Below are 55,828 nucleotides of genomic sequence, written 5' to 3'. Positions count from 1 at the left end.
TTGTCGAGCAGCGGCGCCTCAGCTGCTCGCACCTGATCGGCTGTGTAGTACCCACGCATGTCGGAACCCTTCAGTTGCCGTCGCTACCCTCGAAACCATGAAATCACGTCTTCGCCCGGCAATCGCGGGTCTCGTGCTCGCTCTCGGTCTGGTCGGGTGCAGTTCCGGCACCGACTCCACACCACCGGCTCCGGAAACGACGGCCAGCGGACCCGTGGTGACCATCTCCGGGATGGCGTACTCCCCCGCGTCCATCACCGTGAATGTCGGCGAGACGGTCACGTGGGTGTTCGACGACAACGGAATGGCCCACGACGTCAACGGCCTCGGGGACGCCAAGGGCAAACTCCGCAGTCCGCTCAAGAAATCGGGAACCTACACCTACACGTTCACCGAACCCGGAACCTACGACTACACCTGCACACCGCATCCCGAGATGCGCGGAACCGTCGTCGTCGAGACGCCGTAACGCGCTCGGGCCCCACAGTCTTGCGACTGCGGGGCCCGATTTTCTAGCGAAAGCTACTCGACCGTAACCGATTTCGCCAGGTTACGCGGCTTGTCGACGTCATAGCCACGCGCCGCGGCAACCTCGGCCGCAAAGATCTGCAACGGAACCGTGGACAGCAACGGCTGCAGCAGAGTCGGTGACGCCGGAATCTCGATCAGGTGATCCGCGTGCGCCGCGGCGACGGTGTCGCCTTCCTCAGCGATGACGATAGTCGTCGCCCCGCGCGCCTTGATCTCCTGAATGTTGGACACCAACTTCGAGTGCAGGACAGCGCGGCCCTGCGGCGACGGCATGACGATGATGACCGGAAGGTCCTCCTCGATCAAGGCGATCGGGCCGTGCTTGAGCTCACCGGCGGCAAAGCCCTCGGCGTGCATGTACGCAAGCTCCTTGAGCTTGAGCGCACCCTCGAGCGCCACCGGGTAGCCGACGTGACGCCCCAGGAACAGCACGGTCGACGCGTGCGCGAACTGGCGCGCCAACGCGCGCACCGGTTCTGCCGTCTCGAGCACCTTGCTGACCAATGCGGGCATCGCTTCGAGGTCGGCGTACTCGCGGGCGACCTCGTCCGGATACTTGGTTCCGCGAGCCTGCGCCAAAGCCAAACCGACGAGGTAGTTCGCGGTCACCTGCGCCAGGAACGCCTTGGTGGACGCGACCGCGATTTCCGGTCCTGCCCGCGTGTAGAGAACTGCGTCGGCTTCACGCGGGATCTGTGCACCGTTGGTGTTGCAGATCGCCAGGACGCGTGCCTTCTGGTCCTTGGCGTGCTTGACAGCCTCGAGCGTATCGGCCGTTTCCCCCGACTGCGAGATTGCGACAACAAGCGTCGAGCGATCGAGAACCGGGTCGCGGTAACGGAATTCGCTGGCGAGTTCGACCTCGACAGGTAGACGCGTCCAATGCTCGATCGCGTACTTCGCCAACAGACCGGAGTGGTAAGCGCTACCGCAAGCGACAACGAACACCTTGTCGACGTCGCGCAGTTCCTGATCGGACAACCGCTGCTCGTCGAGGACGATCTTCCCGTTCTCGAAGTGGCCGAGGAGCGTGTCGGCGACAGCGGTCGGCTGCTCTTCGATCTCCTTGAGCATGAAGTAATCGTGACCACCTTTTTCGGCGGCCGCGAGATCCCAGTCGATGCGGAACGGGCGCCCCTCTGCCTCGTTACCCGCGAAGTCGGAGATCCGGTAGCTGTCGGCAGTGATCACCACTGCCTGATCCTGTCCGAGTTCAACCGCATCGCGTGTGTGCTCGATGAATGCAGCGACGTCGGAGCCGAGGAACATCTCGCCCTCACCGACACCGACTACGAGCGGTGTCGAGCGGCGCGCGGCGACAATCGTGTCCGCATGATCAGCGTGCGTGAAGACGAGCGTGAACGCACCTTCCAACCGACGAACCACCGACAGCGCACTCTCGATGAAATCACCAGCCGTCGGCCCCTGGGCGTACGCCCGGGCTACGAGGTGAACCGCGACCTCGGAATCCGTGTCGCTCTGCAGTTCGACGCCTGCAGCCTCGAGCTCCGCACGCAGCGGGGCAAAATTCTCGATGATTCCGTTGTGAACGACAGCCAGCTTGCCCGAGGCATCACGATGCGGGTGCGCATTGCGGTCCGTCGGACGCCCATGCGTCGCCCAACGGGTATGGCCCATACCGGACGTACCGACGAAGTGATCCGCACCGTACTCGCCGAGCTCCGCCTCGAGGTTGGCCAACTTACCGGCCTTACGCTCGATCTCGACCCCACCGGTTCCGTCGAGAATCGCGATTCCCGACGAGTCGTACCCGCGATACTCCATTCGTCGCAAAGCCTCCACCACAACGCCCAGAGCTGGGCGGTGGCCGACGTATCCCACGATTCCGCACATGGTGACTCAGGGTACTTGGACATCGGCGGTGGGCGCATTTTGCGGTTCCCGCACCTGGTTGCGGCGTCCGCTCCGCATACACGAGGCGGCTCATCGGATAACGTCTTCAACCGTGGCACCGAAACTGAAGACACTGAACCGTGAGCTGTCCAAGCGCGGCCCGCACCGAGTTCTCCGCGGCAACCTCGCCCTGGCCGGACAGCCGGGTGTCGTGTACACGCCGGAAACCGGTTTCAATCTCCCCGCCGTTGCCTTCGCGCACGGGTGGATGGTCGGGTCCCACAAGTACGAGCAGACACTCCAGCACCTCGCTTCCTGGGGAATTGTCGCAGCGGCGCCCGACAGCGAACGCGGTCCGGTCCCGTCACATCTCGGATTGGCTGCAGATCTTCGAGCGACGCTCGACATCTGCGTCGGCGTGCGACTCGGCCCCGGACAGATCAGCGTCCAACCCGATCGGGTCGCCTTTGCCGGTCACGGCATGGGCGCGGGCGCTGCGGTACTGGCCGCAGCGCAGCGCGGGGATGTCGGTGCGGTAGCCGCACTGTTCCCGGCCCCGACAGCACCCAAGGCGGAGAACTACGCGTCGAAGATCACAGCGCCCGGATTGATCCTCGCCGGCGAAGACGACGTCGATTCTTTGACCAGCAATGCCCGGCCGCTGAGCGTGGAGTGGGGCGGTCCTGTCATCGCACGTACCGTGAATGACGCCCAAGACGCCGGACTGATCGAAGGCCGCCGACTCCTCGGCGCCCTGGGCCTCGGTGGATCCGAGCGCAAGACACAGGCCGCCACACGGTGCCTGCTCACGGGCTTCCTGTTGTTCCATCTGACCGGCGACAAGAAGTACAAGGATTTTGCTGATCCTGACGTCGAGATTCCGCACACGGCGCCGTTGCTGCCGGTCGAACCTCACTCCGACGCGCGGGCCAGCCAGCTGTTGCGTAAGTAGGAGTCCGTACTCGCCACCGACTCCGGCGGCGAGCACGGCGGCGTCGGCGTCGGCTCTGACGCGGATCGCAGATACGGGCCGGACCTGACCGGCCCATCCGTGTCATTCTCGGCGGATGTCGTTTCGGACGGCGGCTCCTGGTGCGATTCCGCGCTCGCTGCGGCCACTCTGCGCTCACGGAAGTCGTCGAGTTGAGAATCGAGGGTTCGACGGATCGCTTCGAACGGCGCGTGAACGGACTTCACAGCGGACCAGCTCCGGCCAACTCAGCGCCCGTCTCTCCGTCGGGGACCACGATCGACCCGTCAGGGACTGTGACAGGCGGCTCCGGGTCCGGCACGGGCGAGACTTCGGCGGTGGTTTCGACCGGCACCTCGTGCTCGCGAATCTCAGGGTCGGGAGTTTCGGGCTGGAGTGTCGCAGGCTGGGACGCTTCTTGCGGGCGCGCCTCGTGCGGCGACATCTCCGGATCGGCATCGAGCACTATTCTCGGCCAACCATTTTCGCTCAACTCCAGGGTGGCCGACACAGAGTTCCCGTCAGCACCTGCAACATCCAGACTCACCCCACGACCGTCGGACGCAATCGTGAAGCCCCAAGTGTTGCCGCCGATCGAGAAAGAGACAGGAGCGGCGGCGACACCGGATGCACTCGGCTCGGCGATCGGAAAGGTTGACGTGAACGCGTCTGTCACCCACTGGGTCGCGGCGTCAAAAGCATGACCAACCGCGCTCGCGCACTCCGCACACGCCCTGTCGAATTCATCGCGAGTATCGAGATACGCCGAACGAAAAACCGTGTCCAGCCATGGCGCCGCACCACGACCGGTGGAAGCGACGTGAGTCAGCTGGTCGATCTCCCCCGCACCCAGACCGCCGATCGTCGCCCGGTCGAGGCTTGCCACCTTGAAAGCCTTGTCTGCCAAAGCCGTTCGAACCGTCCGCGCGAACTCGTCGGCCAGCGTGATCAACAGTGGCGCCGAATCCGCATCGGACCGAGCTTCACACCGCGCCGCGAAGGCCTGATCTACGACCGCACCCACGCCGGAAACATTCCACACTGCAGGAAGATTCTCCGCCAGGGTCGTCAGCATCGCGATCTCGGCGACCGAACCGTCCACCGCTGCGGCCATGTCCGACGCATCTCGCATTAGTGCCTCGAAATCGATACCAGCCTCTGCGCGATACGCATCCTCGTAGGACGTAAGCATCCGTTCTTCGAAGCCCAACCGAGAGGCCAGGTCGTGAAATCGATCGAAGAACTGCAATCCCCTCGCACCAGCATCCAGGATTTCGTCAGGACGCACGCGTGAATCACGCAGTGCAAGAATATCTTCGACGCAATAGTAGCTGTTTGGTACTGCCTGTGCGGTACCGCCCGTCGGTCTCATGAGACCGACCCGCTGGAGTCTCGCAATCGCTGCGCACCCTGACCGTCCACCTCAGCGATCACCTCAGCCGAAGAGGAAAGCCGAGGCGCCAACGTATCGAGAAGATCGGCACGGCCAGTCAAGCGAGAATTCAGGACCGCCAATGCCGACGCCAACGCGGCTCCATGCTCGGCGTAATCACGGCCCGAAACGGCACCGCTGAATCGCAGACGCCTGATCGGGTCCGCAGAATCGCGCAGAGCCTGGGCCACCGACACCGCTTGGCGTGCCAATTCATCTGTTCCAGCGCGGTCGACATCCACGAGCGCCCCCAAGTTTCAGCGGAACCACTCGCACGTCGAGCGGCCTTTGACTCCTTGGACGCAGCAGGGCGCAATTACGTTCCCTCAAAACGCGAATGCCGTAATGAGGGGCTAAACCGAACCGACGATCTCGGCCAACTCGTCGGCCAGCTTCTGCGCGAGCGGAAGTTCGGTGGCCTCGACCATGACGCGGACCAGTTGCTCGGTCCCGGACGGGCGCAGGAGCACGCGACCACCGTCACCGAGGACGCGCTCTGCGCCCGCGACTGCTGCGAGTACCGACGGCGATGCTGCGACTGTCGCCTTGTCCCCGACCTTCACGTTGATCAGAACCTGCGGGAGGGTTGTCATCGTTGCGGCCAGTGCGGATGCCGACTTACCCGTGCGAGCCATGCGTCCGAGCAGCCGGAGGCCGGTGAGAATCCCATCGCCCGTGGTGCCGAACGCCGGCAACACGACATGGCCTGACTGCTCGCCGCCGAGGCTGTATCCGCCCGCGCGCAGTTCCTCCAAGACGTAGCGGTCACCTACGGCAGCAGTCACGATGTTGATACCGGCCTCGCGCATCGCGATGTGCAAACCGAGATTGCTCATGACAGTCGCGACGAGAGTGTTCTCGACCAACTCGCCGGCGTCGTTCATCGCGATCGCCAGAACTGCCATGATCGCGTCACCGTCGACCACCGCTCCGGTCTCGTCGACGGCCAGGCAACGGTCGGCGTCGCCGTCGTGCGCGAGGCCTAGGTCCGCCCCGTGATCGACTACGGCTTTCTGAAGATTCTCCAGGTGCGTCGATCCGCAGCCGTCGTTGATGTTGAGGCCGTCGGGATCGGCGCTGATCGCGATGACGCGAGCGCCAGCTGCCGCGTAGGCAACCGGTGCGAGCGCGGAAGCAGCGCCGTTGGCGCAGTCGACCACAACGGTGAGTCCGGCGAGTGGCTCGCTCGCCGCGCTCGCCAGATGCGCAAGGTACAGCTGAGCGGCGTCGTCGACCGTACGGACGCGGCCGATCCCGGCACCTGTCGGTAGGACGGGCGGCGCAGTGCCGTCGAGTGCATCCTCGATCGCCACCTCGACAGCATCATCCAGCTTGTGTCCACCGGCTGCGAAAATCTTGATTCCGTTGTCCGGCATGGGATTATGCGATGCAGAGATCATGACACCGAGACTGGCGTCGAGCTTTGCCGTCAAGTATGCAACTGCCGGAGTCGGAAGAATACCCACGTCGAGCACGTCGACACCCGCGGAACTCAATCCTGCGGTCACCGCGGCTTGAAGCATCTCACCGCTGGCGCGAGGATCGCGGCCGATCACGGCGGTCGGACGTGCGTCCGAGGTGTCGGCTGTCAGTACGCTCGCCGCGGCAACTGCCAATCTCAATGCAAGATCTGCAGTCAGATCCGAATTGGCAAGTCCACGAACACCGTCAGTACCGAACAACCGACCCATAGAACGACTCCTGAATCCTGTGAACCTCGAGAAGGGAACTCGAGAAGGGAATTTCTCCGAGAAACACAAGAGCGAGCGTCCGGTAACGATGGACGCCCGCTCTTGTGGTGAACAGGTGCCGAAGCAGACCCGTCGGGTCAACCTCGGCAAAGCATCAGCGCTTCGAGTACTGCGATGCCTTACGGGCCTTCTTCAGGCCGTACTTCTTACGCTCGACCGCGCGGGCGTCACGCGTCAGGAAGCCTGCACGCTTGAGGGCCGGACGATCATCAGGGGTTACCTCGATGAGTGCGCGCGCGATAGCCAGACGCAGTGCGCCTGCCTGACCGGACGGGCCGCCACCGTGCAGCAGTGCAATGATGTCGAAAGACTCGGGACGCTCGACGAGCACCAGCGGAGCCTTGATCAGCTGCTGGTGAACCTTGTTGGGGAAGTAGTCCTCCAACGTACGACCGTTGAGCTTGAACTGACCGGTACCGGGAGCCATCCGGACGCGAACGACAGCCTCCTTGCGGCGACCGACGGTCTGGACCGGGCGATCGAGGACGATCGGTGCGAGCGTAGCTGCAGCAACCTCTTCGACGACCTCGACTGCGTCAGAGACAAGCTCTTCCACTGCTTCGATGTTCTCTTCGGACACGTTCTGCTCTTCCGGCGATGTCACTGTGCGACCTGCTTGATCTCGAACGGCACCGGCTGCTGCGCGGTGTGGGGGTGATTCGGGCCCGCGTAAACCTTGAGCTTGCTGCTCATTGCGCGGCCGAGCTTCGTCTTGGGGAGCATGCCGACAATGGCCTTCTCGACGAGACGATCGGGAGTCCTGTCGAGGACCTCACCGACAGTGCGGGACTTCAGGCCACCCGGGAATCCGGAGTGGTGGTAAACGTTCTTGCCCTGCAGCTTGTTGCCGCTGATGGCAACCTTCTCTGCGTTGATGATGACAACGAAGTCACCACCGTCGATGTGCGGCGCGTAGGTGGGCTTGTGCTTGCCACGCAGCAAGTTCGCTGCCTGAACGGCAAGACGGCCGAGCACCACGTCAGTGGCGTCGATGACGTGCCACGTGTGGGTCACATCTCCGGCCTTCGGGGTGTACGTAGACACAGATCTTCCTCGTCTTAATTCATTCCACTGCTGACCATGTGCGTATCGCGTAAACGATCCTCGGCGGCCAGTTGAGACCCGAGAACCGCCGGTCTCCACGCATTTCTGCCGGAGCCCTACGGCACGCCACCGATAGACGATACCGGTCTACCCGCTGCCAGGTCAAAGCGCAGCCATTCCTGCCAACAGCATCATCGTCCAGCACAGCGATGCGAGCGATCGACATGCGCCTGCCCCGGCAACCTGACGGTACCGGGGCAGGCGGGGTGTCATCACGGCATGGGATGTTGTCAGCGACCGAACCCGTTTGCGGCGATCCGATCAGCTTCCTGCATCTTCTCCGAGCCGCTCGCCGTCGCTCCGGCGATCTGCGCGAGAACCATGTTCAGTTCTTCGGAAGCCTGGGCCCAGCGACGCTGTGCGTCGTTCCACGCTTCGGAACCTGCCCCTTCCCAGCCTGCTTGCAGCTTGTCCACGACAACCTTGATGTCGCCCTGTTTGTCGTTGATCGCTTTGGCCTGCTGTTTCATCTGATCGGACAGCATTGCGAGGCCGCCGAAGTCGTACTTGATCCTGTCGGACATAACTGCTCCCGGTTCGGTGTGACTGGAGAGAACTTGTGAGAACTAACTTGTGAGAACTACTGGCTGAGGATTGCTTGATCGGACGATGAAGTGCTGGCGGTCAGGACATGTTCACCGTCGCGCCGCGAAGCGAGCTGACGTTGTCGTCTTCGGTCGAGTCGAAGGTTCCCGCGGCCTGTTTGATCTGCTCGCAGATGTCGGTCAGAGCTGTGTCCAACTTCAGGGCCGCGCTGTTGTATCGCTCCATGATTCCTGCGTATTCGACCTGCGCCGCACCGTTCCACGAATTGTGCGAAGCGTCGGCCTCCGACCGAACAGCGTTGACCAGCCCCCTGATGTCACCGAGATGTCCGTCGATGGTCCCCGCCGAATCGATCAATTCAGCGGTAGTTGCGGTAAAGCCCATGTCGCCCCCCTGGATTCGGTGAGTACCGTTCGGTATCGGCGATCACACACAACGGGCTTTGTCCGTCGGATGTGCACCGGGGTCGAGCGGAACTCCCTGATGTGCGCTACACATACTTTGACGCGACCTCCGTACCAACGGTTCCGGCCCGACCGAAGAATATTTTCAGAACCGACCGATCCGGTCACGGTGTGAATTCGACCGACTGCCACATCCGCAGGCAGTCCGCTTCGAGACTGCCCCACTCACCGATCAGATACTGGCAGCCGATACTCACTTGCCGTCCGTTGTCGACGTACACGTGCCAACGCACCTCGGAGAAATCGTCCGGAAACTCGACGTACACCACTGCCTGTTTTCCTGCGGCATCGTCGAGCACAGAAAACTCTGCGAACCGCAATGGGTCCTCGAACGTCGAAAACTGCTGACGCAAAACGGCTTCGACGGAATCGAATCCCACACCTTCCGCAAGACGTTTCTCGATGACCACGATCTTGCGATCCGCGCCGGAACCGGGTACCAAATCGGTACGCCCGCTCGAGGTCCCTCGCGACAGAAGCTTCCAATCGGAAGGTACCTCTGCCGCAACGCTTCCCACGTCCACACGCGTGAGTTCCGGCGTGGCACCGGACTCGATCGACGAGATCGAAGTCTTCGGCGCAGGCGTTTCCTGATCCTTCGACGCCTCCACGATCTCGACTTCGACTTCCGCCGTGGCTGCGACCGACCCCGCCAACCGAGAATCGCCTCGATCGCGAGTGGACACCACGACCGTTGCTGTGACCGCACCGGCGACGGCGACCACCGCAAGCGCCGCCGCGAACCATCGACGGCCTCCGCGCCGCCCGCCGACGCGACGCGGCGAAGAGGCATTCGAGTCCAAGGAAGGAATCGACTTCGCGCCATCCGTATCGCCTACCCACCCGGCGCCAAAAGCCGAATTGTCGACGATTCGTCCCGAACTGTCCCGCGCGGTTGTCTGGCGAACGAGCGTCTGAGGATCCACCAGAGACGCAGCCACCCGGCTCTCGTCCAGAATTCGGATGCTCGCGTGGCCGTGAACATTCGTCGACCCCCGTTCGAGCGAAGCCGCAACAGCATGAGAGCTCGGCCCGACCAACACCACAGCGTCCCGAACCGATAGATCCCCGATTGCGGAAAACAACCCCGCAACGTCTGCGATCTCCGAACTTTGTGTTCCGTCGATTTGGAGTTCACCGTCGACCTCAGCGACAACAGAAGCGACCACCGTTCCGCCTCGCAGTTCGAGGACGACACACCGCGATCGCCAAGCCGTATGAGCCGACCTCGCCGCCGCGATCGACGTCGGAACGAGTACGACGTCGTACGCCACTCGACGTGCTGCATCGAGCAATCGCCGCCTGCGTGGGGCACCCCAATCCGAGGGATGACTGAGATGAAGAATGTCTGCGTCGACGATTCCGCACCCGTCCATCGCACTGGAGATCAGCCTGGCCACCTCCAAGACTGTCGGGACAACCCGACCATCCACGTCGACATAATCGTCGTCGATGTAATCGATCGCATTCTCACCGGCCGCACCGGGGCCCGACGCCGGTTCGCGTCTGAGGTCTGCACTGCAACAGAATTCGCGTTGACCCGACACGACCCAGATATTCGATGCACCCCAATGTAACGAGACCGACACTGCGGACGGAGCGGTCACAGCGGTGGTATCCACGGAACTTGGACAAGTTGGGTTTGCGAGCGGGAAACGTAGACCCCACGGCCTTCCGGCATCGCCGACGCGCGGACAGTGCCGACGAGATTTCCCTCGTCACGGCTTCCGCTCATGATCAATCCGGCCGGCGCCATGTCGCGAATTCTCGCAATGACCGGCTCGTACAGTGCTCTGGCCGCACCACCGGAACGGCGGGCAATAACCAGGTGCAAACCGATGTCCTTGGAGTGCGGAATGTATTCGAGCAACGGCGCCACCGGATTTCCACTCGGTGTGGCCACAAGGTCGTAGTCGTCGATCAGTACGTAAATCTCCGGCCCACTCCACCACGACCGTTCCCGCAATTGCTGCTGCGTTGTTTCGGCGTTCGGCATTCTGGCAGCGACGATCCGAGCCAAGTCGACCATCAATTCACCGAAGGTCGTCGACGACGCCGAGTACCCGCCGAGGTGATTCCCTTCGACCACGCCCAGCAGGGAATGCCGATAGTCACCGATGATCAGCTTGGCCTGGGCCGGTGTGTTCGACGCGATGATCCCTTCGGCTATTCCACGCAAGAGAGATGTCTTCCCACACGCGGTGTCGCCGAATATCAACAGGTGCGGGTGTTCCCGGAAGTCCATGTACACCGGGGCGAGGTCGGTCTCACCGAGCCCGATCGGCACCGTGAGGCACCGACCGTCGGCCGCGCTCGTTGAGGGCCACCGGGTCCCGACAGCTTCGAGAAGTTCCGCCGGCGAGTAGAAATCCGGGAGCATCCGCACGGCGGGTGCCGGACGCGAATTCGACATGGCTGCAATACGTTCGACCGTCGCCACCACAGCCGTACTCGAGTTCTCACTACCCGGTAGGCCGTCGATTCGAGGTAGTCCGGTGAGAAGGTGGAGTCCGTCGCGAGTGATGCCACGACCCGGTCGACCTTCCGGCACCAGGCCTGCTTTCCGGCGACCCGCATCCGAATCTCCCGGATCACCCAATCGAAGTTCGATGCGAGTACCCAGTTGATCCTTGAGTGCCGGCCGGATCTCGGCCCACCTCGACGTCGTGACGATCACGTGTACACCGAAGGACAAACCTTGACCGGCGAGCATGTTGATCTGGGGCTCGAGTGATTCGAAATCCGAACGAACGCTTGGCCAACCGTCGACGACGAGGAAGACGTCACCGTACGGGTCCTCTCGGAGTCCCGCAGCCTCACCTTCCCCGGCGGGATCAGCTGTTCGCAATCTACGGAAATCGGCCATCGATTCGATGCCGAGGTCACGAAACAGTCGCTCCCGTTTGGCGACCACACCGAGTACCTCGGCAACTGTGCGCCGGACGCGGTCGGAATCCAAGCGGTTTGCCACCGATCCGACGTGCGGCAGATCTTTCAGTCCGAGGAGCGTTCCACCGCCGAAGTCGAGGCAGTAGAACTGAATCTGTTCCGGCGTGTGCGTCATGCTCAGAGACAAGATCAACGTGCGCAACGCCGTCGACTTTCCCGACTGCGGGCCGCCGACAATCGCGAGGTTGCCAGTCGATCCGTTGAGATCGGCGACGAGTAGATCGCGGCGCTGATCGAACGGCCTGTCGACTATGCCGAAGGGTGCGCTCAGATTTCCGCGAGGTTGATCACCGGTCGCCCACCGCGGCAACAACTGGTCAAGCGTCGGAGATGACTCGAGCGGCGGGAGCCACACTTCATGCGCACGTGGACCGTGACCGCGCATGCGGTCTACGAGGACTCCCATGAGAGTACGTGCATCGTCACCGATTTCACCCATGTCGACGACGTCGGGCTCGACGGGAACGACAACGGCCTCTGGTCCGGTCACGGGCTTCGCGGTAAACGGCAGCGGCGCCAGTTCGACGGGGGAATCGACCGAGAATCGAGTGGGCACGATCCGCTCGCCCTCGTACGGGCCTGACACGTAAGCACCTTGGAAGCGAACGATCTCAGCAGAATCGGACTTCAGGTATCCCGCACCGGGTGTACCCGGAAGGTGATAAGCATCGGGAACGCCGAGGACGGAACGAGACTCGTTCGCCGAGAACGTTTTCAACCCGACGCGATACGAAAGATGGCTGTCGAGACCCCGAAGCTTTCCTTCGTCGAGTCGCTGACTGGCCAGCAGCAGGTGAATGTGAAGTGACCTGCCCAATCGCCCGATGGCCACGAACAATTCGGCAAATTCCGGCTGTTGACTGAGCAGTTCGGAAAACTCGTCGACGACCACGAAGAGTGCCGGTAACGGATCGAGTGCAGCGCCGGCCAGCCTCGCCCTCTCGTAATCGGACACGTTTGCGAAGTTTCCTGCCGCACGCAACAGTTCTTGTCGACGATTCATTTCGCCGGCGAGCGCGTCCTTCATACGATCGACCATCGCCAATTCCTCGGCAAGGTTGGTGATGATCGCAGCAACATGCGGCGCCTCCTCGAGGCCGAGAAAGGTTGCACCACCTTTGAAGTCGATCAGGACGAGGTTCAGTGCGTTGGGAGAGTGGGTCGCGATCAGGCCGAGCACCAAGGTTCGCAGGAACTCCGACTTGCCAGAACCGGTGGCTCCGATACACAGCCCGTGCGGACCCATACCGTTCTCGGCCGACTCCTTCAGATCCAGTTCGACGGGGTTTCCGTCTTGTCCGACACCGATCGGCACGCGGAGTCGGTCGCGCCCCTGACGTGGAAGCCAGCCATGCTCAGGATTGAACCTCGCAACGTTTCCTATCCCCAACATCTGGCTCCACGTCCGAAGGGATCGGTCGTCGTCAGCTGCGTCGACGGCATTCTGCGATGCCGCACGGAACGGTGCGATGCGACGCCCGAACGCCTGCGCCAGGCTCGTCGTCGCAGCGTCGGGCCTCGCAAAGTTCTCAACTCCTGCGCTGCTCACCGCGCCGATCTGATCGCTACCGACGACCAGTCGCAACCCACGCGTCGCCACCAGCCGCGGGCAGAACCCGCACAGGTCGAGGACTGTCACCGAGTCGAGCCCGGATTCGGACAACAGGCCGGTGTCACCTTCGAGTAAGCCACCGTCCACGACCAGCACGAGATGCGGAACGCCCGCACTGGCTGGAGTGTTGCGAGCGAATCGAGCACGCATCGAAAGCGGTTCCCCGAGGGAACTTTCGAATTCGAAATACGAACCGAACACCATGCGTGCAGTGCCGGTGCCGTCCTGAGACTGCGGGTGTTGCACGTGTGGGAGCCACTTGACCCACTCCCACTCGGATTCGGTATCGGGACCACACACCACCGCAACTTGGAGCGTGTCCGGACCGTGGAATGTGCACAGCTGCATCAACATCGAGCGGACAAGCGCACGAGCGGAATCTCTCTGCCCCTCGATGGACATCGCAGCAAATCCGCGAAGCGAGACGGCGGTCGGCAGGTCCTGCACAACCGAATGTGCACGGACGAATCGCCGAAGTGAGACAGCAGCGACGGGTTCGAGATCCTCGACCGGCCCGGTCTCCGGAGACACGAGTCTGGTGGCCAATCGCTGTGTACCCAGACCTACCCGAACGTGGCAGTAGTCCGAGTCGGTGATCTGACGCTCCCACATCCGCACAGTCCCGGCCAGTGTCCAGAGCAGCGACGGCTCGGGATTGCTCCACTCGAGAGCAGCACGCTGCGCACCAGTCGTCGCAGCAACATCACTACGCATCTGATCCAGGTACCGGAGGTAGTCCTTGCGGTCCTCGTTCGCTTCGGACGCTCTTGCTCCACCGCTACGACCGCCCCCGGCGAGCATTCCGAGCATCGACACCATCATCATGACCGGAAACAGCAGGGACATCGGATTGCGCGCCATGCCGGAAGAGAACATCAGCGCCACCATGCCGATCATGGCAACCACCATGATCACCGGAAGTAGTTTGGTCAGTAGGTTTCCCGGCGTGACGCGAGGTATCTCCGGTGGGGGCTGAAGCGTCACCTCGCCGCCCGGTGTGCGCGGCGATTCACGGCGTGCTCGACGCGCAAATCTGACAGTGCTCAATTCACCCACCCCCATCGGTGCTGCAGCTGTTGCCGCCAGACGCCTCGTCCGACTACCGCCGGCCCCCCAAGGCGTACTCGCGCAATTGCAAGAGAGTAGATCACAACACCGACACTCGGGTCGGTGCCACCTGTTGTCGGCGCTGTCTCCGATACAGGCGCGCAGTTCATGTCGTATTGTTCGGGTGAACTGGGGTGACGCGAAGGGGGAATCGCGTCATGGGAGGGGACAGATCTTGACCAGCACCACTACAACCAGCGCTGCGAACACCGGAAACGGACGAGGCGCGAGTCATTCTGCCGAACTGTGCAGGTTGACGGTACTTTCAGCCCATTCGCAGGTGGATCTTGCGGTGCCGCTTCGTGTTCCACTCACCGTGGTCATTCCGGGCATTGTGGACACAATTGTCAACCACAGCAATTTCAACGAGTTCGACCACACCACCGAACAATTCGAGCCCGTCGACTGGACTCTGTCGAAAGTCGGCAGGGCACCGCTGGCACCGACGCTGTCGCTGCACGAGCACGGAATCCGCGATGGAGAATTGCTCGTACTCGAGGCCTCGGACACCGCTGCCCCGCCCCCACTCTTCGACGACATCATGTACACCGTCGCGGCCACGGATGCGGACGTCTACCGACGCTGGACTCCGGTCACCGCGCGCATTGTCGGCTCGACCGCCGCCCTCGTCGCTGCGCTCGTCGCGGCCCTCGCCCTGGTCCTCGGCGACACGGGACTGATCGGCGCCGTCTGCGGCGGAGTGACGTCTTTGGTGCTCACCGTCGCCGCCGTCGTGGCAGCGCGGGTGTACGGAGACTCTGGAAGTTCCGTCACGCTCGGATGCGCTTCGGTGCCACTGGCGTTCGTCTCCGGCGCACTCTGCGTGCCCGGCACTGTTCTTTCGGCTCATCTGCTTCTCGGTTCGGCATCTGCCGCTGCGGTAACTCTGATCTGCTTCCGCTTGTGCGGCACCGGATTAGCTGTCTTCACAGCACTTCTCGTCGTCCTTCTCGCGGCGGTGGGCACCTTTGCCGTCACTACCACGCTTCCCGAGGCGCGCACCGCGACCGTCAGCGGCGCGGTGATTGCCGCCGCATTGATCGTTCTCACGTTCACCGCTCGACTGTCGATGTTGTTCGCGCGACTACCGCTTCCCCCTGTTCCGACGCCGAGTAATCCCCTCGACGACGACCGCGACGGACTGCCCGAACCCGAATTACCCGGGCTGACCGAGTTGGCGGAAAGGGCAGGGCGGGCGCGTAGCTATCTGACTGGGCTGATCGTGGCCACGTCAGTGGTCGCGCTCGTCGCTGCCGTCGCACTCGCGTGGTCCTGGCCTGGTCAGGGGATCGTCTGGCCGAATCTTGCTCTCGCATTCGCGACGGCCGTCGTGCTGATGTTTCGCGGGCGCACCTACGCGGGCGCACAGCAGGCTGTGCCACTCATCGCGGCAGGCATCTCGGTGATTCTCGTTCTCCTGGGCGACATGGCATGGACCCATCGCGACCATGCATTGGTCGTCTTCGCCATCACGATGACCGTTCTCCTCCTGGCACTGGTTCTGGGAATCCTTGCCCCCCAGAACACATTCAGCCCCGTGATGCGACGCGCTGCCGAGCTGTTGGACCTCGCTGCGATTGCAGCAATCGTTCCGCTGATCTGCTGGGTCAGTGGCCTCTTCGCGCTCATGCGTGGCCTCTGAGCGATCGGTGATCGATGGTGATTCGACGTGCAACAAACATCTGCGCCAGTCTCGTGATCGTTGCCTTCAGCGTTCTCGCCGGGGCAGGTGGCGCATCGAGCGCGGTTCCCTCCCCCATCGATCCTGCAATGCTGCCCGAGGACGGTCCGCCTGCACCTCCACAACCCACCGAACAACGAACCCTGTGCGTCCCCGCCGTGGCAGGTGGTGACGGTGCGGACATTCCACGTTCTCAACGAGATCTGGGATTTGATTCTGTGTGGCCGATCACCAGAGGGGCAGGACAGCGAATTGCTGTCATCGACACCGGTGTCAGCAAACATCCCCGGCTGCCGTCGCTCGACGGCGGCGGTGATTACGTCGGTACCTCCGACGGCACCGACGATTGTGACGCACATGGAACAGTCGTGGCCGGTCTCATCGCCGCCCAGCAAGTCGAGGGTTCCGGATTCTCCGGAGCTGCGCCTGACGCACAGATAATTTCGATCAGGCAGTCCAGTGCCGCCTTCTCGGTGGCCGGCCAACGCGAAGACCCTGCTGTAGCCGAGAACTCATCCGGGTACGGAAACGTCGACACCATGGCATCGGCCGTCCGTCACGCTGCGGACATGGGTGCAAGCGTCATCAACATCTCCGAAGTCGCCTGCAAGCCTGCCGGGGACGGGATCAGCGACCAACGACTCGGCGCTGCAATCGAATACGCCACGATCGCGAAGAACGTCGTAGTCGTCGCAGCTGCAGGGAACGTCGGATCCGGAGGTTGCAAGAACCAGAATCCGCCGCCGGATCCCCTCAATCCCCTAGCCGATCCATGGAACTCGGTTGTGACGATTGCCAGTCCGGCTTGGTACGACGACTATGTCCTCACAGTGGGGTCGGTAGACCCCAATGGCGCCGCCAGTTCCTTCAGCCTCGGCGGTCCATGGGTCGACGTGGCGGCGCCCGGCACCGGAATCACCTCACTTCACCCGACGTCGCCCGGTCTGACCAACGGGGTGTACGGCTCCGACGGCGCCGTACAGTCGTTCAACGGGACCAGTTTCGCTGCGCCCTTTGTCGCGGCAACCGCCGCACTGGTCCGGTCGGTTCACCCGGAACTGACTGCGCCTCAGGTCATGCAACGTATCGAAGCCACCACCCACGCTCCGGCGCAGGGTTGGAATCCCTACGTCGGTCACGGCGTCATCGATCCACTTGCGGCAGTGACGGGCGAATTGGCCCCAGGAGAACGCGTCAAGGTCAACCATCAGTCGGTGTCGATCGATCCCCTACCCACGCCGCCGACCCCCGACAACCGATCTCGCGACACGGCACTCGTCGGAGCCGGAACGGTCGGCACCCTCGCCCTACTGACGCTGTTGGCATCGATGCCTCTTCGTCGAGTAATTCGTCGGCATCTTCCCGAACGCCAGAACATCGATCCCTGAACCGTCAGCAGGGTTCAGTTCACCGGAGCGGCCGGCGCTGTATCGGGGGCGATTCCGTCGTGAGCTATCAGTGCATTGCTCTTCTCGAGCGCGGGACCTGATGCAAGTAGGTCGAGCATCTGCCAAGGCGCGCGATCAGGCGTTCGCGTCAATCCGAGCGCGCGAGCGGAGATTTCGTCCGGTACGCCGTACTTCACACCGGTATCGGCTACGTAGAACACTCCGTCGCGCCTGGTGCTGTTCGTCTCGATTCCGGTCGCTTGAACAAATCCGCCGAATCCCTGTTCGACATGGACGTTGTCGAGATTGTCACCCGATCCGTCCGCCTGCGCCAAGGACACCAACTTGCCACCCTCCGGGATCGGAACCTGCAATCCAGCGACAAGTTTCAGCGTTGCAGAACTACTTTCGGCGCCCTCGACTGCAGGTGAGGGAGCCCATTCCAGACAGCCGACAGGTGCGCCGTGATCATCGACGATCTCCGGAACCACCCGCGGCAACAAGTCGACGGCCAGCTCACTCACCGAGGGAATACGACTGATGGCATCAGGGGTGACGCTCGCGATCCCGGTGGCGCCCTGCGAATCCGAGAAGTAGATCAGTTGGGCGAGCGCCGCACCGATCCTCTGGATCCCGTTCTCGAGTACCACGTAGTACTGCGGGTCCGCACCCACCGAAACCTGGACGACGGAGCCGACAGTCTTGTTCTGCAGAGGAAACCGGGGCGCCGATCCCAGTTGGCGGATTCGCGGAGCCTCGATGCGCGGAACTTCGGGAATCGAATTGAGGAATCCGATACTGATCGGTCGCGCCTGTGCTCCTTCCAGGCCCAAAGCCCGCATGATCGCCGGATCGTCCACATCGATTTCCGCTCGCTTCCCGTCGTACACGAGAAAGTGATCGGAACCCGACTTCACCAGGAATGCACGGTCATTCGTCAGATATGTCGTGTTTTCGCCGACGTTGGACGAGCCGACCAGGACCGAAGTCGTCAACGATTTTCTCCCGTCGGATCCGACGGAATCGCACACCGTCCACGCGGCGTTGGTAGGGTCGGCCGATTCCGGCAGCGCGGACGGTGCGCCGGGAATGCCGACGAGCGCGCCCCGGGGTTTCGCCTCGACCTCGGATGCCTTGACTATTGCCGGTTTTCCTGGCGAACCCAGAATCAGTCGTGCGGAGGCCAAGTTCAGCACAGGGCGAAACGTACCCTCCATGGCGACGAACATCGCGCCCGATTCCTTTGCAACGACGATCTCTGCATCGCCGATTCTGTCCTGTGGCCGAAACAGAGCGAGTACAGCGCAACCCGCCAATCCCAGTGCAGCGAGGACTATTCCGACGGTGAACGCGCGCGACTGTGATCGCATCGGATCGTGAAGCATCCGCACGTCTCGTCTGACCAGCGCATGTTCCATCCGCCTGACCAAGAATCGGTACCCGTTGACCTGCCAGCGCGTGGTAGGTGTCGCAGCCATCATTCCCCCCGTGCCTTACATCCCCTTGCGAAGACACAGTACAGTTCCGCTGGGGCGGAAATTTTCGGGTAGTTCGCAGGTCAGGTATCGGGGAGGAACCGTGGACCGATCGCGGTTGAAGCATTGGCCGTCGTCACACAGGATTTCGACGCGCGAGTTCGTGCCGGCACAGATTTTCGGAATCGGTGCGGGCGGAATCGCGATGGCCAGTGGGCTCGATTGGTTCTGGGCGCTGGCAATCGGTTGTGTGGTTGCCGGATCAATGCTGCTTCATGTGGGCGGTTGGTCGGTAATGTCCTGGATTGTCAGGTACTTTCGCTATCTGCACCGCAAGGACGTCGACCGCAGCACGATCGTCAGTTTTCACACTCCCTCCGAGCAGTCCATCGGGCTCCGAGTGGACGGATCTTCGCTCGTCGCTGTCGTCGAGATCGCTCCCCCACGCGACTACCTGACCAGGATCGGCCGTCATTCGTTCGACGCTTCCCACCTTCTGCCCACGGCAGCCCTCGCCAATTGTCTCCATCAGCACGACATCTCACTCACTGGCATCGACATCGTCAGTCACGGATACCGCGCCGCGTCGGGAACGCCTGCCACCGAAGTCTACGAACGTCTCATCGGACCACTACCAGCCACCGCCACCAGAAGTGTTTGGCTTGCACTACGTTTCGACGCGCTGGAGGGTGGTGCAGCAGTCGAACGCCGGGGCGGGGGCGAACAGGGCGCCGGCCGCGCGATAGCTGTTGCCGCCAATCGTGTCATCCGGGTGCTCGATTCAGCGGGGTGCAAGGCGCGGATCCTGACCGCACCGGAGATCGCGTCGTCCACTGCCCAGGTGACAAGAGGAGTGGCCGGCCACGAGGTCACCGAAACGTGGCGAAGTACCCCCTTGCCTGGCGTGTCCAACGTCGGATTTGGGATCGAACCCCGTTTCATCACCACTGCGACCCTGACCCGAGTGTGGGCAGTGGCAACGGTCGGGACGTCCGTGACAATTCGGTTACGACCCACCGGACAACGCGGAGAGGCGAAGGTCAGTGCGACATGTCGCTTCACCACGCGCAATCCACCTGAGAACGCACCGCTGGCCGGTTTGGTCTCGCTACGTGGGCGCCAGCGCGACGGATTGCTGACCAACTTGCCAACCGCATTGGCCGCGCTGGACGGCATCACGCCGGGCGTTCGCATGGACGGGGGCACACTCGACTCACTCGCTCTACCCCTTGCCGGGTGCGGCCAACTCATCGGCTCGGACCGAAACGGGCACGGTGTCGCGGCCAGAATTTCGGGGCCGGGCGTCAACACCGTTCTTGTCGCCGGCGAACTCTATCTGGCTCAGCAGTTGATCTTTCGAGCCATCGCGACCGGCGCACTGGTACTCGTCCACACCGATCGACCGCAAGCGTGGACCGCGCTCACCGACTCGATGGGAGTGCCTGACCGACTCCGCGTGTCCGGGCAGGGCGGTGGGCCTGAGGGCGCCTTCAACACTGTCGTATTCGACGGCGTCGAGGGGTTATCTCCGCGTGCCGGCGTGACCGCAATCTATGTGTACGGACATCCACGCCAATGGCCTCGGATCGACCCTGAAATCTCGATAGTCCAGCCATTCGCACTCGGTGACAAGATCACGGTCGAAACCGGCCGTACACGCGTCGACCTGACTCTGGTGACCATCGCTTCCGAGACATCGTTCATCGGCCGTCCACGAGCCGGCGACGCTCACCAGATGGCGTGATCACGTATGTCCAAGATCAGCCGGGATAGGGATCACTTGCACGTTGCATCCGCAATCCGCTTCCCCACCAATCCAATTCACGAATCATCTTCTCGCTTGCATCGATCGCAATCGAATCGACGCCGTACGGCTCGTGTCCGAATTGCTTACGCACCCGGTGGATGGTCACGCTTTGACGCACCGAGACCATGTGCAACTCCGCCACCACTTGCCTCAGTTGCTCGACGGCCCGAACACCACCTGAAATCCCGCCGTAGGACACGAATCCGATCGGCTTGGCACGCCACTCGTGTTTCACCGAATCGAATGCGGTCTTGAGAGCAGCCGGATACCCGTGGTTGTATTCGGAGGTCACGGCGACAACAGCGTCGGCGCGCCCGATTCGCCGGCGGAAAACCTCCGTGGCAGGTGAATCCGAGAAATCCTGGGGCAACGACAGCTCTCTGAGGTCGATCACCGATACGTTCCACGACGGGTTCGCGGTTGCGCGCTCGACAAACCAGTCCGCCACTGCTCGTCCCATTCGCCCCTCGCGGACCGAACCTACGATGACTTCGACGTTCAAAGGTGCCATGAACGTCGATGCTAGCGACTGATCACGCAGTGATCCCGTCCGTGATGAGTGCTGCCAGTTCCCGATAAGCGCTGGCATCGTCCAGACCAGTTGCCCGGTAGACCGCGCGTTGCTGGATCCGAACCATCGTCGCCGCAGCGGCATCGGCGACAAATGATGCGTGTACCTGCCGGAATGCGCCCGAATCGACTCCCTCGACGATGAGCGATCGCACACGATCAGCAGCGATCGACGTGTTCTTCTCGTAGACCTGGCTCGCCGACACCGATTCGGCCAGGTCTTCCATGAACTGACTGGACGCCGCGGACAGCCGATCACCCACTGCTTCGAGATACACCGCGACTCGACGAGGCGGGGCCGTTTCGGCGGCGACTGCACTCTCCACTGCATCGGTCGCCGCCCGGAAGAAGTGCACTGTCACAGCCCGCACCAGATCCTCTTTGCCGGCCGCCACGGTGTACAAGGTGCTCTTGGAGCAGTGCAGACGAGCTGAGATCTCGTCGAGCGTGAGGTGGGCGAAACCCTCGCTCAAGAACAGTTCGACCAATTGATCGAACAACTCTGCCCTGCGCGCAGTCGTCTTGTGAACCAGCCTTGCCATACCTACAACAGTACTGCAGTATCGTTCTCAGTACTATTACCTAGCTAGGAGCCGACCGTGCCCGTCGAACGCCTGATGCCCAGCCAAGAAGCTCGCGATCTCATCGAACTGACGCGTGATGTCGCGGACAAGGTACTCGCGCCCAAGGTCAACGAATACGAGAAGGCCGAGAAGTATCCAGACGGAGTGTTCCCCGCACTCGGACAGGCGGGTCTGCTGAGCCTTCCGTATCCCGAGGAGTTCGGCGGCGGCGATCAGCCGTACGAGGTGTACCTCCAAGTGCTCGAAGAGATCGCCTCACGCTGGGCAGCGGTTGCAGTGGCGGTGAGCGTGCACAGCCTGTCGTGCTTCCCGCTGTTCACCTTCGGCACCGACGAACAGAAGAACCGCTGGCTACCGGACATGCTGGGCGGCAACACCATCGGCGCGTACAGCCTTTCCGAAGCGCAGGCCGGGTCCGACGCCGCCGCGTTGTCGTGCAAGGCGACGCCCACCGACGGTGGCTACCGCGTCAACGGTTCGAAAGCCTGGATCACCAACGGCGGCAAGGCGGACTTCTACAACCTCTTCGCACGCACCAGTGACGACGGTTCACGCGGCGTCTCCTGCCTCCTGGTGGACAAGGACACCGAAGGCCTCAGCTTCGGAAAACCCGAAGAGAAGATGGGGCTACGCGCGGTCCCCACTGCCTCCGCGAACTACGACGACGCCTTCATTCCTGAGGAGCGATTGATCGGTCAGCGCGGCCAGGGGCTGCCGATTGCCTTCAGCGCTCTCGACTCCGGCCGACTCGGAATCGCTGCCGTTGCCGTCGGAATCGCTCAAGGCGCGCTCGACGACGCGGTCGCTTACGCGAAGGAGCGCAAGGCATTCGGCAAGCGGATCATCGATCACCAGGGACTCGGTTTCGTGCTCGCGGACATGGCTGCCGCAGTCGACTCCGCGCGAGCCACCTACCTCGATGCAGCCCGCCGCCGCGACGCCGGAGTTCCGTATTCACGCAACGCGAGCGTCGCCAAGCTCGTGGCCACCGACGCGGCAATGAAGGTCACCACCGACGCCGTTCAGGTATTCGGTGGGTACGGATACACCCAGGACTTCCCCGTCGAGCGCTACATGCGCGAGGCCAAGATCACGCAGATCTTCGAGGGCACCAACCAGATTCAGCGATTGGTCATCGCGCGCCAACTGGCGGGATAGCCCCCCGATACGAATGCCCTCCCACACAGAGTGGGAGGGCATTTTGCATGGTGAAGTTCAGTCGCCGCAGCATCCACCCGAAGACGGAATCTCGCGGGTCTCACGGGTAATCGCGTTGCGGGCAGCCAGTTCCGAGTAGTCGGGGTAGTCCACGCGGACCAACGAAAGTCCGTGCGCCGGCGCAACGAGGATGGAACTGGACCGCGAAGTTTCGTCGAGCAAACCTGCCACCCAGTCGGCGGTGCGCCGTCCCTCACCGACGGAGAGGACTGCGCCGACAAGACTGCGAACCATCGACCAGCAGAACGCATCGGCATTCACGTACGCCGTGAACACCGTGCCCTCTTGGGTCCAGTCGAAACGCTGCAGCTCCCGCACCGTCGTGGCGCCTTCTCGACGCTTGCAGAATGCCGCGAAGTTGTGCAGACCCAGCAGCCGATTCGACGCTTCCTGCATCGCTCCGAGATCGAGTGGTTTGGGATACGAGACGGTGTCGCGTGCGCGTAGTGGCTCCACTCCGAACGCCGCGTTGGTCACCCGGTACTCGTAATAACGTCGCATCGCGGAGAAGCGCGCATCGAAGTCACCCGGAACCACCGATATCTGTTTGACCCGAACGTCCTTGGGCAGAAATCGTGCAAGTCTGCGCACGAGTCGCGACGGATCGTCCGGGAGCAACTCTCCCGGAACGTCGACGTGCGCTACCTGACCGGTGGCGTGGACACCGGCGTCGGTTCGACCGGCAACGGTCAACTGAACCGGGTGTCGAAGCACCGTTCCCAACTTGTCTTCGATCTCACCGCACACGGTGCGCAGATCGGTCTGGCGGGCCCAACCCGAGAAGTCGGTGCCGTCGTAGGAGATGTCGAGCCGCAATCGAACGAGCCCGCCGTCCCCGATGGGGGCGGCGGGCTCGTTCGATTCAGCGTGTGCCGAAACCAAGGGAGACTAGTCCTTCTTGGCCTCTTCGGCCTCGGGAGCGTCGGCCGCAGTTGCGGTCTCGTCCTCGATGGCCTCGACCACTGCGTCAGCGTTCTCGACCTCAGCGTCGGTCGCGTCGGCCTCTACGGCCTCTACGACGTTCTCTGCGGCGGGAGCTTCCTGCGAGGACTTGACGCGACGAGCGCGGTCAGCCTCGGAGGTGACGGTCTTTTCCTTGACGAGCTCGATGATTGCCATCGGAGCGTTATCACCCTTGCGGGGGATCGTCTTGATGATGCGGGTGTATCCACCGTTACGGTCCGCGTAGAACGGGCCGATCTCGGCGAACAGGGTGTGAACGACATCCTTGTTGCGGATGACCTTCAGCACCTCACGACGGTGAGCCAGCGTGCCGGCCTTTGCGTGCGTGACGAGCTTCTCGGCGTAGGGGCGCAATGCCTTGGCCTTGGACTCGGTGGTGGTGATGCGACCGTGCTCGAAGAGCGCGGTAGCCAGATTGGCGAAAATCGCCTTCTGGTGGGAAGCCGACCCGCCGAAGCGGGCACCCTTCTTGGGCTTGGGCATGATGATCTCCTAGTAAAGGACCTGAGCTGCTACAGCTGTTCGGTCTCGGCGTAGTCCTCGGTACCTTCGGCATCGCCGAAGGAACCGGCATCAGTGTCACTCCACGTTCCGGTGGCGGCGTCGTAGCCGGCAACGGTGGTGGGATCGAAGGATGCGGGGCTGTCCTTGAGGGACAGGCCGAGCGAATGCAGCTTGACCTTGACCTCGTCGATGGACTTCTGTCCGAAGTTGCGGATGTCGAGCAGATCGGACTCGGTACGGCCGACAAGCTCACCGACGGTGTGAACACCTTCGCGCTTGAGGCAGTTGTAGGAGCGGACCGTGAGGTCCAGATCCTCGATGGGGAGTCCGAAGGAAGCGATGTGATCGGCCTCGGCAGGCGAGGGTCCGATCTCGATTCCTTCTGCTTCGACGTTCAGCTCACGGGCCAGGCCGAAGAGCTCAACCAGGGTCTTGCCCGCCGAAGCGAGCGCGTCCCGTGCGGTGATGGAGTTCTTCGTTTCCACGTCGAGAACGAGCCGATCGAAGTCGGTGCGCTGTTCGACGCGAGTGGCCTCCACCTTGTAGGTGACCTTGAGCACCGGCGAGTAGATCGAGTCGACCGGGATACGGCCGATCTCTGCGCCGGACGCCTTGTTCTGAACGGCGGGGACATAGCCGCGACCGCGCTCGACTACGAGCTCGATCTCCAGCTTTCCCTTGTCGTTCAGGGTGGCGATGTGCAGATCAGGGTTGTTCACGGTGACGCCTGCCGGGGGCACGATGTCGCCTGCAGTAACAGCGCCGGGGCCCTGCTTGCGGACGTACATGGTGACCGGCTCGTCCTCTTCGGAGTTCACGACGAGGCCCTTGAGGTTCAGGATGATGTCGGTTACATCTTCCTTCACGCCCGGGACGGTGGTGAACTCGTGGAGAACGCCGTCGATACGGATGCTGGTGACAGCAGCGCCGGGGATCGACGAGAGCAGCGTGCGGCGCAGCGAATTGCCGAGCGTGTACCCGAAACCTGGCTCCAGGGGCTCGATGACGAACTTCGAGCGGTTATCAGCGATGACCTCTTCGGTCAGCGTGGGTCGCTGAGAAATGAGCATTGGTATTTCCTCCTGTACGGACGTCCACTATTTGACGCCCACGATGGGAAAGGGCCTGCGGCCCTGTGAGTGGTTGAGGAGTCCGGAGACTCCTCAACCACTCACGGGGTGCGAAGCGCCTTACTTCGAGTAGTACTCGACGATGAGCTGTTCCTGCAGAGCGATGTCGATCTGCGCGCGCTCGGGAAGCTGGTGAACCAGGATCCGCAGACGCGAGCCGACAACCTGCAGCCACCCGGGAACCGGGCGATCGCCGACGGTCTCACGCGCAACCTGGAACGGAAGCGTGGAGAGCGACTTCTCCTTGACATCGATGATGTCGTACTGCGAGACGCGGTAGCTCGGGATGTCGACCTTCTTGTTGTTCACGAGAAGGTGACCGTGCGTGACCAGCTGACGTGCCTGACGGCGCGTGCGAGCGAGGCCTGCGCGGTACACGACGTTGTCGAGACGCGACTCGAGGATGCGAAGCAGGTTCTCGCCGGTCTTGCCGGGGCGGTTGTTCGCCTCCTTGTAGTACAGGCGGAACTGCTTCTCCATGACGCCGTAGGTGAAGCGAGCCTTCTGCTTCTCCTGCAGCTGGAGCAGGTACTCGCTCTCCTTGATACGCGCGCGGCCGTGCTGTCCGGGCGGGTACGGGCGACGCTCGAATGCCTGGTCGCCTCCAACGAGGTCGACGCGCAGACGACGCGACTTGCGGGTGATGGGTCCGGTATAACGTGCCATTTTCTTCTACCTATCCTTCCCGCTATACCCGACGCCGCTTGGGCGGACGGCAGCCGTTGTGCGGCTGGGGGGTTACATCGGAAATGGTGCCGACCTCGAGGCCAGCGGCCTGGAGGGAACGGATTGCGGTCTCGCGACCGGATCCCGGTCCCTTGACGAAGACGTCAACCTTCTTGACACCGTGCTCCTGCGCCTTACGGGCAGCGCTCTCAGCAGCAAGCTGAGCGGCGAAGGGAGTCGACTTACGCGAACCCTTGAAGCCGACGTGTCCCGAAGACGCCCAGGAAATGACATTTCCGGCGGGGTCCGTGATGGACACGATGGTGTTGTTGAAGGTGCTCTTGATGTGAGCGGCGCCGTGCGGGATGTTCTTCTTATCCCTGCGACGCGTCTTCTGGGTCTTCTTCGGACCGGTGCTACGTGACTTCGGGGGCATTACTTCGCCTTCTTCTTGCCGGCAATGGTGCGCTTCGGACCCTTACGGGTACGGGCGTTGGTCTTGGTGCGCTGACCACGCACGGGCAGACCACGACGGTGGCGCAGGCCCTGGTAGCAGCCGATCTCGATCTTGCGACGGATGTCGGCCTGAACCTCGCGGCGAAGGTCACCCTCGACCTTGAGCGACTCCTCGATGTACTCGCGGAGCTTTGCCAGGTCCTCGTCCGAGAGGTCCTTGCTCCGGAGATCCGGGCTGACGCCGGTGGCGTCAAGGATTTCCTTGGAGCGGGTACGGCCGATGCCGTAGATGTATGTCAGTGCGATCTCCATGCGCTTTTCGCGAGGAAGATCAACACCAGAGAGACGTGCCATGGTGGCATTTCCTTATCGGTGTGCGGAGGTCTGCTCCCAGCCCTTCCCCTGTGCCTCTTGCCGAGTACCGACGCCCGAAGGCGCAGATGATCTCATCAACTAACTCAGTGGGGCCCCGGCCTCCGTGCCGGGGGTGAACCATTGTCCGACCTTGGCGATCGGTGAACGATCGCGTGGGGTCTCGTCAACAATGGCTGGTACTGGGAGGTCTTCTTTGCTTGTTGCCAAGCAGATCTTCGAAAAGCTAGATCTAGCCCTGACGCTGCTTGTGACGCAGGTTCTCGCAGATCACCATGACTCGACCGTTACGGCGAATCACTTTGCACTTCTCGCAGATCTTCTTGACGCTCGGCTGAACCTTCACGTCTTCTGATCTCCTGTTTTGTCGCAGCCCGCCGCGATGAACCGCGGCAGACATACTTCTCCCTGACCCAGGTCAGGTCCGGGAAGTTCGTTACTTGTAGCGGTAAACGATGCGTCCGCGCGACAAATCGTAGGGCGAGAGCTCTACGACAACGCGATCTTCCGGGAGGATGCGAATGTAGTGCTGACGCATCTTTCCGCTGATGTGGGCGAGGACCTTGTGGCCATTCTCGAGCTCAATGCGGAACATCGCATTGGGCAGCGGCTCGACTACTCGTCCTTCGACCTCGATGGCCCCGTCTTTCTTAGCCATATCCTCCGCGATCCGTTTGGTTTGGCATGCTTCGTGCATCGGCTTCCGTTACATTGGCACGCAATGGAAAGATCGCCGGCAGTTCGAAAGCCCGATCCCGGAGCGATCCGGGCGTAGGCACACGAACTATCGACGCGCATAGCGCACCGCCTAGCCATGTTACGCGATGTAAACGACCAGGCCAAATGCGCCTCCGGTCAGGGTGACGACGCACACCGCTCCCCCATCGAAAAAGTCCCAGCCTCGAAATGAGGCTGGGACTTCTCGAACATGAATCATGCTCGCTGCCAACACTTGTCAGCGACTGTGTCGACTACTCCGGCCGGAGTGTCAGAATCCGCGGACCGTCTTCGGTCACTGCGACAGTGTGTTCCCAGTGCGCCGCACGGGACCCGTCGGTCGTCACAACGGTCCAGTCGTCGTCGAGAATCACCGTGTCGGTGGTGCCGAGCGTGAGCATCGGCTCAATCGCCAGGCAAGATCCGACAACCAGTTCAGGACCCTTACCCGGGGCACCTTCATTGGCGAGGAACGGATCCATGTGCATTTCCCGGCCGATTCCGTGTCCGCCGTATCCGTCGACGATGCCGTAGGAACGACCGTGCAACTTCTCGGCGGCATGAGTACCGACCTCGATCGCGTGCGAAACATCCGTCAGACGGTTGCCGGCGATCATTGCCGCGATCCCGGCTTCCATAGAAAGCCGAGTGGCTTCGCTGAGCTCCTGATCGGCGACGCTGATCTCACCGACACCGAACGTCCAAGCGGAGTCACCGTGCCATCCGTCGAGGATCGCGCCACAGTCGATGGAAACCAGGTCGCCTTCAGCCAGGATGTCCTGAGCTGAAGGGATTCCGTGAACGACGCGATCGTTGACCGAAGAGCAGATCGAGCCGGTGAAGCCGTGGTACCCGAGGAACGAGGGCACGGCGCCGGCGTCACGAATGACGGATTCAGCGACCGCGTTCAATTCCAAAGTGCTGACACCGGGCTTCGCCGCAGCGCGAACCGCCACCAGAGCCGAACCCACGATGGCGCCGGCAGCAGCCATCGCGTCGAGTTCGCCCGCGGAGCGGAACGGAACAACCTTGCGTTTGCGCCCGAAGACCATTACTTACCCAACGCTGCCAGTGCGCGAGCGTTGACCTCTTCGACCTCGCCGATCGCGTCGACGGAGACGATGCTGTCCTTGTAGTAATCGAACAGCGGTGACGTCTCGTCGCGGTAGACCCGGAGTCGGTTGCGAATGACGTCCTCGGTGTCGTCTGCACGACCGCGGGCGAGCATACGCTCGACCACGATGTCCTCGTCGACGACGAAGGAGAGGACACCGTCGAGCTTGGTGTCGAGATCCTTCAAGATTCCCTCGAGTGCCTGAGCCTGTTCGACCGAGCGCGGAAATCCGTCGAGAAGGAAACCGTTTGCTGCGTCCGGTTCTGCGACGCGAGCCTTCACCATGTCGTTGGTGATCGAGCTCGGTACGAGTTCGCCGGCGTCGATGTACTTCTTTGCTTCCACACCGAGAGCGGTGGCCTGACCGATGTTCGCGCGGAAGAGATCACCCGTGGAGATATGGGGAACGCCGAACTTCTCGGACAAGATAGCGGCCTGGGTGCCCTTGCCGGCACCGGGAGGACCAAGGAGGACAAGTCTCACTTGAGGAACCCTTCATAGTTACGCTGCATTAGCTGACTCTCGATCTGCTTCACGGTGTCCAGGCCGACGCTGACCATGATCAGCACCGCGGTGCCACCGAACGGCAGGTTCTGCGCGCCGCCGCCATTCCCGATGTCGAGGAACAGGTTGGGCAGAACAGCAATGGTGCCGAGGTAAATCGCACCCGGAAGGGTGATGCGACTCAGCACGTAGTTGAGGTAGTCCGCGGTCGGCTGACCGGGTCGGATACCGGGGATGAAGCCGCCGAACTTCTTCATCTCGTCGGCGCGCTCTTCGGGATTGAAGGTGATGGCGACGTAGAAGTACGTGAAGAAGACGATCAGGCCGAAGTAGATCGCGATGTACACCGGGTTGGCCGGATTCACCAGGTAGGTGTTGATGAGGCGCTGCCACCAACTGGGGTCGACCGCTGTACTGGCCGAAGTCAGCTGTGCAATCAAGTTCGGGAGGTACAGCAGTGAAGACGCGAAGATCACCGGGATGACGCCGGCCTGGTTCACCTTCAGAGGCAGGTACGTCGAGGATCCGCCGTACATCTTGCGTCCGACCATCCGCTTCGCGTACTGCACCGGGATACGACGCTGACCCTGCTCGACGAAGACGACACCGGCGATGATCAGCAGCGCTGCGAGGCAGACGAAGGCGAAGACCAGCGGACCACGGCTGTCGAGGATTGCCTTGCCCTCGCTCGGGATACGCGATGCGATACCGGCGAAGATGAGGAGGGACATACCGTTGCCGACGCCACGTTCGGTGATGACCTCGCCGAACCACATGACCATGGCAGCACCGGCAGTCATGACCAGCACGATGATGACAAGTCCGAAGATCGACTTGTCGGCGATGATGTCGTCACAGCCCTGGAGCAACTGTCCGCGTGCCGCAAGAGCGACGATGCCGGTCGACTGCAGGATTGCCAGAGCAATGGACAGGTAACGCGTGTACTGCGTCATCTTGGCCTGGCCGGACTGGCCTTCTTTCCGAAGTTCCTCGAACTTCGGAATCACCACGGTCAGGAGCTGCACGATGATGCTCGCCGTGATGTACGGCATGATGCCGATCGCAAAGATCGACATCTGCAGCAGAGCGCCGCCGGAGAACAGGTTGATCAGCGAGTAGATACCTGCTGAGTCACCGGAGTTGGCGATATCGATGCACTGACGCACACGGCCGTAGTCGACACCTGGGGACGGGATGAGAGCGCCGACCCGATACAGAGCCACCAAGCCGAGGGTGAAGAGGATCTTCCGCCTCAGGTCTGGGGTCCTGAGGGCCGAGACGAAGGCGGAAAGCAAAGATCCTCCTGGCACGACGGTAGGGAGACAGATCGTTTTGACCTGTCGAACTTTTGAACTCTAACAGTGAGCATTTGGGAACTAGGCGGGCAGACCACGAAAACCGGGTAAGCCGAAGATACATTTGCCACTCGGTGACCAGAATACTGGCCCGTCCGAGCATGCACGACCAATCTGTGACACGACCTCGTACCTGTGACACGACCTCGTAGACGCCGATGGCCGCACCGCAGCAAACGCTGCGCTGCGGCCATCGGACTAGCTACGCGTGATCACTCACAGCTCGGTGGCGGAACCACCGGCAGCAGCAATCTTTTCCTTGGCGGAACCGGTGAACTTGTCGACGGTCACCTGAACGGCAACTGTCAGTTCGCCGTCGCCCAGAACCTTGACGAGCTGGTTCTTGCGGACTGCGCCCTTGGCGACGAGATCCTCGACCGTGATTGCTCCACCTTCGGGGAACAGACGGGCGATGTCGCCGACATTGACGACCTGGTACTCGACGCGGAACGGGTTCGTGAAGCCCTTGAGCTTGGGCAGACGCATGTGAAGCGGCATCTGTCCACCCTCGAAGCCCACGCGCACGGTGTTACGTGCCTTGGTGCCCTTGGTACCGCGACCTGCGGTCTTACCACGCTTGCCGCCCTCACCGCGTCCAACACGAATCTTGTTGGACTTGGATCCCGGAGCGGGGCGCAGGTGGTGCAGTTTGATGGTCATGGTTAGACCTCCTCAACTGTTACGAGGTGGCGCACCACGTTGATCAGACCGCGGTTCTGTGCGTTGTCCTCACGAACAACGGTCTGACGGATGCCCTTGAGACCCAGCGTGCGCAGAGAATCCTTCTGGTTCTGCTTGGTCCCGATGATGCTCTTGATCTGAGTGACCTTGAGATCTGCCATTACTTCACACTCCCAGCAGCCTGTGCGCGAGCGCGAAGCATGCCGGCGGGTGCAACCTCTTCGAGGGTGAGGCCGCGGCGAGCCGCAACTTCCTCGGGACGCTGCAGACCCTTGAGCGCAGCAACGGTCGCATGCACGACGTTGATGGCGTTGTCGCTACCGAGCGACTTCGACAGGATGTCCGCGATACCAGCGCACTCCAGCACGGCGCGCACAGCGCCACCGGCGATAACACCGGTACCGGGGCTTGCCGGGCGAAGCATGACGATGCCGGCAGCAGCCTCACCCTGAACGGGGTGAGTGATGGTGTTGGCGATCATCGGGACGCGGAAGAAGCTCTTGCGAGCCTCCTCGACACCCTTCTGGATGGCCGCGGGAACTTCCTTGGCCTTTCCGTAGCCGACGCCGACCAGTCCGTTGCCGTCTCCGACGATCACCAGAGCGGTGAAGCTGAAGCGACGACCACCCTTGACGACCTTGGAAACGCGGTTGATCGTGACAACGCGCTCGATGAACTGTGACTTCTCCGCAGCGTTCCCGCCACGGCCACCGTCGCGACGGTCACGGCCGCCACCACGGTTGTCCCCACGAGCGTTGCTGTTGTCACCGCTGTTGGGGCCATTCTGTCCGGCGGGTCCGCTTCCGCCGTCACGCCTTTGACGTCCCGGCATCAGGCTGTCCTTCCGTTGAAAATGTTGGTCATCAGAACTTCAACCCGCCTTCGCGAGCCGCGTCTGCCAGGGCCGCGATGCGACCGTGGTAGCCGTGTCCGCCGTGGTCGAAGACAACTGCTTCCAAGCCGGCAGCCTTGGCGCGCTCGGCGATCAGCTGACCGACCTTCGCGCTCGCAGCCTTCTTGTCGCCTTCTGCCACGCGCACGTCTGCTTCGATGGTCGACGCGGAGGCCAGGGTGTGGCCGGCCAGGTCGTCCACGAGCTGGACGTGGATGTGGCGCGAGGACCGGTTGACGACCAAGCGGGGACGCTCGGGCGTGCCGGAGACCTTCTTGCGGAGACGGAAGTGACGACGCGTCTTCGAGAGACGACGCTTGGTGGACGCATCCTTGCCCAGCGGAATCCGCTTGGCTTTCTGGTTTGCAGTCTGGCTCATATCACTTACCCGTCTTTCCGACCTTGCGGCGGATCTGCTCACCCTCGTAACGCACGCCCTTACCCTTGTACGGGTCCGGACGACGGAGACGACGGATGTTGGCCGAGATCTGCCCGACCTTCTGCTTGTCGATGCCGGACACCGAGAACCGGGTGGGCGACTCGACGACGAAGGTGATGCCTTCAGGAGCCTCGATCGGCACCGGGTGGCTGAAGCCGAGCGCGAACTCGAGGTCCTTGCCCTTCAGTGCCACACGGTAACCAACACCGTGGATCTCCATCTTCTTCGTGTAACCCTCGGTGACACCGGTGATGATGTTCGCAACCAGGGTCCGCGACAGACCGTGCAGCGCGCGGCTACGACGCTCGTCGTCGGGGCGCGTGACGCTCAGCGAGCCGTCCTCTGCCTTTTCGATTGCGATGGGCTCGGAGATGGTCAGCGCGAGGGTGCCCTTGGGACCCTTGACGGTGACATCCTGGCCGCTGATCGTGACGTCAACGCCCGCGGGGACGGTGACCGGAATCTTTCCAATACGCGACATTGTGGTGGCCTCCCTTACCAGACGTAGGCGAGGACTTCCCCGCCTACTCCTTGATTGGCCGCCTGGCGATCGGTGAGCAGACCGGACGACGTGGAGATGATGGCCACGCCGAGGCCTCCGAGGACCTTGGGCAGGTTGGTGGACTTCGCGTAAACCCGGAGACCGGGCTTGGAAACGCGACGCACGCCGGCGAGGCTACGCTCGCGGCTGGGACCGTACTTCAGATCGACGATGAGGGTCTTGCCGACCTCTGCGTCTTCGGTACGGAAATCGGAGATGTAGCCCTCGCGCTTGAGGATCTCGGCGATGTTCGCCTTGATCTTCGAGTGGGGAAGCTTCACCTCATCGTGGTACGCCGTGTTGGCGTTGCGCAGACGCGTCAAGAAGTCTGCGATGGGGTCAGTCATGGTCATAGGTCGACCTCGACACCTTTCTCGCTGTGGTTCCCATGCAACACCGGACGAATCCGATCGTGGGCCTCCAGCAATTCGGCTGGGCCGTCCGACTTGTGTCAGACGGCGTAAGTTACCGCACCGAGCTGAACGCATGCGTCAGCCACGGCAACCGCTCTAGTGTAGGGAACTTTGGCGCAAGTGTCCACCGGGATCCCATGTCGCCTCCCCCACTGCCGCCCGAAGGATGCGATCGGGAAGCTATCGACGCACCCCGAAATCTGAACTGCTCGTTCGGCACCGAAGAACGACACCGACGAACGATGATCGCTTTCAACCAGAGTCGCAGCGGGGCAGTTCTTTTCAGGATCGGCACGATTCACATCTCGATGAAAACCACGAATGGGCGTGGGTTCCAAAGGAACCCACGCCCATTCACATGCGTGGTGTGACGAAGCCCGAGGGCCTCAGATCACCAAGAGCTCTTGCGAACTCCGGGAAGCTCGCCGGCGTGAGCCATCTCGCGAACGCAGATACGGCACAAGCCGAACTTGCGGAACACCGAGTGCGGGCGACCGCACCGCTGGCAGCGGGTGTAGGCGCGAACCGCGAACTTGGGCTTCTTGTTGGCCTTGTTGACCAATGCCTTCTTAGCCATGCGCTCAGTTCTCCTTGAACGGGAAGCCGAGGTGCTTGAGCAGTGCACGGCCTTCTTCGTTGTTGGTTGCGGTGGTCACGACGGTGATGTCCATGCCGCGGGGGCGATCGATCTTGTCCACGTCGATCTCGTGGAACATCGACTGCTCGTTGAGGCCGAACGTGTAGTTGCCGTTGCCGTCGAACTGGTTGCCCGAGAGACCGCGGAAGTCGCGGATACGGGGCAGAGCGACAGACACGAGGCGGTCCAGGAACTCCCACATGCGGTCACCACGGAGGGTGACGCGTGCACCGATGGGCATACCTTCGCGGAGCTTGAACTGCGCGATGGACTTACGTGCCTTGCGGATCTCGGGCTTCTGGCCCGTGATCAGCGACAGGTCATGGACAGCGCCGTTGATCAGCTTGGCGTCACGGGCGGCGTCGCCGACGCCCATGTTGACGACAACCTTGACGACGCCGGGGATCTGCATGACGTTCGAGTAGTCGAACTCGCTGTTGAGCGCGTCCTTGATCTCAGCGCGGTAGCGTGCCTTGAGGCGCGGCTGGACCTTGTTTTCGGTGGAGGTCATGTCAGATGTCCTTCCCGTTCTTCCGGGAAATCCGAACGCGCTTGCCGGACTCTTCGTCGGTGCGGTAGCCCACGCGGGTGGGGTTTCCGTCCGAGTCGACAACTGCAACGTTGGAAACGTGGATCGGGGCTTCCTGCGTAACGATGCCGCCGGAGGATGCTCCGCGCTCGTTCGCGGAAACCGCGGTGTGCTTCTTGATTCGGTTCACGCCTTCGACGAGGACCTTGTCGGTCGCGGGGTAGGCCTGAATGACCTTGCCCTTCGCGCCCTTGTCCTTGCCGGCGATGACCAGAACGGTGTCACCCTTGTGCACCTTCATCACAGCACCTCCGGGGCAAGCGAAACGATCTTCATGAACTTCTTCTCGCGCAGCTCACGGCCGACGGGTCCGAAGATGCGGGTTCCACGGGGATCACTGTCAGCCTTGATGAGCACTGCAGCGTTCTCGTCGAACTTGATGTAGGAACCGTCCGGACGACGGCGCTCCTTGGTCGTGCGAACGATGACGGCCTTGACGACCTCACCCTTCTTGATGTTTCCACCGGGGATTGCGTCCTTGACGGTGGCGACGATGACGTCACCGATCCCGGCGTAGCGACGTGACGAACCGCCGAGAACGCGGATGCAAAGGATTTCCTTGGCACCCGTGTTATCAGCGACGCGAACTCGCGACTCCTGCTGAATCACTTGATCTCCCTAGACCTGGAATTTCGTGCGCAACGGATTACCGACCCGGTGCGCGCGGTCATTGTTGCCACCTGCGTCGTGTCTGAGCTGCAGTCCCACCGACTGACGTCGGGAGACGATCACTGCAAGCACCGTTCGAGCTGCGCACGTGAAGACACACCTCTGCCACAGGCAACCGTTCTATTGTAGGGAAGGGTTCACCGAATACCAAATCAGCCGTACTCGACGCAACTCGAACCCTTCGCCCGGAAAGCCCCGAAAGCCCCCGGAAAGCCGAATGGCCCACTCCCCCAAGGGGAAGCGGGCCATTCGGTGATACTCGATCAGCTCGAGGATTCGATCAGGCTTACTTGGCCTTTTCGAGGACCTCGACCAGACGCCAGTGCTTCGTCGCGGACAGCGGACGGGTTTCCATCAGCTGAACGCGGTCGCCGACGCCGGCAACGCCGTTCTCGTCGTGCGCCTTCACCTTGGTCGTACGGCGGATGATCTTGCCGTAGAGCTTGTGCTTGACGCGGTCTTCGAGCTCGACCACGATCGTCTTTTCCATCTTGTCGGACACGACGTATCCGACACGGACCTTACGGCTCGCGCGCTCTTCTGTGCTCACTGCTTTTTCCTCACTCATGCCGCGTCACCTGCATCCGGACCCACAGCGAGTCCGAGCTCACGCTCACGCAGGACGGTGTAGATGCGCGCGATCTCGTGACGAACGGTGCGCAGTCGTCGGTTGTTGTCCATCTGGCCGGTAGCCATCTGGAAACGAAGGTTGAAAAGCTCTTCCTTCGACTCACGGAGCCGGGTGACCAGCTCGTCTTCACTGAGCTCGCGGAGCTCTGCTGCTGGGGTTCCAGTAGCCATCAGAACTGCTCCTCTCTGGTCACGATCCGGCACTTGCACGGGAGCTTGTGCATCGCGCGGCGCAGGGCCTCACGAGCAATCTCCTCGTTGGGGTATGTCATCTCGAACAGAACGCGTCCGGGCTTGACGTTGGCAATCCACCACTCGGGCGAACCCTTACCGGAACCCATTCGGGTTTCGGCCGGCTTCTTCGTGAGGGGGCGATCCGGGAAGATGTTGATCCAGATCTTGCCGCCACGCTTGATGTGCCGAGTCATGGCGATACGAGCGGACTCGATCTGCCGGTTGGTGATGTAGGCAGGCTCGAGAGCCTGGATGCCGTAGTCACCGAAGGTCACCTGGGTACCGCCCTTGGCGGCACCCGAACGGCTCGGGTGGTGCTGCTTGCGGTGCTTGACCCGCCGTGGGATCAACATGCGTCAGCCCTCCTGATTCTGTTCAGTTGCGGGAGCATCGGCGGTTGCGGTCGCTGCGCGGCCGGCCTCGGTGCTGGTCGCAGTGGTACCGGTGGCACCGGAACGACGCGGACGGCTCGGACGCTCACGACGCGGGCGATCCCCGGCCGGTGCGGCCGTGTTGGCGGCGAGCTCACGCTTGCCACCGACGATGTCGCCCTTGTAGATCCAGACCTTGACGCCGATGCGACCGAAGGTGGTCTTGGCCTCGTAGAGGCCGTAGTCGATGTCCGCACGAAGCGTGTGCAGCGGCACACGGCCTTCGCGGTAGAACTCCGACCGGGACATCTCGGCGCCGCCGAGACGACCGGAGCACTGAACGCGGATTCCCTTGACGTTGGGCTGACGCATGGCCGACTGGATGGCCTTGCGCATTGCACGACGGAAGGCAACGCGGTTCGAGAGCTGCTCGGCCACACCCTGTGCGACGAGCTGTGCTTCAGCTTCTGCGTTCTTGACCTCGAGGATGTTCAGCTGAACCTGCTTGCCGGTCAGCTTCTCGAGCTCGGAGCGGATGCGATCGGCTTCGGCGCCGCGGCGGCCGATGACGATGCCCGGACGTGCAGTGTGGATGTCCACGCGAACACGGTCACGGGTGCGCTCGATTTCGACCTTCGCGATTCCTGCGCGCTCCATGCCGGTGGCGAGGAGCTTACGGATCGCGACGTCTTCCTTGACGTACTCCGCGTACTGCTTGTCTGCGTACCAGCGAGACTTCCAGTCGGTGGTGATGCCGAGACGGAAGCCGTGCGGGTTGATTTTCTGGCCCACTACTGAGCACTTCCCTTCCGGCGATTACGGGTCGATGTTCCGGTCTTCGGCAGGCTCTCCACGATCACGGTGATGTGACTGGTGCGCTTGCGAATACGGAACGCACGTCCCTGTGCACGCGGTTGGAACCGCTTGAGGGTCGCGCCCTCGTCCACGAACGCCGTAGCAACGACAAGCGTGCTGGGGTCGAGGTCGAGGTTGTTCTCGGCGTTGGCTGCTGCGGAGGCGATCACCTTGGCGACCGGCTCGCTCGCTGCCTGCGGCGCGAACTTCAGGATGTTCAGGGCGTCTTCAACCGAGCGCCCGCGGACCAGGTCCACAACTCGACGTGCCTTCATCGGCGTAACGCGAACGTGCTTCGCTACAGCCTTGGCAGTCGGGTTGGCGGTTTCGGTGTTGCTCATCGCCTCTTCGCCTTCCGATCATCCTTGATGTGACCCTTGAACGTGCGGGTCGGTGCAAACTCTCCGAGCTTGTGTCCGACCATGGAGTCGGAAACGAACACGGGGACGTGCTTGCGGCCGTCGTGAACTGCAAACGTGTGGCCGATGAAGTCCGGGATGATTGTCGAACGACGGGACCAGGTCTTGATGACCTGCTTGGTTCCCTTTTCGTTCTGTACATCCACCTTCGCGAGGAGGTGGTCATCGACGAACGGGCCCTTCTTAAGGCTGCGTGGCATCCTTCACTCCCTCCTAGCGCTTGTTCTTGCCGGTGCGGCGGCGACGGACGATCATCTTGTCGCTTGCCTTGTTCTTGCGGGTACGGCCTTCAGGCTTACCCCACGGGCTGACCGGGTGGCGTCCACCTGAGGTCTTGCCCTCGCCGCCACCGTGCGGGTGGTCGACCGGGTTCATCACGACACCACGAACGGTCGGGCGCTTGCCCTTCCAACGCATACGGCCGGCCTTGCCCCAGTTGATGTTCGACTGCTCGGCGTTGCCGACCTCGCCGACGGATGCGCGGCAGCGCACGTCGACGCGACGGATTTCACCGGAAGGCATACGCAGCGTGGCGTAGCTGCCTTCCTTACCGAGGAGCTGGATGCTGGCGCCTGCGGAACGAGCCATCTTGGCTCCGCCGCCGGGACGCAGTTCCACACCGTGGATGGTGGTACCAGTCGGGATGTTGCGCAGCGGCAGGTTGTTGCCCGGCTTGATGTCGGCGCCTGCACCGGACTCGACCGGTGAACCCTGCACCAGGCCCTTGGGGGCGATGATGTAGCGCTTCTCACCGTCTGCGTAATGCAGGAGTGCGATGTTTGCTGTGCGGTTGGGGTCGTACTCGATGTGAGCGACCTTTGCCGGGATGCCGTCCTTGTCGTTGCGACGGAAATCGATCAGTCGGTATGCACGCTTGTGTCCGCCACCCTTGTGACGGGTGGTGATACGACCGTGTGCGTTACGTCCACCGCGACCGTGCAGCGGGCGAACCAGCGACTTCTCGGGGGTCGACCGAGTGATCTCGGCGAAGTCCGAGACGCTCGAGCCACGACGGCCCGGTGTTGTCGGCTTGTACTTACGGATTGCCATGAGTCTTCTCGTCCTCTATGTCTCGTCAAGTCCCGGCGCTTACGCGACCGGTCCTCCGAAGATCTCGATGGGCTTGCTGTCAGCGGACAGGGTCACGAGCGCGCGCTTGGTGTCCTTGCGCTTGCCGTAACCGAATCGGGTCCGCTTACGCTTGCCCTGACGGTTGGCGGTGTTGACGCTGGTCACCTTGACGCCGAAGACCTTCTCGACGGCAATCTTGATCTGCGTCTTGTTCGAGTCCGGGTGCACCAGGAAGGTGTAGGTGCCTTCCTCGATCAGTCCGTAGGACTTCTCGGAGATGACCGGAGCGAGCAGGATGTCGCGGGGGTCAGCGATGGTGCTCACTTGGCGTCCTCCTTGTTCTGAGCGCTCTCTGCGGGCCCGTGGATGAACGCGTTGAGTGCCTCGACGCTGAACACGACATCGTCTGCATTGAGCACGTCGTAGGTGTTGAGCTGGTCGGGTGCAATGGGATGCACGCCTTCCAGGTTCTGCACGCTCTTCCAAGCGGCTACATCCTGGCGACCCACGACGAGCAGCAGCTTCTTGCGATCCGAAATCTCGCCGAGGAACGCGATTGCGCCCTTGGTCGAAGGCGTCTGCCCTGCAACCAGTTCGGTGATGACGTGGATGCGCTCGTTGCGTGCGCGGTCAGAGAGGGCTCCGCGAAGAGCGGCTGCCTTCATCTTCTTGGGGGTGCGCTGGCTGTAGTCACGCGGCTGCGGGCCGTGAACGGTTCCGCCGCCGACGAACTGCGGTGCGCGAGTCGAGCCCTGGCGTGCGCGGCCGGTGCCCTTCTGGCGGTACGGCTTCTTGCCACCGCCGCGGACGTCGCCGCGGGTCTTGGTGGAGTGGGTTCCCTGACGAGCAGCTGCGAGCTGCGCGACGACAACCTGATGGAGAAGCGCGATGTTGGCCGGAGCGTCGAAGATCTCAGCGGGGAGATCGACGGTGCCGTTGGTCTTGCCGCCGGCGACCTTGACGTCCAGGGTCAACTTGGTCTCGGTGCTGGTCATGCCCGTGCACCACCCTTCACTGCACTCTTGACGATCACGAGGCCGCCCTTGCGGCCGGGGATCGCACCCTTGATCAGCAGCAGGCCGTTCTCTGCATCCACCTTGTGGACCGAGAGGTTCTGCGTCGTGATGCGGTCGCTACCCATGCGTCCGGACATGCGCATGCCCTTGAACACGCGGCCGGGAGTTGCACAGCCACCGATGGAGCCCGGGCGGCGGTGAACAGCCTGGGTACCGTGCGACGCGCCCTGTCCCTTGAAGCCGTGACGCTTCATGGTTCCGGCGAAGCCCTTGCCCTTGCTGGTTCCGGTGACGTCGACGTATGCGCCGTCCTCGAAGACCTCGGCGGTGAGCTCCTGGCCGACCTCGTAGTCGGAGGTGTCCGCAACGCGGAGCTCCACTACGTGGCGACGCGGGGTCACACCAGCCTTGGTGAACTGGCCGGAAGTCGGCTTGTTCACCTTGCGCGGGTCGATGGCGCCGAACGCGAGCTGAACGGCGCTGTAGCCGTCACGCTCTTCGGTACGGATCTGGGTTACGACGTTCGGCCCAGCCTTCACGACGGTGACCGGGACAACCCGGTTGTTCTCGTCGAAGACCTGGGTCATGCCGAGCTTGGTGCCCAGGATTCCCTTGATCTTGGTATCAGTCATTGTTTTTGTCTCCGCCGTCACTGAATGTTCACGTCGACACTGGCCGGAAGGTCGATGCGCATGAGCGCGTCAACCGTCTTCGGCGTCGGGTCGAGAATGTCGATCAGCCGCTTGTGAGTACGCATCTCGAAGTGCTCGCGCGAGTCCTTGTACTTGTGCGGCGAGCGGATGACGCAATATACGTTCTTCTCGGTCGGCAACGGCACAGGTCCAACGACGCGGGCACCCGTACGGGTTACCGTCTCGACGATCTTGCGCGCTGACGCGTCGATCGCCTCGTGGTCGTAGGCCTTGAGCCTGATGCGGATCTTTTGTCCCGCCACGCTTAGTGTCCTTTTCTTGCCGCGTTTCGTAGCCCGCCTGGTCAGGCTCGAGCTACCTCGTCTGCACAGTCCTTGCCTGGACGATGACACGACGAACACTGAAGCGATCGGGACCAAGTCCAAGTTCTCGGGAGTACCGAGATTCGGATCGAGATCAGGATCTGCTGCCGCTGTTCGTTTGTCATTGTTCTCCGGTACACGCGGTCGGGCGTGTCGCCTTCTCACTCATCCTGCGCCGGACAATCTTTCGATTATCTGGCGCGTGATGCGTACCGGACGTGTTCGATGTCGAACACAAAGTAGGTACTGCTTCCGTCCTGCATTACTTCTCGTCTTGCATGGTCACAGTCGTTGACCCGATTACCCCGACGGGATCTGCGATCGATCGTCTGTGACGTCTTACCCTTACCCGATCACGGCCGCAATCGACCGCGTCCCGGACAAGGCAACCCGACCAGTATGCCGTACCTGGCCCAAATCCTCAACTCCCCCGAACTGCCTTTTCCGAGTGAGCTGCGCGACAACAACCTTACTCAGAAGTAAGATAGGCCTATGACTACCTCCAGCCCTACCTATCGCGGATGGCAGAAATTGCCGGACAACGCCCTCGGACATGCAGTTTTCTCGGCGGCGATGTCCATTCGCGTGCCCTATTTCGCCTCTGTTCTCCCCCGGGTGACCAAGTTGGAACCAGGGCTCTGCGAGGTCCGCTCCCCCAAATGGTGGGGCGTCCACAACCATCTCGGCACTTTTCACGCGATCGCTGCCTGCAACCTCGCGGAGGTCGCGATGGGCATGCTGAGCGAAGCGACGGTTCCGAACTCGCACCGCTGGATCCCCAAGTCCATGAAGGTCGACTACCTCGCCAAGGCCGAGACCGGCCTGCGGGCGGTCGCCCGACTCGAGACTTTGCCGGACTTCGCGGCGATCGAGAGTGGCACGGAACTTCTCGTTCCCATCTCGATCTTCGATCGGGGCGGCAAGGAAGTAGTCCACGCCGAAATCACCACCTGGGTCTCCCCCAAGTAGGCACTCACGAACCCGCCTGCATCGCAACCTGATTCGCGCACCAAACAGGTTTCGCGGAATTAGGCACCACCGCAGGTTTCGACGAATGACGATCGTGGAACACCTCCCCGAACGGCGATGGTCGGTCGGGGTGCCGGTGTCCGGAGGTGGGTTGCGTTCCGGGCACCACATTGTCGACCTCGCGTCACGCCGAGCACCGGGAGGCCTCGTGGAAGAGTTCTTGACCACAACGAGTTCCGAAGCAGGCACGCAGACCTCGTCGTATCCGGACGAGGCCGAAGGATTGGACAGCTTCCGGCGCGACCTCGACGCCATCGACGCTCTACTTCTCGAGACGGTGCGGCAGCGGCTGGAACTCTGCCTGCGCATCGGCGAGTGGAAGCGCTCCCGCGAGGTTCCGATGATGCAACCCGGCCGCGTCCGCCTCGTGCAGGAGCGGGCGCGTGAATTCGCCCGTAGACACGACCTCTCCCCCGACTTCTTCAACGCCCTGTACGAGCTGATGATTGCCGAGACCTGTCGACTCGAAGACCTGGTGATCAACGCACCTGTTGAGGAGGAGGACACTGTTCGGGAATCCGTCGGACCGAGATCAGGATCATCGACATGAGTTCCCGCACCCTTCTGGTGGACAATTACGACTCGTTCACCTACAACCTGTTCACCCTGTTGACCGAGGTCAACGGGGTTGTGCCGACCGTGGTCCGCAACGACGCGGATTGGGATTCCCTCGATCTCGCGTCGTACGACAACGTGGTCATCTCCCCAGGTCCCGGCCGGCCGGATCGCGACCGTGATTTCGGAATCAGCCGCCGTTTCATCGAAGAAGCGCCTCTCCCACTTCTCGGTGTCTGTCTCGGCCACCAGGGCCTGTGCGAGTTGTTCGGCGCGGACGTGGTGGTTGCGCCCGTCCCGATGCACGGCCGAATTTCGCTGATCGATCACGACGGCTCGGGCATCTTTGCCGGACTTCCGTCGCCGTTCCGAGCTGTTCGCTACCACTCGTTGACCGTCGAGAATCTGCCGAACGCCTTCGTTCGTACCGCGTGGACGTCCGACGGTCTGCTCATGGGTGTCCGGCACCGGACCAAGCCGATGTGGGGCGTTCAGTTCCATCCGGAGTCCATCAGCACCGAGTTCGGCATAGATTTGCTCGCGAACTTCCGCGATCTGTCCGTCGGACGCACTCTGGATTCGGTGATCCGACCCGAACCTGTTCCGCAAACACCCGACCTGCGGCCGGCGATCAACTACGACGTCGACGACGTGACTCTCGATTTTGCAGTGGACCCGTCGGCGGCCTATGCAGCACTGTTCGCCGACGGCCCGAACGCGTTCTGGCTGGACCGCGCGGCAACCGCAGAGCCGAGTGCGCGCTTTTCGATTCTCGGCGATTCGTCGGGGCCGCTGGCCGAGTTCATCACGTACGACGTGCAAGCCGAGGTACTGACTGTCAGCCGAAAAGGCTTGTCCGACGAGCACATTCGAGTTCAGTTCTTCGATTACTTGGACGCACAACTCTCGACGCGCTTCGTGCCCTCGCATCCGGAACTCGACTTCAACCTCGGCTACGTGGGCTACCTCGGCTACGAACTGAAAGCACAGACCGGAGGAAGGGCAGTCCATCCGGCACCCACTCCTGATGCCGCCCTGGTGTTTGCCGATCGCGCCGTCGTCATCGATCACACCGCGGGCCGCACTCACGTTTTGAGGTTGCGCGAGAAAGTCCGGGACGCCGGCTATGACGATTGGCTCGAATCGACCGTCGACACCCTGGCGCGGATCGGCGCGGACCTTCCGGAACGCACCCCCGTTCCGCTGATCAGCGACACCGTCTGGACGCAGGCTCGCCTTCGGCATGATCGCGATCAGTACCTGTCGTTGATCGGAACGGCCCTCTCGGAGATCCGGGCAGGTGAGTCCTACGAGGTATGTCTGACCAACATGGCGAGCGTCGACGAGACGATCGATGCACAGCAGGCGTTCGAGTATCTGCGCTCGATCAATCCGACGCCGTACAGCGCACTTCTCGACTTCACCGGCATCTCGGTGGTCTCGGCCTCGCCTGAGCGGTTCCTTCGTGTCGACTCGGCCGGCAACGTCGAGTCCAAGCCGATCAAAGGTACCCGCCCGCGCGGCGTCACCCGAGCGCGTGATGCTGCCCTACGGCAGGACCTGCTCGACAGCGAGAAGGACCGCGCCGAGAACCTGATGATCGTGGACCTCACCCGCAACGACCTCACCAAGGTCTGCGTTCCGGGAAGTGTCCACGTTCCGAGGCTGTTCGCGATCGAGTCGTACTCGTCCGTTCACCAAATGGTGTCGACGGTGCGCGGACATCTGAGTCCGGGGTCGTCGACGGTGGACTGTGTGCGTGCCGCGTTCCCCGGTGGATCGATGACCGGCGCCCCGAAGGTACGGACGATGGAGATCATCGACCGCCTCGAATCCGGCCCACGTGGGGTCTACTCGGGATCGATCGGGTACTTCGCGCTCGGTGGCGCCGCGGACCTCTCGATCGTGATCCGGTCGCTGGTCTGCACCGAGAGCGGCGTGACCTTCGGAATCGGCGGTGCCATCACAGCGTTGTCCGATCCGGAAGAAGAATTCGACGAGACCACGGTCAAGGCGTCCACGCTGCTCCGTGCGCTCGATGCGGTGTCCTCGCGGGTCCTCGAGTACGGCGGGTAGATCCAGCCATGACGGCGACATCAGGCACAGCGACGGTTGTCGGCGGGCTGGGTGCCGTCGGATCCATGTTCGTCGAACTGCTTCGCGCCGGGGGGTCGACCGTCACCGTCGTCGACCCAGCAGGCAGCGATCCCGACGGAGATGTAGTCGTCGGAGACATCACGAAACCCAGTGAGCAAGTCCTCGCGCACGTGGAGTCCTCGCGCATCATCGTGCTCGCGGTTCCCGAACAGGTCGCTCTAGCCGCACTACCGAGCCTTCGGACATCCGGCGCTCTCGTTGTGGACACGCTGTCGGTCAAATCGCGGATGGACGCAGCAATCGCCGACGCCGGCCGAGAAGGGGAGTTCCTCGGACTCAACCCCATGTTCCGTCCGTCGCTCGGGCCACGCGGTCGGGCCGTCATCGCAGTGCCGTACGTCGGCGGTCCGCAGTCCGACAGATTCCTCGACATCGTGCGCTCGTGGGGCGCGTCGGTCGCGGTGATGGACGCCGATCGTCACGACCGGTTGGCTGCGGCCACCCAGGTTCTGACACACGCGTCGGTGCTGGCTTTCGGCGTTGCCCTGGCTGAACTCGGAGTTTCCGCGGACGAACTCCTCGCGGTCGCCCCTCCCCCGCATCGGACCTTGCTCGCGCTCCTGGCGCGTGTAGCCGGCGGCGAGCCGGAGGTGTACTGGGACGTGCAAGCGGGCAATCCGTATGCAGGTGCGACACGAAAAGCACTGTTCGATGCCACCGCACAGGTGGACAGGGCGGCCGAAACCCTCGGCGACTTCACGACGCTGATGAAAACCGCCGACGCAGCGCTCGACAATCGCTCAGGCGAATTGAACGCGGAGTGCCAGAGCTTGTTCGATCGCATTGCCGAAGGGCACAGAGAGATCGCCGAAGGGCACAGAGAGTAGGGCACGATGAGACCTGGAGTGAGTCCGCCCAGCCTCCCGGAGTACGACGCCTCCGATCCGGTCGAGAGTGCAATCGTCCGCCGCCTTGCGAGCAATTGGGCGCGCCGGGCAACCGTGAAGAAGGCGGAGCCGGAACTGGACGATCTCTTCGATTCGTCGTTGTCCGACTACCCCGAAGCACTTCTCCCGTTCGCGGAGCATCCGATCTACCTGGCATTGAGCCCCGAGCAGAAGCAACGCCTGCAAGCCTGGGCATGGATCGCGTTCAACAAGAACGTCATGGACATCGAGAAGTACGTCGTCAATCCCGGCTTCGACGTTCTCGCCGAAGACCGACTTAACGTCGGTCTCGGAGATTGGGCTGCAGTGGCGGTCAATCAGGCGATGGTCGACGAGCAATATCACACGCTCATGCACTTCAATGCCAGTTCAGCGACCCGTCGAGGCAGGGGCTGGGGGCTGCCGGCCAAGGCATTGCCAGACGTCCTGACGGTCCGCACGCGGGCGCAAGCCCTCGACGCAGCCGGTGATCCGCGCAAGATCGCGCTGACACAGTTGGCGTTCATGACCGTCGCCGAGGTGTCGATCACCGCATACCTCGACCTGATCTCGGACGATCCGGGCGTGCAGTCGATCAACCGCGCGACAATCCGGCTGCACGCTCGCGACGAGTACTGCCATGCCTCGATTGCCGGGGAATTGGCCGTCCTGGTCTGGGATTCCCTGGGTGGTGGAGATCGCAGCTATCTACTCGAAGGTTTCGAGGACGCAATGCGTGCGTTCAGCGGGACCGACTTCGGCGCGTGGCGAGCAATCATGGAAATTGAAGCCATACCTGGAGGACGGAAGATGCTCGACGATGTCGCATTGGAACCGCACAACGAACTGTTCGTGCAGGACTACAGTGGAATAACGTCCCTGCTCCAAAAGCTACAAGTTACACCAGAAGTAACAATCGCTGCAGATAAATATTCTGCCAGTTAATCCCGTGCAATAAAAGAAATAGTTCGCAACGAACGAGAACCAGCAATAGTCCGCAATTATCGGGCACTCCCGATTTTTCAGCTAGACACGAGCGTTCTCGAATAAATACCGGACGGATTTATCAAGAAAAGACGGGAAGATCCCGCGCCCGCTGCCTCCGACCCAAGACCCGAGACGAGAGTTGTCCGGAATCCTTGTCATAAATTCGATAAAGAGGCCACAAGATTGCATGCAGAATACTGTCTGCTGCAATCAAGAATGTTAACTTCCAATTCGATACACCATGATGCTCGAGGGTTTTCTTCGATGCTCGATTATATCGTGCATACACTCGCGGCGAACTAACTCCACGTCTACCCGAAACCTTTGCGGCCATGCTCGAGATCTGCCCCACTGCGCAACGAACATGCGCCATGCAGAGGGATAGATCGATATCCTCATGAATGTCGGTTCGATCGCTGACCGCACCCCTAACGGCCAACCAAGCCGACCGACGCATCGCCATGTTACTGCCTGGAACTGCAACAACGGGCCGAACCGCCCCCTGAGCCCCGCGACCGAGTCGCCAATTCGTCCATCGGCGCTGAAGGCCGGCGATCGGAGATTCATAAAGGTAAGTCAGGCCAGTTACGCCCGAGAAATCGTCGCGACGCTCGAAGAATTCGTGAACCGCAACGGCCCAGTCTTCCCCCACGATCGTATCCGCGTCGATACGTCCGATAATTTCTCCACTCGCCGCGTCAAACCCTTTGTTTCTCGCATGCACCACCCCGGGTCGGGATTCTTTGAGAAGCCGAACCTTGGGACAACTACTTTGATACTTCTCGATCAACTCGGAAGTGTTGTCCGAGGAATTATTGTCAACGATGATGATTTCGTCGACATATTCACCTTGAGCAATGAGCGCTTCGATGCACGTTTCGATGTATTCAGATTCATTAAAAGCCGGAACAACCACCGACAACGTCGCGTTCGCCATTTCCCAACGGTATCGCGAATCTCTCCACAAGACATCGAGCAGCGGGCCCAGGGGACCAACCGGAAGGAATCGGGGGACTTTCGTCACCGGTCAAATCAAAGACCTCCGGTCCGCGCAACCGAATACCCACCTGCGCAGATGCGCTGAAAATCTATTTGGTCATTCGTTCAATTAGAAGAGATCTTTACGTTACAAAGAATATTTGTGATTCTTGCCACAAGGTGAAATCGAAGGTGAGAGTTGCTGGCAGGAGCCACATACTCCCTCTCACGCGTCCGATTGCCCGAGTGTCGGTTTGACCCTCCGGTAACATCTGAGCGGAGATCACGGATAGAAGACAGAAGGCATCTGTGCGCCCGTCGGGAGCGCGTGCCCGTTCCGACAATGCAGACAGCGGAGTGTTGATGCCCTTTTCCACGGACGCAGCGGTACTAGTGGAGGACGTACACAAGTCCTTCAAGAACGTGCACGCGCTGCGAGGGATCAACTTCACCGCCCCACGTGGGACAGTGCTCGGCATCTTAGGTCCCAACGGCGCAGGCAAGACGACGACGGTGAAGGTCCTCTCCACGCTCATTCGTCCCACCAGTGGACGCGCGATGGTGGCTGGCTACGACGTAGTGCGCAATGCTCCCGAGGTTCGACGCTCCATCATGATGACCGGGCAGTTCGCCGCCCTGGACGATTCACTCACCGGCCGGGAGAACATCGAACTGTTCGGCAGGTTGATGGGTCTCGACCGAATGTCGGCGAAGGTGCGCGCTGCCGACCTGCTCTCTCAATTCGACCTCGTCGAAGCAGGATCTCGAGTAGTGAGGAACTACTCCGGCGGTATGCGCCGACGAATCGATATCGCGTGTGGCCTGGTTGTTCGCCCCGAGGTCGTTTTCCTCGACGAGCCGACCACCGGCTTGGATCCGCGCAGTCGGCAGAGCGTCTGGTCGCTGGTCCAGTCACTGAAGGAGCAGGGAATCACCGTGCTCCTGACAACTCAGTACCTCGAAGAGGCAGATTTACTGAGCGACAACATCATCGTCATCGACAAAGGCGCAGTCATTGCTGAGGGGACTGCTGACCAACTGAAGGCGCGAACCGGCGCAAGCTTCTGCGAGATTGTGCCCGCAGATCTCAAACAGCTGCCTCATGCGGTCCATGCCCTGGGCAATCTGGTCCCCCGCGACTTCAGATTCGATCTGGCACAAGAAAGCGGTCGCATCGCTATCCCCGCACCTGTCGGCGCAGGAACCCTCTCCGAAGCGCTGCGTCGTCTGGACCACGCACGGATTCCGCTTGCAGACATCGCGCTTCGTCGCCCGTCACTCGATGACGTCTTTCTTTCACTCACAGGTGAACAGCACGTAAGCGAGACGCCGTGACGACAACCACAAAATTCGGGGTCGATCAAGTGACTGTCCGCGGGGAAAGTCGCAGCAAGATTGCAGTCCCCGAGGCTTTAAGCGTTGGAAAGCACCGCCGACCGCATCCATCAGCGATCAATCAGTGGTGGGTGCTGACTGCACGCACCGTCAAATCGATGGTCAAGCGCTATGAGCTGCTCGTTGCAGTCATCGCACCGCTGATCTTCACGATCGGGTTCTACCTTCCCTTGAAGTTCGTCATGCAACTTCAAGGGATCAACTACGCGCAGTTCTTGATGCCGATCATTGTCCTGCAGGCGATGGCATTCACATCGATCTCGGCTGCTCAAATGTCTTCGACCGAATCGATCACCGGCTTCAGCAACCGGATGAAAACCATGCCGGTCGTCGGCCCGATCCCGCTGCTGTCCCGTCAATCCAGTGGGTTCGTCAGATCAACAGTCTCGCTTGCTGCCGCATTGGCGTTCGGCCACTTGATCGGTTTTCGATTCTCAGCCGGAGTCGGGCAGGCCGTCTTGTTCTGCGCTGTCGCCCTGGCGTTCAGCACCTGCCTGTCCTTCGCTGGTGACGCCATCGGCTCATTGTCGAAGAGCCCGCAGGCCACCAGTCAAGCGCTGACATTGCCACAGTTGATTCTGGGGATGTTGTCCTGCGGTTTTGCGCCCGAGACCGGCTTTCCCGAGTGGATTCGGCCGTTTGTACGCAATCAACCGGTATCGCAGTTTTCATTCGCCATGCGTGATCTTGCACAAGGCGGAGTCACCTGGAGCGTCCTGTTTCCCGTCGTTGCGTGGACTATCGGGTTGATCGTCGTGTTCGCGCCACTCGCGTTCTGGGCAAGTATGAGGCGGTCATGAACGAACCGACAGATCGATTCATGGCTGTAGTCCGCCCGGTCGAGGGGTTCAACTTCCCTTACCCGGATAAAGCGCTCCCCGAGAACTCGTTCAAGGCGCTGGTCGTGCACAGTGGGATTCAGGCTAAACGCCTGCTGCTCACCTGGCTGCGAGATCCGTCGACGGCCATTCAAGCCCTCATATACCCAGCATTCATGTTGCTCATGTTCCGGGTCGTATTGGGCAATTCGATTACAGCAGCAACCGGCCAGTCGAGTATTTTCGGGACAGTTCCACTGATCATCCTCGTAGGCGCTATGTTCGGGTCGATTGCGAGCGCCGTCGGCCTCAAAGGTGAACGCGCGTCCGGACTGCTGAGTCGATTCTGGACGCTCCCCGCGCATCGCGCCTCGAGTCTCGTCGGACGCATGATCGCAGAAGCAGTCCGAGTTCTTCTCACGTCAATCGTGATTCTCGGCGTCGGCTATCTGCTGGGGTTCCGATTCAATCAAGGTCCGCTGGCGGCCTTCGCGATCTTGGCGTTGCCCGTCATTTTCGGCGTCGGTTTTGCCATGATGGTGACGGCCCTGGCCACTGTCTCCGACAACTTGCCGCTCGTCGAAATCGTATCCATCTCGTGCACACTATTGATGTTCTTCAATTCCGGATTCGTCCCTGTGATGGCCTACCCGAAGTGGCTTCAACCAGTGGTGGCAGAGCAACCGATGTCCGTCGCTATCGACACGATGAGAGGGCTGTCGTTGGGCGGTCCTGTGGCGGAACCCCTCGTCAAGACGCTGATCTGGTCCATCGGCATGATTCTGGTCTTCGTCTACCCAGCAATTCGGGGATACCGACGCGCCGCGGCGATGTCGTAACGAATACAGACCGCAAACCGACTTCACAGTTCGAGAAACAAGTGGCACCAGGGATGAGCATCGATGTACCCGTGCCACGCAACGAGAGGTATCTAACTTGACGCGTACAAGGCAGTCCATGTGGAGGCGCGCTACCGGTGTCGCCGCGGTGACGATGGTGTGCGCTCTGGTTCCGGCCGGTATCGCAACTGCGTCGCCTGTCACTCACCAGGGCGGCGGAGATTCGGTGGAGCCCGTCACGAGTGGTTCTTACGTCGTCTCAGTCGAGCAAGTGAACGATCGCCAAAAGATCGTGAATGTATACGCGGCGTCGATGGACCGCGTTGTTCCAATTCAGGTCATCACTCCTGCCGATGACTCCGCGCCCCGTCCCATCCTGTACTTGCTCAACGGAGCCGGTGGTGGACAAGATTCCGCTACTTGGGAGTACCAGACCGATGTCGTCGACTTCTTCCAGGACAAGAACGTCAACGTCGCGACGCCAGTTGGTGGACGCCTGTCGTACTACACCGACTGGCAGAAGGAAGACCCGAAACTTGGTAAGAACATGTGGAGCACTTTTCTGGGTAAGGAGCTCCCCCCGTTGCTGAACAAGCAACTTGGCAGCAATGGCGAACAGTCGATTGCAGCAATCTCGATGTCGGGTACTTCTGTGCTCAACCTGGCGATCGAGTACCCAGGTTTTTACAACTCCGTTGCCGCATTCAGCGGATGTGCTCAGACCAGCGATCCGCTCGGCCAGCAGTTCGTCAAGACCACCACGGAGTGGATCGGCGGCGTTGACGACGTGCAGAACATGTGGGGTCCGTTCGACGGCCCCGGTTGGCGGGAACACGACCCCCTTGTGAACGCTGAGAAGCTGCGTGGCACACAGATTTACATGAGCACCGGCAGCGGGCTCCCCGGTTTCCCCAATGACACCCCTGCTAATCCGCGCATCCAGGACGGCCGCGCTGCGATGTTCGACCAGATCGTTGTCGGCAGTCCGATCGAGCTTGCAACCAACCTGTGTACCTCCAACATGGCGAAGCGGCTCTTCGAACTGAATATTCCGGCAGTAGTGGATTTCCGACCAACAGGTACCCATTCATGGGGCTACTGGCAAGACGATCTACACAAGTCCTGGCCATTCATCGCACAGTCTCTGGGCGTCTGATTCAAGTGCCTCGTGCTGGCTTCAACTCCAGCACGAGGCACCGATTAGCTTCATAGGAGGAATCAGCGGTGCGGTTCATTCGGATCATGCTGGTCGTACTGGGAACGTGTTTCCTGCTGTCTGGCACCTCAGTTAGTGCCCTGGCGGATGATCGAGAACCCAGCCCTGGTTTCGCGACTATGGGTCCATCGCCGGCGGGCTCCAACAACTGGAATTGCGTTCCGAGCGCCGATCATCCTCGTCCGGTAGTTCTCATCCATGGAACAACCGCGAACATGGTTGATACCTGGGCTGAACTTTCCCCGCAACTTGCTGATCTCGGCTACTGCGTATTTGCTCTCAATTATGGAGGGGCACGGGAAATCTTCAATCCCAACGCTCTCCAATGGGGTATCAGGGACATTGCGACTTCAGCGAAAGAGCTTGCAACCTTCGTTGATTCAGTTCGCCGTCATACGGGTGCAGGCCAGGTGGATCTCGTAGGCCACTCCCAAGGGGGAGTCGTCGCTCGCCAGTACCTGAAGTTCGACGGTGGTTCGACTCCGGAAGATCCGTCGAAAAACGCCGTCCATTCTCTGGTCACCCTCGGCGCTACCAACCACGGAACGACCTTCGGCGGCTTGCAAGCAAACGCCAAACAACTCTCAGATATGGGGCTTCCTGGAGACCTCTTGGTTCAGGCGATTTGGGGACCAGCCGGTGTTCAACAACTTCAAGGGACACCGCTGTTGACTGAGCTCAATGCGGGCTCGGAAACCCAACCGGGAGTTACGTATACCGTAATCGCGACCGCTCACGACCAGATTTCAACCCCTCCGGAAGCTTCGTTCCTTACCGCAGGCCCCAATTCCGTTGTAAACAACGTCTGGGTCCAAGATGGATGCCCAGGCAACACTGCCTCGCATGCGGGGCTGGTTCGTGACGCGCATTCGTTGGACCTCGTAAAATCCGCGCTCGATCCGGAATTCACGCCGATCCCCTGCGCATAGCTGCCCCAGACGTCGAGATGGTCAGCCGCAGCGGTCGAAATCGCACGCTCGACAAACTCCGATCGACAAGCGTGCGCTGTCACGGGTGAACATGACCTCCTACAAGGCCAATCACGAAGAGCGAAGCATACGAGCCTGGCCGTCGCCCGACCAGGCTCGTATACGCCGGTTGATCAATCAGCGGCGAGATATTGTCAAGACCTGTGGATGAGGGTGTTTCAGGCGACCTCCGTTTCGCTTGATTCGTCGGGCTCAGCGGGTGAGATGTCGATGGGTCGTTCGAGCAGCTTGCCTTTGTGGAACACCGCGCCGGCACGGACCAGCGCGACCAGATGGGGGGCGTTGACCGCCCGCCAGCGGGCTTGTGCGGCGTCGATCAGCTTGTAGGCCATGGCAATCCCCGCTGCGCGTGACCCAGGGCCCTTGGTGACCTTGGTTCGCAACCGCACGGTCGCAAACGTCGATTCGATCGGATTCGTAGTGCGCAAGTGGATCCAGTGCTCGGCCGGGTACCGGTAGAACTCCAGGAGCACGTCGGCGTCGTCGACGATCTTGGCGACCGCCTTGGGGTACTTCGCGCCGTAATCTACCTCGAAGGCCTTGATCGCGACCTGGGCCTTGTCGATGTCCTCGGCGTTGTAGATTTCCCGCATCGCCGCGGTCGCACCTGGATGAGCCGACTTGGGCAGCGCAGCAAGCACATTGGCCTGCTTGTGAAACCAGCAGCGCTGTTCACGGGTATCCGGAAACACCTCCCGCAGTGCCTTCCAGAACCCCAGCGCCCCATCACCGACGGCCAGCACCGGGGCGGTCATCCCGCGGCGTCGGCATGAGCGCAGCAGATCAGCCCACGACTCTGTGGACTCCCGGAACCCATCGGTGAGCGCGACGAGCTCCTTGCGGCCGTCGGCGCGGACGCCGATCATCACGAGCAAGCACAGCTTCTCCTGCTCCAGGCGGACATTGAGATGGATGCCGTCGACCCATAGGTACACGAAATCGGTGCCCGAGAGATCCCGGTCGGCGAAGGCCTTCGCCTCGTCCTGCCATTGCGCGGTCAGCCGGGTGATCGTCGAGGCCGACAGCCCGGCACCAGTGCCGAGGAACTGCTCCAACGCCGCACCGAAGTCGCCGCTGGACAGCCCGTGCAGGTACAGCAGCGGCAACACCTCGGTCATCTGCGGGGACTTGCGTGACCACGCCGGCAGGATCGCCGAGGAAAACCGTTGCCGTTCACCGGTCTCGGCGTCGACACGGCGGTCGTTGACCCGCGGTGCGGTCACCGTCACCGCCCCCGCCGCGGTGAGCACGTCACGCTCGTGGTGATAGCCGTTGCGGACCACCAGCCGCCGGCCGTGCTCATCGAGATGCTCGGCGAACTGCTCGATGTATGCGGCGACTTCGGCGGCCAACGCCGCCGCGAGCATCTGCCGGGCACCGTCGCGAACGATCTCGTCAAGCAACGACCGACCAACACCGCTGTCGTCGTTGGAGGATTGCTGATCCTGAACTACCGTGAGCATGGGCGTACCTTCCCGAACCAGCGCGCCAACGCCGGTCCTGATCAGAGCTGATGGAATTTCAGATCATTCCCGGGAAGGTGCGCCCACTCACGCCGCCTCGCCGAGAACCATCCACAGGTTCTGATCATTGCTCATCAGCGGCGCCACCGCGCAACACACGCTCAATGATCAGCCCGATAGCGCGAACGCCTTCAGGAGACATCATCTCCAGGTGGTGAACGTCGACCAATTCATCCGTCAGTTCTCCTTGCGCGTACGGACCCCAAACCTTATCGGCTTGCTTTGCGTCCGAACGATCCAACGAACTCACGAAGGTGATCGGCCCCCCGAACGACTGCGGCCGATGGGCGTTGATCAGCTTCGCCGAAATCGCAATGCTTGTGAGCAACCGCTTGATCGCAGACGCATCGAGTCCGATTCTCTCTCCGTCGACAGCCGTCAAGATCTCTGCAGACCTTTCGACCGACAATTCATCGAGCTTTTCGTTCTCGCCGAAGACAATCCCCATTGCAGCCAACTCAGCGCGCACCTGGACAGCGTGCTCTGATTCGTCGCGTGTTTCCGGCGAACCGTCCAACAAGATCAACGCCTCAACGATCTCGCCTCGCTCCTCCATCTTCGCCGCAACCGCTTGAGCAATGATCGCGCCGAGCGACCAACCGAGAATTCGGTACGGGCCTGACTGCTGAACCCGGGTGATCTCATCCACGTAGCGATCCGCGTAATCGTCAAGGGATCGTCCTTGGAATGCCTCATCAGTCAGAACAGGGCTCTGCAATCCATAAAGCGGAATCGAACGGTCCACAACAGCCGCCAACGGCGCAAAAGGCCACGCCAGTCCAACGAGTGGATGAACACAGAACAACGGCACATCGCTCCCTGTCGTTCTCAGCGGCAGAAGCGTTCGTAGTGCATCATCGGTTTTCGCATCGAAGCCCACCCGAATTCCGAGTGCAATTCGTTCTGCAAGTTCGCTGACCGTCGAAGTAGCGAAGATGAGTCGCAGTGGGACCTCCACGGAAACTGCTGCGCTCAGCCGAGCAGCAACCCTCGCTGCGACCAATGAGTTGCCACCCAACTCGAAGAAGCTGTCGTCCGCTCCGATGTGCTCGACACCGAGAATCTCCGAAAAGACGCTTGCGACAAGTAGTTCAGCTTCGGTAGTGGGAGCCCGGAACACCGCAACCTCGAACACCGGCTCCGGCAACAACTTCCGATCCAACTTCCCCGAAGCATTGAG

At 61.7% G+C, this 55,828-nt stretch carries 66 protein-coding genes (1 of these 66 cut by a window edge); 17 read left to right on the top strand and 49 right to left on the bottom strand.

The window, feature by feature from the left end:
- Positions 1–59, bottom strand: partial view of an NAD(P)H-hydrate dehydratase gene (locus ACN50D_RS29475; protein ID WP_073512438.1) — the 5' portion only. 1,375 nt of this gene lie to the left of the window's left edge; only the first 59 of its 1,434 coding nucleotides appear in the window; its start codon is at positions 57–59; its stop codon lies beyond the left edge, outside the window.
- 38 nt (positions 60–97) lie between these two features.
- Here ACN50D_RS29475 and ACN50D_RS29470 point away from each other — a divergent pair, with 38 nt between their 5' ends.
- On the top strand, positions 98–469 hold the full coding sequence (locus ACN50D_RS29470; protein ID WP_003940908.1) for a plastocyanin/azurin family copper-binding protein: 372 nt from the start codon (positions 98–100) through the stop codon (positions 467–469).
- Positions 470–522: 53 nt separating this feature from the next.
- On the opposite strand, the gene glmS is transcribed toward ACN50D_RS29470, so the two are convergent.
- Positions 523–2,385 (bottom strand): glutamine--fructose-6-phosphate transaminase (isomerizing), encoded by a 1,863-nt coding sequence (gene glmS, locus ACN50D_RS29465; protein WP_003940837.1) that lies wholly within the window; start codon positions 2,383–2,385, stop codon positions 523–525.
- Positions 2,386–2,497: 112 nt separating this feature from the next.
- Between glmS and ACN50D_RS29460 the strand changes: the two genes are divergently transcribed.
- Positions 2,498–3,337: a chlorophyllase/cutinase-like alpha/beta fold protein gene (locus tag ACN50D_RS29460; RefSeq protein ID WP_211920495.1), complete on the top strand. Its 840-nt coding sequence runs from the start codon at positions 2,498–2,500 to the stop codon at positions 3,335–3,337.
- A 241-nt stretch (positions 3,338–3,578) separates the two neighbouring features.
- Here the strand turns inward: ACN50D_RS29460 and ACN50D_RS29455 are convergent, their stop codons facing one another.
- From ACN50D_RS29455 to eccCa, 9 genes are all read right to left on the bottom strand, one after another.
- Positions 3,579–4,643: a hypothetical protein gene (locus ACN50D_RS29455; protein WP_307850405.1), complete on the bottom strand. Its 1,065-nt coding sequence runs from the start codon at positions 4,641–4,643 to the stop codon at positions 3,579–3,581.
- Between the two features lie 80 nt (positions 4,644–4,723).
- On the bottom strand, positions 4,724–5,029 hold the full coding sequence (locus ACN50D_RS29450) for a hypothetical protein (protein ID WP_042922483.1): 306 nt from the start codon (positions 5,027–5,029) through the stop codon (positions 4,724–4,726).
- Positions 5,030–5,140: 111 nt separating this feature from the next.
- Positions 5,141–6,478: a phosphoglucosamine mutase gene (gene glmM, locus ACN50D_RS29445; RefSeq protein ID WP_208689701.1), complete on the bottom strand. Its 1,338-nt coding sequence runs from the start codon at positions 6,476–6,478 to the stop codon at positions 5,141–5,143.
- A 154-nt stretch (positions 6,479–6,632) separates the two neighbouring features.
- Positions 6,633–7,142, bottom strand: a complete 510-nt coding sequence (gene rpsI / locus ACN50D_RS29440; protein ID WP_007728596.1) for a 30S ribosomal protein S9 — start codon at positions 7,140–7,142, stop codon at positions 6,633–6,635.
- Positions 7,139–7,582: a 50S ribosomal protein L13 gene (gene rplM, locus ACN50D_RS29435; RefSeq protein WP_003940842.1), complete on the bottom strand. Its 444-nt coding sequence runs from the start codon at positions 7,580–7,582 to the stop codon at positions 7,139–7,141. The genes rpsI and rplM overlap by 4 nt, the downstream gene beginning before the upstream one ends.
- Before the next feature lie 290 nt (positions 7,583–7,872).
- Positions 7,873–8,166 carry a WXG100 family type VII secretion target gene (locus ACN50D_RS29430; RefSeq protein WP_003940975.1) on the bottom strand — a complete coding sequence of 98 codons (294 nt, stop codon included), beginning with the start codon at positions 8,164–8,166 and terminating at the stop codon, positions 7,873–7,875.
- Positions 8,167–8,266: 100 nt separating this feature from the next.
- On the bottom strand, positions 8,267–8,572 hold the full coding sequence (locus ACN50D_RS29425) for a WXG100 family type VII secretion target (protein ID WP_003940986.1): 306 nt from the start codon (positions 8,570–8,572) through the stop codon (positions 8,267–8,269).
- Positions 8,573–8,756: 184 nt separating this feature from the next.
- On the bottom strand, positions 8,757–10,199 hold the full coding sequence (locus ACN50D_RS29420; protein ID WP_256520530.1) for a type VII secretion-associated protein: 1,443 nt from the start codon (positions 10,197–10,199) through the stop codon (positions 8,757–8,759).
- 56 nt (positions 10,200–10,255) lie between these two features.
- A complete protein-coding gene (gene eccCa, locus ACN50D_RS29415; protein WP_199267514.1) occupies positions 10,256–14,260 on the bottom strand; it encodes a type VII secretion protein EccCa in 4,005 nt (1,334 codons plus the stop codon).
- A gap of 235 nt (positions 14,261–14,495) precedes the next feature.
- On the opposite strand from eccCa, the gene eccD reads away from it, so the two are divergent.
- A complete protein-coding gene (gene eccD / locus ACN50D_RS29410; RefSeq protein WP_083057798.1) occupies positions 14,496–15,962 on the top strand; it encodes a type VII secretion integral membrane protein EccD in 1,467 nt (488 codons plus the stop codon).
- A gap of 14 nt (positions 15,963–15,976) precedes the next feature.
- Positions 15,977–17,389, top strand: coding sequence for a type VII secretion-associated serine protease mycosin (gene mycP / locus ACN50D_RS29405; protein ID WP_211920499.1), 1,413 nt, complete (start codon positions 15,977–15,979; stop codon positions 17,387–17,389).
- A gap of 14 nt (positions 17,390–17,403) precedes the next feature.
- Here mycP and eccB read toward each other — a convergent pair whose 3' ends face one another.
- The gene (gene eccB / locus ACN50D_RS29400) at positions 17,404–18,870 is read right to left on the bottom strand and encodes a type VII secretion protein EccB (protein WP_080961144.1); all 1,467 of its coding nucleotides are present in this window, start codon (positions 18,868–18,870) and stop codon (positions 17,404–17,406) included.
- A 97-nt stretch (positions 18,871–18,967) separates the two neighbouring features.
- Here eccB and eccE point away from each other — a divergent pair, with 97 nt between their 5' ends.
- Positions 18,968–20,608, top strand: coding sequence for a type VII secretion protein EccE (eccE, locus tag ACN50D_RS29395; RefSeq protein ID WP_007728584.1), 1,641 nt, complete (start codon positions 18,968–18,970; stop codon positions 20,606–20,608).
- A gap of 16 nt (positions 20,609–20,624) precedes the next feature.
- On the opposite strand, the gene ACN50D_RS29390 is transcribed toward eccE, so the two are convergent.
- Together ACN50D_RS29390 and ACN50D_RS29385 are read right to left on the bottom strand one after the other, a co-directional pair.
- The gene (locus ACN50D_RS29390) at positions 20,625–21,182 is read right to left on the bottom strand and encodes an NADPH-dependent FMN reductase (protein WP_003940967.1); all 558 of its coding nucleotides are present in this window, start codon (positions 21,180–21,182) and stop codon (positions 20,625–20,627) included.
- Between the two features lie 22 nt (positions 21,183–21,204).
- Positions 21,205–21,783 carry a TetR/AcrR family transcriptional regulator gene (locus ACN50D_RS29385; protein ID WP_007728583.1) on the bottom strand — a complete coding sequence of 193 codons (579 nt, stop codon included), beginning with the start codon at positions 21,781–21,783 and terminating at the stop codon, positions 21,205–21,207.
- Between the two features lie 57 nt (positions 21,784–21,840).
- Between ACN50D_RS29385 and ACN50D_RS29380 the strand changes: the two genes are divergently transcribed.
- On the top strand, positions 21,841–22,983 hold the full coding sequence (locus tag ACN50D_RS29380) for an acyl-CoA dehydrogenase family protein (RefSeq protein ID WP_007728582.1): 1,143 nt from the start codon (positions 21,841–21,843) through the stop codon (positions 22,981–22,983).
- A gap of 57 nt (positions 22,984–23,040) precedes the next feature.
- On the opposite strand, the gene truA is transcribed toward ACN50D_RS29380, so the two are convergent.
- The 32 genes from truA to rpsJ all read right to left on the bottom strand — a co-directional run bounded on the left by truA (position 23,041) and on the right by rpsJ (position 41,236).
- Positions 23,041–23,925 carry a tRNA pseudouridine(38-40) synthase TruA gene (gene truA / locus ACN50D_RS29375; RefSeq protein ID WP_007728581.1) on the bottom strand — a complete coding sequence of 295 codons (885 nt, stop codon included), beginning with the start codon at positions 23,923–23,925 and terminating at the stop codon, positions 23,041–23,043.
- Positions 23,926–23,931: 6 nt separating this feature from the next.
- Positions 23,932–24,489, bottom strand: a complete 558-nt coding sequence (gene rplQ / locus ACN50D_RS29370; RefSeq protein WP_007728580.1) for a 50S ribosomal protein L17 — start codon at positions 24,487–24,489, stop codon at positions 23,932–23,934.
- A gap of 29 nt (positions 24,490–24,518) precedes the next feature.
- Complete coding sequence (locus ACN50D_RS29365) at positions 24,519–25,580, bottom strand: DNA-directed RNA polymerase subunit alpha (protein ID WP_003941016.1); 1,062 nt, start codon at positions 25,578–25,580, stop codon at positions 24,519–24,521.
- 120 nt (positions 25,581–25,700) lie between these two features.
- Positions 25,701–26,306 carry a 30S ribosomal protein S4 gene (gene rpsD, locus ACN50D_RS29360; RefSeq protein ID WP_003940769.1) on the bottom strand — a complete coding sequence of 202 codons (606 nt, stop codon included), beginning with the start codon at positions 26,304–26,306 and terminating at the stop codon, positions 25,701–25,703.
- Positions 26,307–26,328: 22 nt separating this feature from the next.
- Positions 26,329–26,742, bottom strand: coding sequence for a 30S ribosomal protein S11 (gene rpsK, locus ACN50D_RS29355; RefSeq protein WP_003940683.1), 414 nt, complete (start codon positions 26,740–26,742; stop codon positions 26,329–26,331).
- Positions 26,742–27,116: a 30S ribosomal protein S13 gene (rpsM, locus tag ACN50D_RS29350; protein ID WP_003940834.1), complete on the bottom strand. Its 375-nt coding sequence runs from the start codon at positions 27,114–27,116 to the stop codon at positions 26,742–26,744. The genes rpsK and rpsM overlap by 1 nt, the downstream gene beginning before the upstream one ends.
- 250 nt (positions 27,117–27,366) lie before the next feature.
- The gene (gene rpmJ / locus ACN50D_RS29345) at positions 27,367–27,480 is read right to left on the bottom strand and encodes a 50S ribosomal protein L36 (protein ID WP_003938068.1); all 114 of its coding nucleotides are present in this window, start codon (positions 27,478–27,480) and stop codon (positions 27,367–27,369) included.
- 90 nt (positions 27,481–27,570) lie between these two features.
- A complete protein-coding gene (gene infA / locus ACN50D_RS29340; protein ID WP_003418601.1) occupies positions 27,571–27,792 on the bottom strand; it encodes a translation initiation factor IF-1 in 222 nt (73 codons plus the stop codon).
- A 313-nt stretch (positions 27,793–28,105) separates the two neighbouring features.
- Positions 28,106–28,903, bottom strand: a complete 798-nt coding sequence (map, locus tag ACN50D_RS29335) for a type I methionyl aminopeptidase (RefSeq protein ID WP_003940806.1) — start codon at positions 28,901–28,903, stop codon at positions 28,106–28,108.
- On the bottom strand, positions 28,903–29,448 hold the full coding sequence (locus ACN50D_RS29330; RefSeq protein WP_003940868.1) for an adenylate kinase: 546 nt from the start codon (positions 29,446–29,448) through the stop codon (positions 28,903–28,905). The genes map and ACN50D_RS29330 overlap by 1 nt, the downstream gene beginning before the upstream one ends.
- Positions 29,445–30,764, bottom strand: a complete 1,320-nt coding sequence (gene secY / locus ACN50D_RS29325; RefSeq protein ID WP_003940773.1) for a preprotein translocase subunit SecY — start codon at positions 30,762–30,764, stop codon at positions 29,445–29,447. Before secY ends, ACN50D_RS29330 begins: the two co-directional genes overlap by 4 nt.
- Before the next feature lie 276 nt (positions 30,765–31,040).
- Positions 31,041–31,484: a 50S ribosomal protein L15 gene (gene rplO, locus ACN50D_RS29320; protein WP_003940829.1), complete on the bottom strand. Its 444-nt coding sequence runs from the start codon at positions 31,482–31,484 to the stop codon at positions 31,041–31,043.
- Between the two features lie 2 nt (positions 31,485–31,486).
- A complete protein-coding gene (rpmD, locus tag ACN50D_RS29315) occupies positions 31,487–31,666 on the bottom strand; it encodes a 50S ribosomal protein L30 (RefSeq protein ID WP_003940751.1) in 180 nt (59 codons plus the stop codon).
- The gene (rpsE, locus tag ACN50D_RS29310) at positions 31,666–32,337 is read right to left on the bottom strand and encodes a 30S ribosomal protein S5 (RefSeq protein ID WP_003940718.1); all 672 of its coding nucleotides are present in this window, start codon (positions 32,335–32,337) and stop codon (positions 31,666–31,668) included. Before rpsE ends, rpmD begins: the two co-directional genes overlap by 1 nt.
- 31 nt (positions 32,338–32,368) lie before the next feature.
- Complete coding sequence (gene rplR / locus ACN50D_RS29305) at positions 32,369–32,776, bottom strand: 50S ribosomal protein L18 (RefSeq protein WP_211920501.1); 408 nt, start codon at positions 32,774–32,776, stop codon at positions 32,369–32,371.
- Position 32,777: 1 nt separating this feature from the next.
- Positions 32,778–33,317, bottom strand: a complete 540-nt coding sequence (gene rplF / locus ACN50D_RS29300) for a 50S ribosomal protein L6 (RefSeq protein ID WP_003940970.1) — start codon at positions 33,315–33,317, stop codon at positions 32,778–32,780.
- Positions 33,318–33,331: 14 nt separating this feature from the next.
- Entirely contained in the window at positions 33,332–33,730 is a 399-nt protein-coding gene (gene rpsH / locus ACN50D_RS29295) for a 30S ribosomal protein S8 (protein WP_003940873.1), read from the bottom strand.
- Positions 33,731–34,181: 451 nt separating this feature from the next.
- Entirely contained in the window at positions 34,182–34,367 is a 186-nt protein-coding gene (locus ACN50D_RS29290) for a type Z 30S ribosomal protein S14 (protein ID WP_003940698.1), read from the bottom strand.
- Between the two features lie 4 nt (positions 34,368–34,371).
- Positions 34,372–34,938, bottom strand: coding sequence for a 50S ribosomal protein L5 (rplE, locus tag ACN50D_RS29285; RefSeq protein WP_003940924.1), 567 nt, complete (start codon positions 34,936–34,938; stop codon positions 34,372–34,374).
- Between the two features lies 1 nt (position 34,939).
- Positions 34,940–35,257, bottom strand: coding sequence for a 50S ribosomal protein L24 (gene rplX, locus ACN50D_RS29280; RefSeq protein WP_003941019.1), 318 nt, complete (start codon positions 35,255–35,257; stop codon positions 34,940–34,942).
- Entirely contained in the window at positions 35,257–35,625 is a 369-nt protein-coding gene (rplN, locus tag ACN50D_RS29275) for a 50S ribosomal protein L14 (RefSeq protein WP_003940951.1), read from the bottom strand. Before rplN ends, rplX begins: the two co-directional genes overlap by 1 nt.
- Positions 35,626–35,971: 346 nt before the next feature.
- The gene (gene rpsQ / locus ACN50D_RS29270; RefSeq protein ID WP_003941020.1) at positions 35,972–36,253 is read right to left on the bottom strand and encodes a 30S ribosomal protein S17; all 282 of its coding nucleotides are present in this window, start codon (positions 36,251–36,253) and stop codon (positions 35,972–35,974) included.
- Positions 36,250–36,486 carry a 50S ribosomal protein L29 gene (gene rpmC, locus ACN50D_RS29265; RefSeq protein WP_003940734.1) on the bottom strand — a complete coding sequence of 79 codons (237 nt, stop codon included), beginning with the start codon at positions 36,484–36,486 and terminating at the stop codon, positions 36,250–36,252. Before rpmC ends, rpsQ begins: the two co-directional genes overlap by 4 nt.
- On the bottom strand, positions 36,486–36,902 hold the full coding sequence (gene rplP, locus ACN50D_RS29260; RefSeq protein ID WP_003940899.1) for a 50S ribosomal protein L16: 417 nt from the start codon (positions 36,900–36,902) through the stop codon (positions 36,486–36,488). The genes rpmC and rplP overlap by 1 nt, the downstream gene beginning before the upstream one ends.
- A 3-nt stretch (positions 36,903–36,905) precedes the next feature.
- Positions 36,906–37,712 (bottom strand): 30S ribosomal protein S3, encoded by an 807-nt coding sequence (rpsC, locus tag ACN50D_RS29255; RefSeq protein WP_003941003.1) that lies wholly within the window; start codon positions 37,710–37,712, stop codon positions 36,906–36,908.
- The gene (rplV, locus tag ACN50D_RS29250) at positions 37,712–38,116 is read right to left on the bottom strand and encodes a 50S ribosomal protein L22 (protein ID WP_003940717.1); all 405 of its coding nucleotides are present in this window, start codon (positions 38,114–38,116) and stop codon (positions 37,712–37,714) included. The genes rpsC and rplV overlap by 1 nt, the downstream gene beginning before the upstream one ends.
- On the bottom strand, positions 38,113–38,394 hold the full coding sequence (rpsS, locus tag ACN50D_RS29245) for a 30S ribosomal protein S19 (RefSeq protein WP_003940820.1): 282 nt from the start codon (positions 38,392–38,394) through the stop codon (positions 38,113–38,115). Before rpsS ends, rplV begins: the two co-directional genes overlap by 4 nt.
- A 13-nt stretch (positions 38,395–38,407) precedes the next feature.
- Positions 38,408–39,244 carry a 50S ribosomal protein L2 gene (gene rplB, locus ACN50D_RS29240; protein WP_003940895.1) on the bottom strand — a complete coding sequence of 279 codons (837 nt, stop codon included), beginning with the start codon at positions 39,242–39,244 and terminating at the stop codon, positions 38,408–38,410.
- Positions 39,245–39,283: 39 nt separating this feature from the next.
- Positions 39,284–39,589 (bottom strand): 50S ribosomal protein L23, encoded by a 306-nt coding sequence (rplW, locus tag ACN50D_RS29235; RefSeq protein ID WP_003940990.1) that lies wholly within the window; start codon positions 39,587–39,589, stop codon positions 39,284–39,286.
- Complete coding sequence (rplD, locus tag ACN50D_RS29230) at positions 39,586–40,260, bottom strand: 50S ribosomal protein L4 (RefSeq protein ID WP_003940723.1); 675 nt, start codon at positions 40,258–40,260, stop codon at positions 39,586–39,588. Before rplD ends, rplW begins: the two co-directional genes overlap by 4 nt.
- The gene (gene rplC, locus ACN50D_RS29225) at positions 40,257–40,913 is read right to left on the bottom strand and encodes a 50S ribosomal protein L3 (protein WP_003940826.1); all 657 of its coding nucleotides are present in this window, start codon (positions 40,911–40,913) and stop codon (positions 40,257–40,259) included. The genes rplD and rplC overlap by 4 nt, the downstream gene beginning before the upstream one ends.
- A gap of 17 nt (positions 40,914–40,930) precedes the next feature.
- Complete coding sequence (gene rpsJ / locus ACN50D_RS29220) at positions 40,931–41,236, bottom strand: 30S ribosomal protein S10 (RefSeq protein WP_003938093.1); 306 nt, start codon at positions 41,234–41,236, stop codon at positions 40,931–40,933.
- A 552-nt stretch (positions 41,237–41,788) separates the two neighbouring features.
- Here rpsJ and ACN50D_RS29215 point away from each other — a divergent pair.
- The 5 genes from ACN50D_RS29215 to ACN50D_RS29195 all read left to right on the top strand — a co-directional run bounded on the left by ACN50D_RS29215 (position 41,789) and on the right by ACN50D_RS29195 (position 46,848).
- Positions 41,789–42,265, top strand: a complete 477-nt coding sequence (locus tag ACN50D_RS29215) for a hotdog fold domain-containing protein (RefSeq protein ID WP_003940943.1) — start codon at positions 41,789–41,791, stop codon at positions 42,263–42,265.
- Positions 42,266–42,350: 85 nt separating this feature from the next.
- Positions 42,351–42,875 (top strand): chorismate mutase family protein, encoded by a 525-nt coding sequence (locus ACN50D_RS29210; RefSeq protein WP_019747551.1) that lies wholly within the window; start codon positions 42,351–42,353, stop codon positions 42,873–42,875.
- Positions 42,872–44,956: an aminodeoxychorismate synthase component I gene (pabB, locus tag ACN50D_RS29205; protein ID WP_211920503.1), complete on the top strand. Its 2,085-nt coding sequence runs from the start codon at positions 42,872–42,874 to the stop codon at positions 44,954–44,956. The genes ACN50D_RS29210 and pabB overlap by 4 nt, the downstream gene beginning before the upstream one ends.
- Positions 44,957–44,964: 8 nt before the next feature.
- Positions 44,965–45,864, top strand: a complete 900-nt coding sequence (locus ACN50D_RS29200) for a prephenate dehydrogenase dimerization domain-containing protein (protein ID WP_211920505.1) — start codon at positions 44,965–44,967, stop codon at positions 45,862–45,864.
- 6 nt (positions 45,865–45,870) lie between these two features.
- A complete protein-coding gene (locus ACN50D_RS29195; protein WP_209920769.1) occupies positions 45,871–46,848 on the top strand; it encodes a diiron oxygenase in 978 nt (325 codons plus the stop codon).
- A gap of 121 nt (positions 46,849–46,969) precedes the next feature.
- Here the strand turns inward: ACN50D_RS29195 and ACN50D_RS29190 are convergent, their stop codons facing one another.
- Positions 46,970–47,827: a glycosyltransferase gene (locus tag ACN50D_RS29190; RefSeq protein ID WP_064073940.1), complete on the bottom strand. Its 858-nt coding sequence runs from the start codon at positions 47,825–47,827 to the stop codon at positions 46,970–46,972.
- A 404-nt stretch (positions 47,828–48,231) separates the two neighbouring features.
- Here ACN50D_RS29190 and ACN50D_RS29185 point away from each other — a divergent pair, with 404 nt between their 5' ends.
- From ACN50D_RS29185 to ACN50D_RS29165, 5 genes are all read left to right on the top strand, one after another.
- Positions 48,232–49,203, top strand: coding sequence for a daunorubicin resistance protein DrrA family ABC transporter ATP-binding protein (locus ACN50D_RS29185; RefSeq protein ID WP_020969036.1), 972 nt, complete (start codon positions 48,232–48,234; stop codon positions 49,201–49,203).
- Positions 49,200–50,063 (top strand): ABC transporter permease, encoded by an 864-nt coding sequence (locus ACN50D_RS29180; protein WP_054781949.1) that lies wholly within the window; start codon positions 49,200–49,202, stop codon positions 50,061–50,063. The genes ACN50D_RS29185 and ACN50D_RS29180 overlap by 4 nt, the downstream gene beginning before the upstream one ends.
- A complete protein-coding gene (locus tag ACN50D_RS29175; protein WP_058039006.1) occupies positions 50,060–50,920 on the top strand; it encodes an ABC transporter permease in 861 nt (286 codons plus the stop codon). Before ACN50D_RS29180 ends, ACN50D_RS29175 begins: the two co-directional genes overlap by 4 nt.
- A gap of 118 nt (positions 50,921–51,038) precedes the next feature.
- Positions 51,039–52,076, top strand: a complete 1,038-nt coding sequence (locus ACN50D_RS29170; RefSeq protein WP_058039005.1) for an alpha/beta hydrolase — start codon at positions 51,039–51,041, stop codon at positions 52,074–52,076.
- Positions 52,077–52,162: 86 nt separating this feature from the next.
- Positions 52,163–53,065, top strand: coding sequence for an esterase/lipase family protein (locus ACN50D_RS29165; protein WP_064443511.1), 903 nt, complete (start codon positions 52,163–52,165; stop codon positions 53,063–53,065).
- A gap of 218 nt (positions 53,066–53,283) precedes the next feature.
- Here ACN50D_RS29165 and ACN50D_RS29160 read toward each other — a convergent pair whose 3' ends face one another.
- Positions 53,284–54,588, bottom strand: coding sequence for an IS256-like element ISRer3 family transposase (locus ACN50D_RS29160; RefSeq protein WP_019750077.1), 1,305 nt, complete (start codon positions 54,586–54,588; stop codon positions 53,284–53,286).
- Positions 54,589–54,712: 124 nt separating this feature from the next.
- Positions 54,713–55,693: a thioesterase domain-containing protein gene (locus ACN50D_RS29155; RefSeq protein ID WP_419970244.1), complete on the bottom strand. Its 981-nt coding sequence runs from the start codon at positions 55,691–55,693 to the stop codon at positions 54,713–54,715.
- Here ACN50D_RS29155 and ACN50D_RS29150 point away from each other — a divergent pair.
- The coding region (locus ACN50D_RS29150; protein WP_419970245.1) for a hypothetical protein at positions 55,584–55,828 on the top strand (245 nt) is incomplete at its 3' end. The genes ACN50D_RS29155 and ACN50D_RS29150 overlap by 110 nt on opposite strands.

It is taken from the genome of Rhodococcus sp. SB1D, assembly GCF_048573875.1.
GTDB lineage: Bacteria > Actinomycetota > Actinomycetes > Mycobacteriales > Mycobacteriaceae > Rhodococcus_F > Rhodococcus_F qingshengii.
The sequence above is the reverse complement of the archived record's forward strand: the minus strand, read 5'-3'. Positions and strand labels throughout refer to the sequence as shown.

Coding starts and splice junctions, on each gene's coding strand:
- rplC (WP_003940826.1), bottom strand. CDS start 40,913: ATGACTGATACCAAGATCAAGGGAATCCTGGGCACCAAGCTCGGCATG.
- rplQ (WP_007728580.1), bottom strand. CDS start 24,489: ATGCCCAAGCCCAAGAAGGGTGCCCGCTTCGGCGGGTCGGCTTCCCAC.
- rpsM (WP_003940834.1), bottom strand. CDS start 27,116: ATGGCACGTCTCTCTGGTGTTGATCTTCCTCGCGAAAAGCGCATGGAG.
- ACN50D_RS29165 (WP_064443511.1), top strand. CDS start 52,163: ATGCTGGTCGTACTGGGAACGTGTTTCCTGCTGTCTGGCACCTCAGTT.
- ACN50D_RS29210 (WP_019747551.1), top strand. CDS start 42,351: ATGACGATCGTGGAACACCTCCCCGAACGGCGATGGTCGGTCGGGGTG.
- rplP (WP_003940899.1), bottom strand. CDS start 36,902: ATGTTGATCCCACGGCGGGTCAAGCACCGCAAGCAGCACCACCCGAGC.
- rpsE (WP_003940718.1), bottom strand. CDS start 32,337: ATGCCGGGACGTCAAAGGCGTGACGGCGGAAGCGGACCCGCCGGACAG.
- rpmD (WP_003940751.1), bottom strand. CDS start 31,666: ATGGCAGATCTCAAGGTCACTCAGATCAAGAGCATCATCGGGACCAAG.
- ACN50D_RS29365 (WP_003941016.1), bottom strand. CDS start 25,580: ATGCTCATTTCTCAGCGACCCACGCTGACCGAAGAGGTCATCGCTGAT.
- ACN50D_RS29160 (WP_019750077.1), bottom strand. CDS start 54,588: ATGCTCACGGTAGTTCAGGATCAGCAATCCTCCAACGACGACAGCGGT.
- eccB (WP_080961144.1), bottom strand. CDS start 18,870: ATGATGGCTGCGACACCTACCACGCGCTGGCAGGTCAACGGGTACCGA.
- ACN50D_RS29185 (WP_020969036.1), top strand. CDS start 48,232: ATGCCCTTTTCCACGGACGCAGCGGTACTAGTGGAGGACGTACACAAG.
- rpsD (WP_003940769.1), bottom strand. CDS start 26,306: ATGGCACGTTATACCGGACCCATCACCCGCAAGTCGCGTCGTCTGCGC.
- rplV (WP_003940717.1), bottom strand. CDS start 38,116: ATGAGCAACACCGAAACCGCCAACCCGACTGCCAAGGCTGTAGCGAAG.
- rpsS (WP_003940820.1), bottom strand. CDS start 38,394: ATGCCACGCAGCCTTAAGAAGGGCCCGTTCGTCGATGACCACCTCCTC.
- rplX (WP_003941019.1), bottom strand. CDS start 35,257: ATGAAGGTGCACAAGGGTGACACCGTTCTGGTCATCGCCGGCAAGGAC.
- rplF (WP_003940970.1), bottom strand. CDS start 33,317: ATGTCGCGTATTGGAAAGATTCCGGTCACCGTCCCCGCGGGCGTTGAC.
- rplD (WP_003940723.1), bottom strand. CDS start 40,260: ATGACCAGCACCGAGACCAAGTTGACCCTGGACGTCAAGGTCGCCGGC.
- rpsK (WP_003940683.1), bottom strand. CDS start 26,742: ATGCCCCCGAAGTCACGTAGCACCGGTCCGAAGAAGACCCAGAAGACG.
- rpmC (WP_003940734.1), bottom strand. CDS start 36,486: ATGGCTACTGGAACCCCAGCAGCAGAGCTCCGCGAGCTCAGTGAAGAC.
- ACN50D_RS29200 (WP_211920505.1), top strand. CDS start 44,965: ATGACGGCGACATCAGGCACAGCGACGGTTGTCGGCGGGCTGGGTGCC.
- ACN50D_RS29190 (WP_064073940.1), bottom strand. CDS start 47,827: ATGGCGAACGCGACGTTGTCGGTGGTTGTTCCGGCTTTTAATGAATCT.
- rplE (WP_003940924.1), bottom strand. CDS start 34,938: ATGACCTCCACCGAAAACAAGGTCCAGCCGCGCCTCAAGGCACGCTAC.
- ACN50D_RS29175 (WP_058039006.1), top strand. CDS start 50,060: ATGAACGAACCGACAGATCGATTCATGGCTGTAGTCCGCCCGGTCGAG.
- rplO (WP_003940829.1), bottom strand. CDS start 31,484: ATGACCATCAAACTGCACCACCTGCGCCCCGCTCCGGGATCCAAGTCC.
- pabB (WP_211920503.1), top strand. CDS start 42,872: ATGAGTTCCCGCACCCTTCTGGTGGACAATTACGACTCGTTCACCTAC.
- infA (WP_003418601.1), bottom strand. CDS start 27,792: ATGGCTAAGAAAGACGGGGCCATCGAGGTCGAAGGACGAGTAGTCGAG.
- map (WP_003940806.1), bottom strand. CDS start 28,903: ATGGTCTTCGGGCGCAAACGCAAGGTTGTTCCGTTCCGCTCCGCGGGC.
- ACN50D_RS29470 (WP_003940908.1), top strand. CDS start 98: ATGAAATCACGTCTTCGCCCGGCAATCGCGGGTCTCGTGCTCGCTCTC.
- ACN50D_RS29215 (WP_003940943.1), top strand. CDS start 41,789: ATGACTACCTCCAGCCCTACCTATCGCGGATGGCAGAAATTGCCGGAC.
- glmM (WP_208689701.1), bottom strand. CDS start 6,478: ATGGGTCGGTTGTTCGGTACTGACGGTGTTCGTGGACTTGCCAATTCG.
- ACN50D_RS29170 (WP_058039005.1), top strand. CDS start 51,039: ATGTGGAGGCGCGCTACCGGTGTCGCCGCGGTGACGATGGTGTGCGCT.
- rpsH (WP_003940873.1), bottom strand. CDS start 33,730: ATGACCATGACTGACCCCATCGCAGACTTCTTGACGCGTCTGCGCAAC.
- ACN50D_RS29430 (WP_003940975.1), bottom strand. CDS start 8,166: ATGTCCGACAGGATCAAGTACGACTTCGGCGGCCTCGCAATGCTGTCC.
- ACN50D_RS29290 (WP_003940698.1), bottom strand. CDS start 34,367: ATGGCTAAGAAGGCATTGGTCAACAAGGCCAACAAGAAGCCCAAGTTC.
- rplR (WP_211920501.1), bottom strand. CDS start 32,776: ATGAGCCAGACTGCAAACCAGAAAGCCAAGCGGATTCCGCTGGGCAAG.
- ACN50D_RS29195 (WP_209920769.1), top strand. CDS start 45,871: ATGAGACCTGGAGTGAGTCCGCCCAGCCTCCCGGAGTACGACGCCTCC.
- ACN50D_RS29425 (WP_003940986.1), bottom strand. CDS start 8,572: ATGGGCTTTACCGCAACTACCGCTGAATTGATCGATTCGGCGGGGACC.
- ACN50D_RS29385 (WP_007728583.1), bottom strand. CDS start 21,783: ATGGCAAGGCTGGTTCACAAGACGACTGCGCGCAGGGCAGAGTTGTTC.
- rpsQ (WP_003941020.1), bottom strand. CDS start 36,253: ATGAGTGAGGAAAAAGCAGTGAGCACAGAAGAGCGCGCGAGCCGTAAG.
- glmS (WP_003940837.1), bottom strand. CDS start 2,385: ATGTGCGGAATCGTGGGATACGTCGGCCACCGCCCAGCTCTGGGCGTT.
- ACN50D_RS29390 (WP_003940967.1), bottom strand. CDS start 21,182: ATGGCACCTTTGAACGTCGAAGTCATCGTAGGTTCGGTCCGCGAGGGG.
- rplB (WP_003940895.1), bottom strand. CDS start 39,244: ATGGCAATCCGTAAGTACAAGCCGACAACACCGGGCCGTCGTGGCTCG.
- mycP (WP_211920499.1), top strand. CDS start 15,977: ATGGTGATTCGACGTGCAACAAACATCTGCGCCAGTCTCGTGATCGTT.